Consider the following 57,466-nt stretch of genomic DNA (forward strand, 5'->3'; position numbering starts at 1 on the left):
CAAGGCCCCCGAGCGCAGCGTCCGTAGGCAGCAGCGCCCGCCAGGGCGCTGTCGCCGGAGGTCCGCAGCCCCGCACGTCGCGCCTCTCGCAGGTCCCCCTGCCTCCTCTCCCCACGGCCTCCTCGGCCCCACCCCTCCCACATCTCCACGGCGCGCGACGACTGCGGGGCGGTGCGCGAGGGGGCGCTTGCCCGACGCGCCGCCCCCTCCATACCCCCATCTCCGAGAACTCGACCGCCCGAGGTGGCGAACGCGGCCGCCACGGCCTGTCCGCTCGCCGAATTTGATAGACGCCCGGGGCCCCCGCCGCGTCGACGAGACACGTGATCTTGCGGCCTTCTCGGCGCCCTGGACCACCGGACCCCACGGCATGTCGCGTGCACAAAGGGCGGGCACAACCAACTCGGTTCCCTGAACGAAAGGAGTCGCTCCATGCGTCCCCGACTGCTTCCAGCTCTTACCGCCGTCGCCCTGGCCACCAGCTTCAGTCTCGCGACCCCGAACGCCTCGGCTGAGACCTTCGTCGCCAAGGTGAAGGCCATCGGGAGCGAGTGGGCCACGCGACGGGCCTTCAACAAGGAGTTCGGGCGCTGGGTGAAGGACAGCCGCAGGGCCGGGCGCACCATCCCCTGGGGCGGTGCGGGCGGCATGGGAGACCTGGCCGACAAGATGAGCACGCTCCACAACCGCGTCGTCACCGGCGCCGCGGTGGTCTTCGCCGCCATCGGCACCTACGGCCTCATGGCCGGCCCGGCCAAGGAATCGCCGCTCCTGTCGGCCCTTTTTCTGGGGCCAGCGACCTGGATGATGGCGCGCGCCGCCGCCAAGGGGGACCAGGAGCGGGCCAAGGCACGCCTCGGGGTGGTCGGCATGGCCGGGATGCAGAATCCCGCCAACGTGCCCTCCAAACTGCGGGATCTCGCCACGCAGCTAGCCCTCCATAACATCGCCCGCGCGAAGAAGTAGCCCCCCTTTCCCACGGCTCACCGGAAATCGCGCGAGCGAAAGCCGCAGGCGTACTCGATCGGCTGAAGCTCCTCGGCCAGGATGCTCCGCGCGTCCCCGTCGGCCTGGAGGCGCCCCCGCACGAAGAGCAGCTCGGCCAGGCAGATCAGCGTGCGATGCCGCTCGAAGATCTTCGGCCGCAAGACGATGTCCATCAGCCCCGTCTCGTCCTCGAGCGCCATGAAGACCGCCCCATCCGGCCCCGTCGGGCGCTGGCGCACGATCACGAGCCCCGCTACGCGCACCGGCGCCCCGGGACGCAAGCTGTCGAGATCCGCCTGGCGCGTCACCCCGCTCTTCGCGAGCGCGCTCCGATAGAGCTCGAGCGGGTGCCGCTCGAGGAAGCTGTCGGCGTGGAGGTAATCGAGCCGCAGCACGGCGCCCGCGGAGAGCGGCCCGAAGGCGACCCGCGCCTCCTCGGGGGGCAGGTTCGCCACGAGGTCGCTCCCGCCGAGGGCCAGCGCCTGCCAGAGCGCCTGCCGCCGGTCGCCGCCCAGGCTCCCGAGCGCTCCCGCGAGCGCCAGGCTCACGAGCTGTCGACGATTCAGCTCCACGCGCCTCGCGAGCTCCGCCACCGAGGCGAAGCTCCCCGCCCGCCCCCGCTCGGCGACGATGCGGCGGGCCACCTCGTCCCCGAGCCCCCGCACCGAGGCGAGGCCGAGGCGCAGCGCCCGCTCCTCGAGCGTGGCCTCGAGCGCGCTCCTCTGCACGTCCACGCCGCGAATCGCCACCCCGTGGCGGTGCGCGTCGCTCACGATCGTCGAGACGTGATAGAAGCCCATCGGCTGGGCGTTGATCAGCGCCACCGCGAACTCCGCCGGGTAGTGGCGCTTGAGGTAGGACGAGACGTAGACCAGGTGCGCGAAGGCCGCGGCGTGCGATTCGGGGAAGCCGTAGGAGGCGAAGCCCTCGAGCTGCTGCAGGATGCGGCGAATATAGTCCTCGTCGATCCCGCGCTCCCGCATCGCCGCGCGCAGCCGCTCCTGATGCCGCTCCATGCGCCCGTGCTTGCGCCAGGCGGCCATGTCCCGCCGGAGCTGGTCCGCCTCCCCCGGGCTGTAGCCTCCCACCGCCACCGCCATGCGCATCACCTGCTCCTGGAAGATGGGGATTCCGAGCGTCTTTTCTAGAATGGGACGCAGGCTCGGGTGCGGGTACTCCACCCGCTCCTCGCCGCGCCGCCGCCGGAGGTAGGGGTGCACCATCCCCCCCTGGATCGGCCCCGGCCGCACCAGCGCCACCTCGATCACCAGGTCGTAGAAGCAGCGCGGCTTGAGCCGCGGGAGCATCCCCATCTGGGCCCGCGACTCGATCTGGAACACCCCCACCGTATCGGCGCGCTGGATCATCTCGTAGGTCGCGGCGTCGTCCGGAGGGATCGTGCCGAGCTCGAAGCGCCTGCCGTGCTCGGCCTCGATCAGCGCGAAGGCCCGCGCGATCACGTTCAGCATGCCGAGCCCGAGCAGGTCCACCTTGAAGATGCGGAGCTCGTCGAGGTCGTCCTTGTCCCAGGCGATCACCGTGCGGTTCGGCATGCGCGCGTTCTCGAGGGGCACGATACGGCAGAGCGGCTCGCTCGAGAGCACGAAGCCCCCCACGTGGATCGAGAGGTGTCGCGGAAAATCGAGGAGCTGCTCGGAGAGGGCGAGGAGCTGACGCACGGTACGCCCCGCCGCGTCGAGTCCCGCCGCGCGGGCCGCGTCGCCGCCGGCCTGGCCGAAGCCGTGGCTCACGAAGCGGCTGAAGCGCAGGAGCGTCTGCTCGGGGAGCCCGAGCGCCTTGCCCACGTCCCGCACGGCAGAGCGATGCCGGTAGCGAATCACCTCGGCCACCATCGCCGCCCGCTCACGGCCGTACTTGCCGTAGACGTGCTGGAGCACCTGCTCGCGCCGGTCGTGCTCGATGTCCAGGTCGATGTCCGGGGGTTCGTGCCGCTCGAGCGAGAGGAAGCGCTCGAAGAGCATGTCGATCTGATCCGGCGAGACCGAGGTGATGCGGAGCGCGAAGCAGACCAGCGAGTTGGCCGCCGAGCCTCGGCCCTGGCAGAGGATCCCCTCCCGCGCGCAGTAGGTCACGACCTCCCACATGGTGAGGAAGTAGCCGGCGTAGTCGAGCTGGGCGATGATAGAGAGCTCCCGTTCTAATTGCGGGGCGAGCTCCCGCGCACGCCCCACGCCGAGCCGGTCGATCAGGCCCTCCCGCGCGAGCTGCCCGAGGTAGCCCTCCGCGCTCTGCCCCTCGGGGACCCACTCGCGCGGGTAGTCGTAGCCCATCTCGTCCAGGCGAAAGCGGCAGGCGTGTGCGAGCTCGACGCTCCGCTCCACCACGCCCGGCAGGTCGACGAAGAGCGTCGCCAGCTCCGCGGGGGATTTCAGACAGCGCTCCGCGTTGGGCAGCAGCCGCCGCCCGGCCGCGGCGAGCGCGCACCCCAGCCGGATGCAGCTCAGCACGTCGTGCACCGGCTTGCGGCGCCGGTCGTGAAAGTGCACGTCGTTGGTGGCCACGCTCGGCACGCCGAGGCTCTGGCCGAGCGCCTGCAAAGCGACCGATCGTTCTATATCCCCCGGGCGCAGGTGGCGGGTCAGCTCGAGCACCAGCGCGTCGCCGAAGGCCTCCCGGAGCTCCCCGAGGAGCCGCGCGGCGCCGGCCCGGGCCCCCTTCTTGAAGAGCCGCAAGAGCTGGCTGCGCGGACCTCCCGCGAGCACGAAGAGCTCCTTGCCCCCCGTGGCCAGCACCTCGTCCCGCGTCAGGTGGAAGGCCCCCTTCTCGGCGCGCAGCCTTCCCCGGCTGACGAGCTCGGAGAGCGTCGCGTAGCCCTCGCGACTCCGCGCGAGCAAAAGGAGCGCGTCCGTCTCCTCCCCCACCGAGAGCGCGAGCTCGCTGCCGTAGAGGAGCCGCACGGCCCCCTCGCCGAGCTCCCTCTGCGCGGCGTGGGCCCGCACCACCCCGTAGAGCCCGGAGAGGTCGGTGATCGCCAGGGCCGAAAGCCCGAGCTCGGTGGCCCGCGCGACCAGCTCCTCGGGATGCGAGGCCCCCTCGAGAAAGCTGAAGTTCGACCGACAGTGCAGCTCGGCGTAGGCCATGGGCGTCAATCCACGTAGGCCTGCACGTGCCACTCGCCCTGGCTCCGGAAGAGCCAGAGCACGGCTCCCTCCGCGGTTCGCACGAGCCAGTACTCCCGCTCGAAGCCCGTGGCCCACCACTCGCCCTGCAGCCGATACGGGCCCTCGCGCGCCACCACGCGCTGCAAATGGCGACCGCGAGCCGCTCGCGCCGGCCCCTCCTCCGCGACGGACGAAAGGTCGATGCGCGCCCCCTCGAAGGTCACGGGGCGGGGCGGTTCGATCAGGCAAAGCACCGGAAACGCCGCCGGAGCCGCGGCAGGGCGCTCTTCCTGCCACGCACGACGCGGCGACGCGAGAGAGGCCAGCTCCGTCCCCTCGAGCGGCATCCAGGAAAGTCGCGCCTCCGGCAGATGGCGCTCGACGAGGCGCGGGCGCACCACCGCCTCCCGGCCGAACGTGGCGACGAGACGGCTGCAGATCGTGGCCAGGGCCTCGCGGTCGTGCTCCTGCTGCCGCGCGAAAAGATCGAGCTGCCGGGCGCTCGCGCAGCCCACCTCCACCGCCCGCAAGCCGAACGCTGCCACCGGCGCCGGAAGCTCCTGCGACGAGAGCCAGAGCCGCAGGAGCTCGAGGAGCGTGCGGCTGTTCAGCGTCGGACGCGCGGGGCGAAGGCGGTGCGTGAGCTCGGGCAGGCCCGCACCGGCATGCCCCTCGTGCGGCTCGTGCGCCTCGTGCGACCGCCGCGAATAGATCGCCAGCCGAAGCGTGAGCTCGAGCGTCACCACCACGCGACGGCTGCGCGCCACCTGGGTCAAAAGTCGATCGAGCACGCTCTTGCCGACGAAGAGCAGCGCCTCTAGCTCCTCGAGCGGCTCGTCCAGCTCCTGGAGCACCTCCTCGACCTGGACCGGCTCTTCCACGCGAAAGCGCGAGGTCGTGCTTCCGCGCGCCTGCTCCTCCAGCTCGAGCCCGGCCTTGCCGAAGCGCAGGGCCAAAGCCCCCGGCGGAAGGCGCTCGAGCCCGCCCACCGCCTCGATCCCGAGGAGGCCCAGCAGCCGCGCCATCCCCTCGGGCATGGGCAAGGCCTCGAGCGGGAGCGCGGCCAGGCTCGCGCGATCCTCGCCCGGAGGAATGACCGTCGCCGGTGCCCCCTCCGCCCCCGCGCGCGCCACCGACCAGGCGGCCAGCGCGCTGCCGGCGATGGCCACGCGCCCCTCGTAGCCCAGAGCCCGCACCGTTCGCGCGAGCTTCTCGCCGAGCACCTTCTCGTCGGGGTGCAGCCGCTCGCACCCCGCGAGCGAGAGGAAGAAGGCCCCCTGCTCGTCCCGCCCCACCCCCTCGGCGAAGGCGTAGAGCGCCGCGAGCACCTCCTTGCGCGCGGCGCGCAGAAAGGCCGCATCCGGTGGCACGATCACCGCCTCGGGGCACAGGGCCCGGGCCGTGACCATGGAGAGCCCCGGCTGCAAACCCGCGGCCTCTGCCTCGGGCGTGGCCTCGAGCACCCGCGCGCGCGTCGCCGCCGCGTCGGCCAGGATCACCGGTTGCCCACGCAGCTCCGGCGACTCCCGCAGCCGGGCCGCGAGCTCAAAGCGTGGGATCCAGATGCAGGCCGTGCGGATCATGGAGCTCCACCCGCGCCGTCCGTTCCGTGGGCCCGAGCTTGCTCTTGCAGAGCGCGACCTGGAGCCGCCAGCCCTCCCGTCGCTCCACCGCGAGGTGCAGGCTCACCTGCGTGCCGAGCGACGCCGCGCCCGCGGCCTTCTCGGTGACGAAGAGCACCGCGGCCCCGCTCCGCTCGGCGCCGTGCTGCAAACGCGAAAGCTGTCGCGGCTGCACGCCGCGGCTCACCGGCACATCGAGCACGAGCAGCGCGATGGAACACCCTCCCCCGAGGAGCAGATCCGCGGCGCGAAGGCCGGGCAGCTCGCGCTGGCGCGTCACCCGCGGCGGGCGCACCACCACCAGCGCCTCGAAGGGCGCGCCACCCTCGAGCGCCGGCAAGGGATAAAATCCCCCGAGCGCATCGACCCAGATCGCGAGCTCCCCCCGCCCGAGCGCGGCCCCGCACCAGGCCGCCGCCAGGCTCCGCTTTCCGCTCGACCAGGGGCCAGAGAGCTCGCTCAGCCGTCCGCGCGGGAGCCCCTGCCCGGGGAGCAAGCGGTCGAGCGCCTCGAGCTCGCTCTTCAGCCCACTTGGCGACTCTTCCTGCGAGGCCCGTCGAACCCGGGCGTGACTGAACATATGTTCAGCTATCCCCGATCTCCCTCCCCCTGTCAAGGACGCCCGGGCAAGCGCCTACAGCGCCGATGGAAATCGCGCGTCGGCGATGGACGATCCGCCTCCGTTATGGAATGAGTAGGCCATGCCGCGCTGGATGGCCTGGAGCCTGCTCGTCCTCTTCCTCGTGCACCTCGTCCCCTTCACCTGGCTCACGGTGAAGCGGCGCCAGGCCCGCTATGGCCTGGTGGCGCTGGTCTTTCTCCTGCTCTCCATCTCGTTCGGGCTCGTGCTCTTCGCGCCGGGCTTCACGGTGGGGCACGTGCCGGCCTACTGGTACACGCGCGTCGCGGCCTGGGCCTGCGCCCTGCTGAGCCTGATCCTGGCGGTCCGCAGGCGGCTGCTCGCGAAGCGCGCGGCGATGCGCGACGAAGCGGCCCGCCGCGTGCTGTCGGCGTAATCGAGCAAGGCGCCGGCTGCGTGCACCACGCAGAAGCCTCACCGCAGCTCACTCGACGCGCGGAAGTTGCCCGGAGCGCGGCCGACGCGGCCGGCCCCGAACAGGCCCTCATCGGGAAGATCACGCCTTGAATCTAACCATCCGAGTGCTACAGTAGCGACAAAGATCGTCAGTCGTCGTTCGTATCCCTGGCGCCGACGATCGCGGGGGACCATGTGGCCAGCTCTTCGGTATCTGCTGATGGCCTGTGTGGACCCGAGCGAGGCGTCCTCCAACGCGCAGGCGCTCTTCGTCAACGGACAGCTCGTAGGGCCGGCCACCCCGACCAGCCAGTCGATCGCCAACAGCGCTCAGTTCCACGTGGGTCTCAAGGTGGGGGGTAGCGGCGTTGGACCCTACAACGGACACGTCTCGCACGTCATCGGTTGGGCAGCGTCCGGACTCTGGCCGGGAGGTGCGGACAACCTGATCCTCTGGCGCGAACTCGCACGAGAGCTCTTCGACCGCTGGGTGAACGGCGTCCCCGCGTAGCGGGCCGGAGCTGGACCACCCGTGGCGGCCTGCGCCTCGTGCGTGGACTTCGATCGAGCGTCGATGCGTACGCTCGTGACCATAGGCGAGAAATCAACATGGCACGCAACTTCGCCCCGAACCTGCGTCGCCACGGAGCGCCGGCAGGCGTGTTCGCGGTGCTCGGCCTCGCGCTCCTTGGCGGCGGTTGCGATTCGAGAGACGGGTCGCCGGGTCGCGACGCCGTCGCGGCCGCGGACCTCACGCCGGGCGATGGGCCGCGCGCCGACGGAAACCCCGGAGACGGGCAGCGGCCCGATGGGCACCTGGGCGACGGCGCCCCTGCCGACCGGTCAGTTCAAGATGCGCCCATCCACGACGGCGCGCTCCCCGACGTGCGCGCCTCGGACGGCGGTCCGCGGGATGCACTCGGGCGCGACGCCGTGCCTACCGACGCCCCGCCTCGCGATCTCGCGAGCCCTGACGCTTCGCTGCCACTCGACGCTGCTTCGCCCCTCGACGCCAGTGCGCACGACGCCGCACCACGCGAGGCCGGCGTCTCCCCTGACGGCTCGCCGCCACCAACGCAGCCGGAGCTCTGCACGAGCAACGGATGGTGCTGGATGCATCCGACGCCACCTGTTGCCAGCGAGGAGATCATTGCGGGTCTCTCCGCCTCGGATGTGTACGTCGGTACTCGTGCGCAGGGCGGCCCCACAGAAAACACATGGCTCCTCAAGTACGATGGAGTCTGGAAGCTGCTGCAGCGAGCAGCAACGTACGAGCTCACGGACGTCTGGGCCGGGTCCGGCAAGCTCTTCTTTACCGACCGTCAGGGTCGAGTCCTCACCTACGATGGATCGTCCCTATCCACGAGCAGTGTCGGCAGCGGCCTCGTCCAGATCTTTGGGTTCTCGAACAACGACGTCTTCGTGCGCGGCGACAGCCGGCGATGCGACTACCCCACGAACCCGTCGCAGTGCTGGGAAGCCATCCCCGCCTTGCACCGCTACGACGGCACGACGTGGGCCGGAGTTCCTGGGAACCTCGGGAAGACTCTCAAAGAGGTGTGGGGCTCGTCGGGTACGGATCTCTGGGCGGGAGGTCTCTCGAACGGCGAGCTCGAACGATTCGACGGAACGGCCTGGTCCACCGTGAAGGTGTCAACCTCCGACGGCTTCGGTTCTCTCTGGGGCAAGAGCGCCAACGACATCTATGCCGTCGGACACCGTGGACCCCCGACACCAACGCGCCTGTGGCACTACAACGGCGTGACCTGGATGCCGACGACGGTCGAGGGCGTGACCCGGTTTCTGGGGAGTCTGACGGCAACCGAGGCCCTAGTCCTCGGCGGCGGCATCTTCAATGGCAGCTCCGTGAAATGGCTCCCCTCGCCCACGGCCGAGACCTACTTCGTACACGCGTGGGGGACGGGCCCTCAGAATCTCTACGCCCTCTCGACGTCTGGCGGCTTCTACAGCGGCGTCTACCGCTACGACGGGTCGAAGTGGACGCACCTCCGCCGGGGCATCACGGCGCAGGATCTGCAGGTCATCCGAGCCTCCAGCCGTAGCAGCATCTTCGCCGTGAGCGCGCAGGGCACGGTAGTCCGCTACGACGGCACCCGGTGGACGGCCATGTCGAGCGGGTACGTCGCCCCAGTCGGGCAGACCGTGGACCTCCGTATGAATGATGCCGGAGCGGGTGCCACCGTGTTCTGGCCATACCACGAGTACCGGAGCACCGATGACATCTACATCGCCGATAGCAGTTCGGTCCGACGGCTCCCCCTGGTGAACAAGACGGTTCTTGCCGTCTGGGGCAGCAGTCCGACCGATATCTACGCTGCCGGGAGCGGCGGTTTGATCACGCACTACGATGGAAAGGCCTGGACCCAGCTCGCGCCCAACTACAACGACACCTTCGTCGGCATCACGGGCTTCGGGCCGAAGGAGGTCTACTTCCTCTCCTACAATCGCATCGTGCGCTTCGACGGGCAGGCCTGGTCCACGCTGCAGCCGCCACGCGGCCAGTCGAACCTCACGGCGATCTGCAACAGCGGCACGAACAACCTCGTCGTGGTGGGAGACAACGGCACCATGCTGGTCTTCGACGGCACGAACTGGAGCTCGCGCACCTTCGCCAGCCCTCCCTCGGGCACTGGGCCGAGCTTCTGCATCACCCAGGGACCGAACGACATCTGGTGGGGCGGGCGGCACTATCCGAACGACATCCCGACCTGGCCCAGCTGGCGCCCGGAGACGGCGTTTTACCCCGTGGGCAACGAGATCTTCGCCGTCGGCGCCTACGGCACCATCGTGCATCGGAAGCTGCCCTGATGCGCCGGCGGCCGTCGGCCTCGTACGTGGGCTGACGTCCGCCCAGCGTGTCAGCGCGCGCGACGCAGCCGTCGCAGCGCGAGCAGCGCCAGACCGAGGAAGAGCAGCGCGCCAGTAGATCCGGCGGAGGGCGAGGCCGTCCCGGAGACGGGCGCCGCGCTGCAACCGGCCACGACCCCGGGCGCGGGCTCGGGCTCCTCTTGCACCGGCGGCTGCGCCTTCGGCGGCTGCGTCTTCGGCGGCTCCGGCTTCGTGGGCGCAGGCTGCGTCGGCTGCGGCGTGGCGGGCCCGAGCCCCTCCACCCGGAAGGTCACGTACTCGGTCTTGGACAGGTTTCCCGCCTCGTCCACGGCCACGAGCGTCACGCGGTAGTCGCCGTCCCCGGGGAGGTCGAGCTTCACCTCGGTGAGCCCCTTTACCGCCGCACCCTCGTTCAGCGTGCGGATGGTCGTCTCACCGGCCGGCGTGAACTCCACCTTCGCCTGCAGCCCGATCTTGTCGGCGGGCGACCGGTCGTCCTCGGCCTTCACCGTGACGATCGTCTGGGTCGCCTTCAGCGTCGAAGGCGGCTGCTGCGTCACAGCGAGCGTCGGCGGCTTGCCGTCCACCTCGAAGTCGTAGGTCGTGGGCGTCTTGTCCTCGTTGCCGTTCAGGTCCACCGCCTTGACCTGCACCGTGTACTTGCCGTCCTTGAAGTCCCAGGAGTGGCTGCGGTCGTACTCGGCCTTGCTCCAGGATTTTCCGTCGGTGCTCCAGCTATAGCGGAGCAAGGGTCCCGGCGTCTTGTCGTCGGTTCCGAGGGCCTCGAACCGGATCGTCCCCTCGGTGGTGAGCTTCGGCGGCTGCTTGCTGAGCGTCGTGGTCGGCGCCAGCGTGTCGCTCACGGGCTTCTTGAAGAAGCGGCCGTAGAGGAGCGCGTAGTCGCCGGCCGAGCCCGTCCGCGCGATGTACAGGTAGTAGGGATCGAGAAAGCCGCCCTCCTGCCGAACCACCTGGGGGAGCACCACGCGGCGGTCCAGCGCCGGCTCCACGACCATCGGCGCCACGGACTCGGAGAACCGGAGCACCTTCTCGGCGTCCATCACGAGCCCGGTGGGATCGGTGGCCGTGAGTCGCAGGTTGCTCATCTTGATCTCGTTCAGCCGCTGGATGAGCGCTCCGGTCACCGGATCCAGCTCGAGCCGCAGGCTCACCATCACGTCCACCTTCCCCGTCAGCGTGGTCGCGCCGTTCGGGCCCTCGCCCTCGATGGTGATCGTGTAGTCGGTCAGCTTGACCTCCACCCGCGTCGTGGTGCCGGCGTAGAGCTTCACCGTGGGCGGCTTGTGGGCGTGCACCTCCATCTGCGGAACCGTGGTGATGCGAAAGCCGAGGAGCGCCCCGATCGACCGGTTCTGGTCGTCGGTCATGCCGTTGGCCTTCTGCTGGTCCTTGCGCATGCAGAAGTCCCCCGCCCTCCACATGGCGAGGATCGCGTCCGCGATGGTCTTCTCGGAGAGGGCCACCCCGAGTTCCTCGCCTTGCCAGGCGAAGGCCGGGGTCCCGCTCGGTGCGGGCAAGGTCGGCATCACCGCCGTGAAGCACTTGGCCGTGCGCAGCCCGTCCAGAGCCAGGTCCACGCCCACCGAAAGCCCGGTCTGCATGGCCGCCACGTCGGAGAGCGTGGCGTTCACCGAGTACATGTCGTCCTTGCCGGAGTAGCTCGTCACGTTGCCAAGCGCCTTCTCCACCTCGGCCGGCACGCTCTGCAGCGCCATCCCCTTGAGGAGGTTTCCGACGCCGTCGATGATCTGCTGCTTGGCCTTCGGGATGACGAAGTCGGCGATGCTGCTCACCACGCCGCAGTCGGGCACGGTGATCTGGGTGTTGTCGGGTCGGATGTCGAAGGCCACCTGGGTGTCCTTCATCCGGATCTTCCCCCCCTCGAGCGCGGGCACGAAGGTCCCGGTCACGCCGGCCTTCACGACGTTGAAGACCACCTTGCAGCTGATCGTAGGCCCGATGCAGGGCTTGGCCGTGATCTGCAGGCTCCCCTTCACGTCGGCGTTCAGCGTGGCGGAGAGCTTGCCCGGGACGCTCGAGAGCGTCACGCCGTGGGTCTGGGTCACCTCGCCTTGAATCTTCGCGAAGGTCACGTCCAGACAGGTCGCCTGGAGGTTCGAATCCGGAAAAGTGACGTTCTTCGGGACGAGGTTCTTCAGCTCCTGGCCGATGAAGCGCAGCCCGTCGCTCGAGACCTGGGCCACCACGTCGAGGGACTTGTTGGCGAAGGGGGCCCGTTCGGCTCCCGCGAGCTCGTCCTCCGCTGCCTCGTCCACCATCCCGCACGCCGACCAGCACCCCAGGACTCCGAGGAAGAGGGTTGGCCATCGCGGGAGGAACTTCTTCATGGGGCCTCCGGGCACTGCTGGGTCCATAGTTATGAGATCAAGTTTCGTGCCGCGAATCGCCCCGCCCCTCTCGCCACAAATAGCTGAAATCACGTAGACGTTTACGCGCCGCGGCGGCAGCTGGAGTCGTCTGGTGTCTCGCGGCCCGGCCACTGCTCCGGCCACTGCAGCGGAATCGGTGCGGCGGCTCCGACCGGGGCCGACGCGACGGCCCACGCCGCCGGGGCCCGGTCGCGCCTGGACCCGTCGCGGCTTGGGACTACACTTCCCGCATGCGAGACGCGCCATATGTGGGTCGGTGGTGGGAGCGCCTGGACGAGGAGCGGATCGTCTGCAACCTCTGCCCGCGCCACTGCAAGGTGAAGGACGGGCAGCGAGCCTTCTGCTTCGTGCGCCAGAACGTGGGGGGGCAGATGATCCTCACCACCTACGGGCGCTCGACCGGGTTCTGCATCGACCCGATCGAGAAGAAGCCGCTCAATCACTTCTACCCGGGGAGCGCGGTGCTCTCCTTCGGCACCGCCGGCTGCAACCTGGGCTGCCGCTTCTGCCAGAACTGGGACATCTCCAAGGCGCGCGAGGTGGAGATCCTGAGCCAGTACGCCTCGCCCGAGCTCATCGCCGCCGCCGCCGTCGAGCAGGGGTGCCGCAGCGTGGCCTTCACCTACAACGATCCGGTGATCTTCGCCGAGTACGCCATCGACACGGCCAAGGCCTGCCACGAGCGGGGCATCAAGACCGTCGCCGTCACGTCGGGGTACATCACGCCCGAGGCGCGCGGCGAGTTCTACGCGCACATGGACGCGGCGAACGTGGACCTGAAGGCCTTCACCGAGACCTTCTACGAGAAGCTCTGCTTCGCCGAGCTCGCCCCGATCCTGGACACGCTCAGCTACCTGCGCCGCGAGACGCAGGTCTGGTTCGAGGTCACGACCCTGCTCATCCCGGGGCAGAACGACTCCGAGGAGGAAGTGGCCAAGCTCTGCGACTGGTTCGTGCGCGAGCTCGGCGACGAGGTGCCGCTGCACTTCACCGCGTTTCATCCCGACTTCAAGATGCTCGACCTGCCGCCCACGCCCCCCTCGACCCTCTTCCGCGCGCGACGGCAGGCGCTCTCGGCCGGGCTGAAGCACGTCTACACGGGGAACGTCCTCGACCGCGAGGGCCAGAGCACCTATTGCGCCGGCTGCGGCGCGCTACTGATCGAGCGCAGCGGCTACACCCTCGGCACCTGGGCTCTCACCGACGAGGGGCGGTGCCAGAAATGCTCCCGCGCGCTGCCGGGTCGCTTCGCGGCGCGACCCGGAGCCTGGGGGGCGCGCCGCCAGCCGGTCCGCTTCCACAGCGACGCCTAGGCCTGCGGCCGGAAATCCCGCGGCCGGAGATCGCACGGCCCCGCCGCCCCGGGCATGTATCGTGCAAAACCTTCTTGCATGCGCGTGCGCTCCGTCGCCGCGCTGGCGGTGCTCCTCGTGTTTACGGGAGCGGTCAGCGCGGCACCCGATCGGGACAAGACCACAGGAAGTAACCCGTTCGGAGTCCGCCGCGCCGCGCCCCCGTGGCAGGCGAGCCCGCGTGACCGAGCTGGCGTACCCGGTAGCCAGCCTGACCAGAGCCGCCCGCCCCAGCGCCGCCTCCCGTCCGCAGCCCGGCGACTCCTCGAGGCCCTCCGCGCGCGCCTGCCCGAGCGCACCGCCACCTGGCTCGCGACCCCGGCCGCCGACGAGCTCGTCGAGCACGCCCGCGAGCTGCACCTGCTCTCGAGGAACCAGGTGCCGACGAGCCGCCGCGAGGTGGCCGCCCTGCGGCGCGCGATCGTCGCCGAGGAGCTGCGGCTGGCTCAGCAGGCCGACCCGCGCAACACGACGGCGCTCGTACACCACGTGATGCGTCGCTTCGCCCGCGCCCAAGGGATGCAGGCCGAGCCCCTCCGCGTGCTCTTCGGCTTCTCGCGGATGATCGACGTGAAGACAGCCGTCTCGGCGGGCTTCATGCGCAAGATGGAAGAGGCGCTCCTCGCGCAGGGAGTGAACAAGGCCGAGCTCCTCGCGCGCATCAACCGCGGAAGGCCGGCGGGCAAGGGCCCGGTCGACCGCCTGGACGACCTGATGGTCGAGCTCGTCCGCGAGCAGGTCGCGGGGGAAGGGGAACCGAAGCCGATCCTCGTCACGACCCGCCTCGCCCGGGAAGTGCAGCAGACCCTCTCCACCGGGCAAAACGCGGTCTCGGTGCGGGAAGCCACCGGCGGCGCCCCGGCCTTCGGCTCGAACCTCGCACAGCTCTTCCACCAGGTGGTGGCGAGCTTTCACAGCTCGGGGCGGCTGTCGCGGCGCCAGAACGACGCCTTCGAGCCGGGCGTGCGAATCGTGACGCGGGAGAGCGGCCCCGAGGGAGCGGCCCCGCTGGCCGTGGATCCGGCCTCGGGCAAGCCGCTGAGCTACGGGCCGCGGGCCAAGACCAAGGTGAACGTGATCATCCAGTCGCCCGCCGGGCTCGACTTCGGCAGCTTCATGGGCGAGCGGCAGCTCACCATCGACGGCAAGGTCTACCCCTGCCGCACCTCGGCGAAGGTCGGCCGCGTGGTCCTCAGCACCGAGGCCTCCTTCGCGCCCACCTTCGATCCGCGGCTGACCAAGGCCGAGCTCGGCGCCCTCGGCAAGGCGAACGACCTCTTCGTGCTGGCGGGGATGCACTACCTGACGAGCTACGCCCCCGAGAGGCTCGCTCGCGCCGGACAGCGCCTGCGCTGGCAGCTCGGGGTGATGCGCGCGGCGAACCCCGACCTCTACGTGCACTACCAGTACGTGAAGGCCAAGGACCCGGCCAAGGAGGCGCAGGTCTTCCGGGCGCTGCAGGGCCGCGTGGACAGCATCTCGCTCAACGCCACCGAGCTCTGGGAGCTCGCCCGGAACCTGGATCGCCAGCCTCTCGTGCCGGGACGCGCGCCGCTCGCCATGCCGGCCCAGGAAGAGCCGGCGGAGCGCAAGGTGGCCGAACGACCGGAGCGCATTTACGAGCTCGCGCGCTTCCTGCTCGAGGCGATGGCGCTCGAGCGCGTGCACATTCACGGCTACGAGGTGGACCTCATCGTGACGCGCCGGGGGAGTTCCGAGCGCATGAGCCGCGAAGGCCTCGCGGCCCTCGGTGGACGGCAGCTCGGCCTGAACAAGGTCGTGAACCCGAGCGGCGAGCTCCGCACACGCAAGGACGTCTGGGCGGTGCTCCCGACGCTGCAAGCGAGCTCGTTCGGCGCGATCCAGCGCTTCGCCGACGGGCTCGTGGCGGAGGGACGCCTGAGCCGGTCAGCCCGCGACGCGGCGGTGAGGAACGGCGTCTTTCAGGACGCGAAGGACGGCACCTGGGTCTCCGTCACGCCCACGCGGCAGTTCCACGGCAGCCTGCCGGGAGGCCTCATCAGCCTCGGAGACACGATTGACATCTCCACCCTGCTCCGCTCCTTCCGACGCGGAGAGGGCCGGCACGCGGCTCCCTGAGGGACGGTCTACTTGTCGATCGAGGACTGCTTCACCCAGCGGCGATAGGACGCGACGATCTGGCTCCCCTTGGGCACGCTCACCCCGACGAAGACCAGGCTGTTCGAGGCCCCCACGTAGTCGAAGCCCTGCACGCGGCTGCGCGGGATCGTGTTCAGGTCCAGCGCCACCGCGATCGACGCGCTGATCGGCTTGTACTGCAGGATGGCCGGGCTCGCGGCTCCCGTCACCGAGTCGATGATCGCCTGGAGCGTCGCGCCCAGGTTCTTCTGGCAGATGTCGGCGGTGGTTCCGCCCGTGGCCTTCACGAGGTCCAGATAGCCGTGGGCCATCTCGGGCTTCTCCTTGTCGCAGCCCGTCGAATTGCAGAGGCCGCCGATGAGATGCACCATGGCCTTCGCCTCGGCCCCGAACTGGGCGTCCTTGCCCGTGAAGAGGTTCACCCAGGCCTGGACGTAGTCGGCTGCCTTCTGCTGCTTGGCGGCCGTCAGCGTGCACTGGCTGTAGTCCGAGTACTCGAGAAAGCCCGAGCGGCTCTTGTAGGAGGTGCCGCTCTTGAACTCCTGCGGGACCTCGTCGGTGGCTACGATGATCACGACCGTCGCCTCGGGCCGGATCTTCGAGGGGTCTCCCGCCTTGCGTGGCAGGTGCCGCGCCACCGCCTCGTAGGTGTGAGCCAGCCCGTATTCCGAGCCGCCCTCTTCGTACGGCGGGTTCTCGACGCAGGACTTGAAGATCGCCTCTTCGTTCGGCTGCAGAAACCGGTCGGGACCGCCATCGTCCTCGGTGGTCGCGTACTGGCTCTTGGCCGGCATCTGCTTGCCGCAGAACTTGCCCACCTCCACCTTGGGCCCGCCGCCCCACAGCCCGCCCGCCGGCGACTTCATCCCCGCCACGGCCATGCGGAAGTCGAGGCCCGACTTCACGGCGCGCGCGAAGAAGTCGGCCGCGTTGGCCACGATGTCCTTGCGGTTGTCATCCATCGAGCCCGACTCGTCCACGATCCAGATGATGTCGGCGATCGGCGTGCCCGTGAGAATGAAGGGATCGCACTCCACGGTGTCGGAGTCGGCGAGCGTCGCGAGACCCGTCCCGTTCGACAGGTCGTCCAGGTGAAACCCGGTCGAGTTCTTCGACTCCTGCGCCATCGGCGTGGCCGCCACGGCCCCCATCACCAGGTAGCGCCCGTCCTTGCGGAGCAGGGTCTGCATGCGGAGCACGAGCTCGGTTCCGCTCGGGCCGAAGGTGGCCGGCGGGAGCTTGCTCAGGGTCTTGCCGACGAGCGCGCCCAGGACCAGGTCGCGCACCGCCGGCGGGTTCATGGCCGACGACGGCTGCACGGCGAGCTGCGTGGAGACCACGGTGGCGTACCCGTCGTGGCTCGTCACCGTCGAGCCCGAGGAGACCTGGCTCACGCTGGCCTTCCCCTGGAGCCTGCTCGTGAGGTCCGTGATCATCTTGCTGGAGATAGCGCCGACGTCGTTCGAGCTCGTGGGGAGCGAGACGATGAAGCCCGCCACGGCCTGCGTCGCCCCGGGCAGGTCGAAGGTCGCACCGGCTTCGTTCGCTCCGGCGCCGGCGATCGTGACCTCGCCGTAGCTCGAGTCCTTCTCGAGGGCCAGCTTCCAGGTCCCCGTCGTCGACTTGTGGAAGTTGATCGGCTTGAGCCCCTGGTAGCTGGTCTCGGCGCGCTTGCGGCAGATGAAGGTGGGGAGGTCCTTGTCGGCCTTGCCGCCCGTGAAGGTGGTGGCCTTCTTCGCGTCGGTCTCGCCGTTCGCGCAGAGGAACTCCGCCGCCGGCTTGCACGCGCCGCCTTCGCAGGTCTGACCCGGGCCGCACTCGCCCGACTTCACCGTCGGACAGCCGGGGCGACTCTCCCCGCACTTGGAGAGGCAGCAGCCGAGCAACCCGTCTCCGTTGAGGTCCTCGTCTCCGTCCTTGACGCCGTCCCCGTCCGAGTCCTCGTCGCGGTAGTCGGGGATCTTGTCCCCGTCGGTGTCTCTCTTCCCTTCGACCTTATCCAGCACCGCGTCGTTGTCCGAATCGGTATCCGCGTAATCTGGAATACCGTCCTTGTCGGTGTCTCGGGCCGGCGAGCCGCAGCCTTCCACGTCGTCGGGGATGCCGTCCTTGTCGGCATCGGCCCCCTTGGCGCAGGTGCCGAAGCCGGCCTCGGGCCAGGCCTGACCCGCCTCGGTCAGCGGGCCTCCACCTCCGTCGGGTTCTCCCTCGGTGATGAAGTTCGTGCCGCCACACGCGGCGAGAAGGGTCGGGATCGTGAGCAGCGCGGCGAGAAGGAACGGACGTACCACGTGGTGCAGCGTCATCACCCATCCTTTCGTCAACAGCCTCAGGGTGCGCGCACTATAACGAAGGGCCCCGGCGGCGTACACAGCCGCGTGCACGCCAAGCGGAACAAAATCGCGGCGGTAGGGAAGTTGGCGAGGCTAGCCTACATCGACGCACCCTCGCTCCGGGGGTGGCGTCGCCTCAGAAATACGTTTCTTTGTGCACGTGATAGCCGAGCTGGACCAGCTGGCCGGCCGGATGCGAGGCCCCCACCCGCTGGGCCTCGGCGCGAGCGGAGCCGAAGGTGAGGTCGTTGACCATCCCGCCGTGCCCGCAGACGTAGACGCAGGTCGCGTCGTCCGGGCGGATCCCGTACTGGCCGAAGTACCAGAGGAGGTTGCGGTTCACGCGCAGGATGTCGTGCCGCCTCTCGTCGGCCACCCAGCCCCGATTTCTGCCGGGTTCCCGCTCGAGACCTGGAATCTGGCTCACAGTGTTTCGGTAGAGGATCGTGAAATCCGCCTCGGCGAGGGCCGAGAGCTCCTCCGCGTAGCCGAACTCGTCCTGATAGCTGGCTCCCTGAAAGACGTAGACGCGTTTGAAGCGCCGGCCGTAGTAGCCGTCGGGATGCTCCGCGGTCCGATGCGCGTAGGCCCGCAGCATGGAGACGTAGGGCGCGACGCCGGTCACCGTGGAGACGAGGACCTGGACGTCGTAGTGCGGGTCCAGCAGGAAGCCTCCCTTGGCCTTGGGACGCAGAGTCACCTCGTGCCCGGGCTGGAGCTGGAAGAGGCGCACCGTGAGCGTGTCCGGCGTCTGCAGGTCCGTCGGCGCCAGCTCGAGGAAGAGCTCGATCAGCCGCTCGTGGGGCGCCGACGCAATCGAGTACGGGCGCTCGATGCCGTCGATCCCCAGGGTCACGTACTGGCCGGGCTTGAAGGGGATCGGGCTCTGCGGCTCGATCCAGAGGATCATCAGGCTGGGGTTGAGGTCCCTTCGGCGAACCACACGGCCGGTCACGAACTCCTGGTGCAGCGTCATGTGGTGCTCCGGCGGCTCGCAAAGAGCTCTGCTTCGTGGAGGTCGAGCCCGAAGAGCCGGTCCGCGTTGCGGCTCGTCTGCTCGGCGAGGTGCCCGGGCTCCACGCCCCGCAGCTCTGCGAGGCACCTCAGCGTGTACGCCACCAAGGCCGGCTCGTTACGTCGCCCACGCCGCGGCACGGGGGCGAGGTACGGCGCGTCCGTCTCGACGAGCAGGCGCCCCTCGGGGACCCACGTCGCGGCCTCGCGGAGCGCCGTGGCCTTGGGGAAGGTGATCACTCCGGCCAGCGAGATGTGAAGGCCCAGGCCGAGGGCCCGCTCCGCCTCCGGACGCCCCCCGCTGAAGCAGTGCAGCACGCCTCCGCCGGGAACGCCGACCTCGTCGAGGAGCGCGAAGGCGTCCTCGAAGGCCTCGCGCACGTGGATCACCACGGGCCGACGGAGCTCTCCGGCCAGCTCCAGGTGCCGTCGAAAGAGCGCGCGCTGCACCTCGGGGGGCGAGAAGTCGTAGTGATAGTCGAGCCCGGTCTCCCCCACGGCCACGACCTTGGGCTCGCCGTGCAGGGCGCGGATCGCCGGCCAGTCGCCGCCCGAGAACTTGCCCGCCTCGTGCGGGTGGACCCCGACCGCGGCGTAGAGCTCGCGGTGGGCCTGCGCGAGGGCCAGCGCGGCGCGCGAGGTGCCGAGCTCGGTGCCGACGGTCAGGATCCGGAGGACTCCCGCGGCGCGCGCTCGCTCGAGCACCTCAGGGAAGTCCTCGGCGAAGTCCGGGCCGTCCAGGTGCGCGTGGCTGTCGACGAGAGGCAGGGGGTTGTCGGCGGCGATCATGGGGCGCACATTGTAGCGGGCGTGTGGGGCGGTGCCTAGCATGCCCTGCCCCGGCCCCTCGGGTTGCGGCCCGGTGACACCGACGGTAGGATGCCCGCTTCCGCGGGAACGGGAACATGTCCGATCAACTCTCGTCCGATCTTGCATCGCTCCGCATCAACCGGGAGGAAGCGCCCGGCCGAGGCCGCGGACTGCGGCTTATCCTCGCGCTCGCGGCGGTGGCCGGCCTCGTCGCGGTGGGCTACTTCGTCGGCCTGCCGCTCGTGGAATCCAAGGTCTTCAAGGCCGAGGTCTCGCTGACCGAGGTGAGCCTGATCTCGCCGGCGCAGGCCCAGGTGCAGCTCACGGCCACCGGGTACGTCGTCCCGCAGACGCTCTCCAAGGTCTCGGCCAAGGTGCAGGGGCGCGTGGCGCGGGTCCTGGTCAGGGAAGGGGACCTCGTGCGGGCGGGGCAGAAGCTCCTCGAGCTCGAGACCTCGGACCAGCGGGCAGCAATCGCGGCCGCCGCGTCGCGCGTCCTCGCCGCCCGGGCCACCGCCGCCACCGCGCGCGCGCGTCTGGCGGAAGCGCAGCAGCAGCTGGCCCGCGAACGACTCCTTGCAGCTCGGGGAGCCTCGGCCAAGGCCGTGGCGCAGGACCTCGCGGCGCGGGTCACGTCGCTCGACGGCGAGGTGAAGGCCGCCGACGCGCAGGCCAAGGTGGCGCAGGCCGAGGTGACGTCCCTCCAGGTGAACCTGGGCCACGCGATCGTGCTCGCGCCCATCGGCGGGACCGTGATCACCAAGCCTCCGGCCGTCGGGGAGCTCGTCGGGCCGGCGAGCCCACCGCTCCTCGAGGTGGCGGACTTCGCCACGCTGATGCTGGAGGCCGACGTCCCCGAGGGGCGCCTGCACCTCGTGCGCAAGGAGGCCCCCTGCGAGATCGTGCTCGACGCGTTTCCGTCGCGGCGCTATCGAGGGGCCGTGCACGAGCTCAGCCAGCGGGTGAACCGGGCCAAGGCCACGGTGATCGTGAAGGTGAAGTTCGTGGACGCGGCCGAGGGCGTCCTCCCCGACATGGCGGGGCGGATCAACGTGCTCGAGAGGGCGCTCGACGCCGCGACCATGAAGGAGCCCCCGAAGCTCGTCGTGCCCGGCGGCGCGGTGGCCGACCGGCAAGGGGCCAAGGTGGTCTTCGTGCTCGAGAACGGCGCCCTGCGAATGGTGCCCGTGACCCTCGGCCCCCCTCTCGGCGGCGGCTTCGTGCTCGAGCGCGGGCCCGGGGCCGGAACGAAGGTCGTGAAGAACCCGCTCCCCAGCTTCACCGACGGGCAGCGGGTCAAGGAAAGGAGCGAGTGATGGCGGAGACGGCGAGCGAGGAGAAGGCCATCGCGCGGCTGAGACGCGTCGAGAAGACCTACTGGCGCGGCAAGGAGCCCGTGAAGGTGCTGGACGGCCTGGACCTCGAGATCCCGAGCGGCTCCTTCGAGGCCCTCATGGGACCGTCGGGCTCGGGGAAGACCACGCTGCTGAACCTCATCGCCGGGCTCGACCGCCCGAGCGCCGGGAGCGTGGAGGTGGCTGGGCAGGACCTCACGAACCTCGGCGAGGCGGCCCTCGGGACCTGGCGCTCGCGCACCATCGGCTTCATCTTCCAGGCGTACAACCTCGTGCCGGTGCTGACGGCGCTGCAGAACGTGGAGCTGCCGCTGCTCCTCACCAAGCTCTCGGGCAAGGAGCGCAAGCAGCGCGCGCAGACGGCCCTGCGCGTGGTGGGCCTCGAGGAGCGGATGCAGCACTTTCCCCGCCAGCTCTCCGGCGGGCAGGAGCAGCGCGTGGCGATCGCCCGCGCCATCGTGAACGACCCGAAGATCATCGTGGCCGACGAGCCGACGGGGGACCTCGACCGCAAGAGCGCCGACGAGATCCTGACCCTGCTCGAGAAGCTGAACCGCGAGTTCAAGAAGACGATCGTGATGGTGACGCACGACCCGGCGGCGGCCGAGCGCGCGTCGATCACGCGGCGCCTCGACAAGGGGACGCTCGTCTCATGAAGCTCGGACGCCTGGCCGCGAAGAGCCTGCTTCGTAACAAGGTCCGCACCAGCCTCACCGTCCTCGGGGTGGCCATCGCGGTGCTGACCTTCGTGCTCCTCCGCACCATCATCTCCGCCTGGACCGTGGCCGCCGACCACGCCGCGAAGGACCGCGTGGTGACGCGCCACAAGGTCACCTTCATCATGCCCCTGCCGAAGCGCTACATCGACGAGGTGCGCCAGCTCAAGGGGGTCAAGGAGGCGACCTTCGCCAACTGGTTCGGCGCCAAGGACCCGAAGCACGAGCGCGAGTTCTTCGGCACCCTGGCCGTGGATACGAACACGTTCCTTTCGGTCTACGACGAGATGCTGGTTCCCCCCGACCAGATCGCAGGCTGGAAGAAGGAACGGCAGGGGGCGATCGTGGGGGACGTGCTGGCCAAGAAGCTCGGCTGGAAGGTGGGGGATCGCGTGACCCTTCAGGGCAGCATCTTCCCCGGCGACTGGCCCTTCACCATCTCCGGCATCTACACCGCCACGCGCAAGTCGGTCGACCGCTCCACCTTCTTCTTCCACTGGGACTACATGAACCAGTCCATCCCCGAGGCGCGGCGGGACCAGATCGGCTGGGTGGTCTTCCGCGTGGACGACCCCACGCGCTCCGCCGACCTGGCCCAGGTGGTGGACCGGCACTTCGACACGCGGGACGTCCAGACCCTGAGCCAGAGCGAGCGGGCCTTCAACCTCTCCTTCCTGGGGATGATCTCGACGGTGCTGAAGGCCATCGACATCATCTCCATCGTGATCCTGGCCATCATGATGCTCGTGCTCGGCAACACCATCGCGATGGGGGTCCGGGAGCGCATCAACGAGCACGGCGTCCTCCGGGCCATCGGCTTCTCCCCGATGCAGATCGCGAGCGCGGTGGTGATGGAGTCGGTCGTGCTTGGCCTGCTCGGCGGCGGAGTCGGCTTGCTCATCGCCTACCCCTTCCTCGAGAAGGGGCTCGGCCGCTGGCTCGAGGAGAACCTGGGCGCGCTCTTCCCCTTCGTGCGGGTGGGGACCTCCACGGCCATCCTGGCCCTCGGGCTAGCGGTCCTCCTCAGCCTCGTGGCGTCGTTGCCCCCCGCGTATCGAGCCTTCCGGCTGCGGGTGGTCGACGCCCTCCGGCGGATCGGTTAGGAGCCAGGACGATGATTCCACTCTCCTACAACGTGCGAAGCCTGGCGGTGCGACGCACCACGACCATCGCGGCGGCGCTCGGTATCGCGCTCGTGGTCTTCGTGCTGGCCTCGGCGCTCATGCTCTCGGCGGGGATCAAGCACACCCTCGGCAGCGCCGGGCGGGCCGACGTGGCGGTCGTCCTGCGCAAGGGGAGCGACACCGAGATGATGAGCTCGATCGAGGACCCCACGGTGGGGCTGATCCTGGCCGGCCCCGGGGTGAAGAAGGGCGAAGGGGGATTGCCCCTCGGCGTGGGCGAGCTCGTGGTGGTGCTGGCGATGGACAAGGTCGGCGGCGAGGGGGTCTCGAACGTGCAGGCCCGCGGAGTCCCCGACCAGGTGATGAAGTTCCGGCCCGAGGTGCGCATCGTCGCCGGGCGTCCCGCACGCCCCGGCACGAGCGAGGTGATCATCGGCACGCGCATCCGGGGGCGCTTCAAGGGGATCGACCTCGGCCAGTCGTTCGAGCTGCGCAAGAACAAGCCGGCCACAGTGGTGGGGGTCTTCGAGGACGGCGGCTCCTCGCACGAGTCCGAGGTCTGGGCCGACCTGAACACGCTCCGCCAGTCCTTCGGGCGGGACGGGCTGGTCTCGGCCGTGCACGTGCGCCTCGAGTCGGCGGCCGCCTTCGAGGGGTTCGAGGCCTACGCGGAGCAGGACAAGCGGCTCGGGCTGATCGCGATGCGGCAGTCCGCCTACTACGAGAAGCAGTCCGAGGGGACCTCGCTCTTCATCACGGTGATGGGCGCGGTGATCGCGGTCTTCTTCTCCATCGGAGCCATGATCGGGGCCATGATCACCATGTACGCCTCGGTGGCCGACCGGCAGCGCGAGATCGGCACGCTGCGGGCGCTCGGCTTCTCGCGGCTCTCGGTCCTCTCCTCCTTCCTCGTCGAGGGGCTGCTCCTGTCGCTCGTGGGGGGCGCGCTCGGCACGCTCGCGGCCATGACGCTCCGCTTCGTGCGCTTCTCCATGATGAACTTCGCGAGCTGGTCCGAGATCGTCTTCTCGCTCACGCCCACGCCGCAGATCCTCGTCACGGCCGGACTCGCCGCGGCGGGGATGGGCCTCCTCGGCGGCTTTCTGCCCGCGCTGCGTGCCGCGCGCATCTCGCCGATCCAGGCCATGCGGGGGTAGCGGTCCGGCACGACGAGCGCGCCCAGGACTCGCGGGGCGGCGGCTACATCACGTAGCCCGACTCCCCGTGCTGGGTCACGTCGAGCCCTTCGCGCTCCTCGTCGGGGGTCACACGGAGGCCGATCACCTTGTCGGTGAGCTTGAGCAAGACGAAGGTCAGCGCCGCGCTGTAGAGGCCCGCCGCGCCCACGCCGAGGGCCTGCAGCCCGAGCTGCCGCGGATTGCCGTGGAGGAGCCCGTTCTGGCCGGCCGGGTTGAGCTGCTTCTGCGCGAAGACCCCCGTGAGGAGCGCGCCCAGGATCCCGCCCACGCCGTGGACGCCGAACGCGTCGAGCGAGTCGTCGTAGTGCAGTCGCTCCTTGAGCACCACGGCTCCGTAGCAGGCGAGGCCGGCGAGCAGCCCGAAGATCGTCGAGGAGGCGACGCTCACGAAGCCCGCGGCGGGGGTGATCGCCACCAGCCCGGCCACGAGCCCCGAGACGAAGCCGAGCATGGTCGGCCGCTTGCGGTGCAGCCACTCGGCCGAGACCCAGGCCAGCGCCGCGGTGCCGGCCGAGACGTGGGTGGTGCAGAAGGCGAGCGCGGCGATGCCGTTGGCGGCGAGGGCCGAGCCGGCGTTGAAGCCGAACCAGCCGAACCAGAGAAGCCCGCCCCCGGTGACGGTCATGGTCAGGTTGTGGGGCGGCGCCTTCTGCCGCGGATAGCCTCGGCGCCGTCCCACGACGATGGCGCAGACGAGCGCCGCGATGCCGGCCGTGAGGTGCACCACGGTGCCCCCGGCGAAGTCGAGCACCCCGAGCTTGAAGAGCCAGCCCCCCTCGGCCCAGGTCCAGTGCGCGACCGGGTCGTAGACTAGCGTGGTCCAGAGGAGCGTGAAGAGCACGTAGGCCGAGAACTTCATCCGCTCCACGAAGGCCCCGGCGATGAGGGCCGGCGTGATGATGGCGAACTTCATCTGGAAGGCCATGAAGGCCAGGTGCGGCACGGAGCCCTTCGGATCTCCCGTCACGCCGCGGAGGAGCAGAAAGTCACCCCCTCCGATGAAGCCGCCGTGGCTCGTGCCGAAGGCCAGCGAGTAGCCGCAGAGCACCCACTGCAAGGTGATCAGCGCGAGCGCGAAGTGCACGAACATGAAGGTGGAGAGGACGTTCCGCTTGTGCACCATCCCCCCGTAGAAGAGCGCGAGCCCGGGGGTCATGAAGAGCACGAAGGCCGAGGAGACCAGCATCCAGGCCGTGTCACCGCTGTCGTTTTTCGGCGCCGCGTCGGCGAAGGCGAGCACCGGTGCGAAGAGCACGAGGAGCCCGAGGACCCCGCCGAGCCACCTCGGCCCGTCGGAAAAGCGTGGGAGTCGGTCGTTCATGCCGCGCAGTACAGCAGAAGTTACGCGGGGTGTCACGAGGCGGCGCGGAAAGGGTCCACGAGGGCCCAAGGCGAGCAGACCGAGAGCTCTCGGCCCTCGATGGAAGGACCTAGGTCGTCCAGTAGATGCCGAAGCAGCTCCAGCTCTCGGAGTGCCCCGTGTCCCCCGGGACGCCCCAAGTGCTCCACATCCGTGTCAGGTATTGCCACCTGACGTCACCCGACGGTGGCAGATACTCGCTCGCCCCAGCGTGACTGATCTCCATGAACTGCGTCGCTAGGTACTGATCGGCGGGACCATTCGGGAACTCACAGGTGTATCGCACCAGCTCCACGGGCGTACCGTCTAGGTCGTAGTTGGATTGGAACACTGGACAGGTCGATCCCTCTGCGAAGATCGGTCCAGCATTGTACAGGTGATAGCGTGAGAACACGACATGGAGCGTGCCGCATGGAGCGTGCCGCACTTCGTGGTGCTCCGGTCACGAATGTAGAAGCTCGCGCGTGACACGGCGTTGGCCTGCCCAGCACGCGTCTGTATGCCAATGGTCGCCCAGGCCTTGTCGGGGCCGTTGTACTCCCCATACGTGCCACCGGTATTGCTCCCCTCCTTGATGTCGGCGAATATCGTTCCCACGAAGTACTTGTCAGCCCAGCCCATGAAGTAGTAGGCAGCCCCTGCCGCCGCGGACCAGCACGTCAGTCCCGCGATCACGAGGTACACGATCATCCGAGGCCTGCCGGTGAGCCGGCGACCCAACGCGCGAATCTTGTGCATGGCGTAGCCCCCCTAGTTCTCGACCGCGTTGTCGTACACGGCGCCGAATTCCGTTCTTGCGTTGGTCTTCGGCACGAGCTTCCCGCCCAGAGTGACGGGGCCCGTGTAGGTCGCGTTGAAGGCGAAGGACCAGGCGCCCGGCTTGCCCATGGGGTCACCGGCCGCCGCTGGACCTCTGATGATGAGGTCACCCGTGGTCAGTCCAGGTCTTGGCGCCAAGGTCAGCGTCTTGTACTCAACGCCGCTGCTCATGAGCAGGGCCCAGGGTCGCCGCATGACGAGCACGACCTTCTGATCGGTGGCCAGGTCGACGGTGAGCCGAGCACCAGCGGGGGGCAGGAGCTCCGTGGGCACCTCCGCGCGCACCCACAGCTCATCCCGCTCCACGCCAGCCAGTGTTTCTTGCAGGTGCTTCGAGAGATCTGCGGCCTCGCTGAAGAAGAGGATCGTGCGGCCATCATCGGCGCGCGACGCGAGGCCTCTCACCCGTTTCCCTGTCGTCCCTGGATCGATCGTCGTCCCCGCCCCGGGGCCTCCCCCGGGGCTGGACGGGTCCGCGCAGGCCTGCGCGACCGCGCCCAAGAGCGCGCACCACATCCCCACAACCAGATACCGTCGCATATCCTCCTCCTCTCTGAGCTCCTGAGGACAACGCCGTCGCCCCCAGGGTTGGTCCCTAGACGCGCCGTGCCGCTGCCGAGCGAGTGCGACTAGGGAAGACCGAAAACGCAGGGGGGGGGGGGCAAGGGGCCCGCAAGACGGGCACTGAGAACAGCAATTGCGGCGAGCGAGAAATGACAGCCCAACGGATTTCCCCCAAGAAAGGAATCTGCGATGCCCCCAAACATCGCAGAACGAGTAGACGGCGTTAAGTCTGACCAGCTATCCGCCACCTGTCAACGGCGAATCGCCGTCCTCGCTCCCTCCTGCGCGCGGCTCTTGCCCGACCACCGTCTACGGCGCGACCAGCCGTTGCGCGTCGGCCACGAGGGCCGGGGCCAGAAGGTGCATCCCCGCCAGATACACCGCCCCCGCCAGGAAGAAGGCCACGAACCAGGCCCACTCGTAGATAGTCGCGAAGAGGGGCGCGACCTCGAGCACGCCGAGCGCGCCGAGGAAGCCGGGCACATTGGGCGCGATCCCCGCGGCCAGGGCGACCAGCGCCACCGTGTTGAAGCCCCGGCGGTACTCGTAGACGCCCCCGCGGCGGTAGAGGTCGTCCAGCTTGAGCTGCTTCCGGCGGATGAAGAAGTAGTCGGCGATCATCACGCCACCGACGGAGCCCAGCATCGCGCCGTAGCCGAGGAGCCAGGTGAAGAGGTACTGCCCGGCGTCGTTGTAGAGCTTCCAGGGAAGCATGAGGATGCCGATCACGGCGGTGATGAGGGCGCCGCGGCGGAAGGAGATGCGCCGTGGGCTCAGGTTGGCCAGGTCGTTTGCCGGCGAGACCACGTTGGCGGCCAGGTTCGTGGTGAGCGTGGCCACGAGCAGGGCCACCATGGAGATCACGCGGGTGAGCGGGCCGCCGATGCGCGCGAGGAGCTGCACCGGGTCGGAGATGCGCTTGCCGAAAACGATGGCGGTGGCGTTCGTCACCGCGGCGCCGATGAAGGCGAACATGGTCATGGTGGGCGGAAGGCCGATGGCCTGCCCGATGAGCTGGTCGCGCTGGCTGCGCGCGTAGCGCGAGAAGTCGGGGATGTTGAGTGCGAGCGTCCCCCAGAAGGCCACGGCGCTGGTGAGGCCCGCGCCGAGGATGGCGCCGAAGCCGGTCCGCGACGCGTCGGGCTTCGTGGCCAGGATCGGGCCGAGGTCTCCCACGGCGTGCCAGGCCCAGGCGAAGAGCGCCACCCCCACGGCCAGGAGAAAGGGCGCCGACCAGTTCTCGAACACGCGGATGGACTCCATGCCGCGCACGATGATCGCGACGTTCATGGCCCAGAAGATGAGGAAGCAGAGGAAGGGGCCGGTCCCGACCCCCAGCCAGGCGGGGAGCACCTGCGGGAGCCCGACGGGGCTCGGGTGCAGGGCGCGGGCGATCTCGTAGATCGCCGAGCCGCCGATCCAGGTCTGGATGCCGAACCAGCCGCAGGCCACGACGGCGCGCATCAGCGCGGGGACGTTCGAGCCGAGCACGCCGAAGGAGGCCCGCACGAGCACGGGGAAGGGGATGCCGTAGCGCGTGCCAGCGTGCCCGTTCAGCACCATCGGCACGAGCACGACGAGGTTCCCGAGCGCGACCGACAGCACGGCCGCGGTCCAGGACCACCCTTTGTCGACCAGGCTCGAAGCGAGGGTGTAGGTCGGAATGCAGATCGCCATCCCGACCCAGAGCGCGGCGATGCTCCAGAGCGACCAGGTCCGCTTGTGCGCGGGGACGGGCGCCAGATCTTCGTTGCTGAGCGAGCTCTCCATCGGGGCTCCTCCTCGGCCTCACCTCGCGGTGGAGCGCGAAGCTACTCCGCGAGCTTCTCCGCTGTAAACCCACGCCGGCCGCACGCGCGCGCCGGGGATGGTCCTTGACATGCCCCCCCGCATGACCCAGAGTGCAGGAGCTCAACGCTCGAGTCATCAGTGCCCCCAGCGACAACCAAGACCCCCAAGCCCAAGACCAAGCCGTCTTTCACCACGCTCTGCCCCGCCTGCCAGGCCTCGGTGTCTCACGAGCTCGTGCACCGGGGCCGCTTCGGACACCTGAAGTGCGGCGCGTGCGGCAGCATCGGGGTCTACGAGCTGCAGTGCGACAAGAGCGAGGCCATCCTCGCCGCCACCGCCGTGGACCTCGGCCGCGTTCTCGCCGAGCGGGGAGAGGCCGCCGTGCGGACCTACCGCGCGACCGAGAGCTTCGCCGCCGGCGACTACGTCGGGCATCCCACCTTTGCCGAGGGCTACGTGCTCGGCCTGCTCTACCCGCCCACGAAGATGGAGGTGCTCTTCGCCGAACGCCGGCGCGTGCTGGCGTGCGTGCCGCCGCCCGTCATCGAGGCGCCGCCCCCTCCCCCGCGCGCGCCGCGCGAGGAGGTGCGCCCCGCCCCGCGCACCGTCCGGAGCGACGATGCCCGCGACGACGAACGTCCGCGCTCGGCGAGCAGCTCGTCTCGCCCGGCGACCGAGAAGCCCGTGACCTGTCCGCGGTGCGGCAAGACCGTGCACCCCTTCAACCTGGCCCGCACGGTGGACGACCGGATCCTCGGCTGCATGTACTGCCGCTGACCCGCGGCCGCTGATCCAGCGCCACCGCCCCTCGGATACCGGGTTTCCTTCCCGCTACCCGCTCCTTGGCTTCTTTGCTAGCCTGCGCTCCCGGACGTGCCTACCGTCCGGCTCGTAGCGAGGGTGTTTCATGAAGGCCGGGAATCTCGCGCGCGCCTACTTCAAGAACATCGCCCAGGCGGCGCTCGGCTCGAAGCACACCCTCGACACGATGGTGGCGACCTACTACGTCACCTCGATGTGCAACTTCCGCTGCAGCTACTGCGAGCACTTCTCGGCGGACCTGAACCACCTGGTGAAGGACAAGCAGGCCAGCACCGACCAGGCCGAGCGGATCATGGAGGTCATCCGCAAGGACTGCGACGTGCTCTACCTGACCGGCGGCGAGCCCCTCCTGCGGAACGACATCGAGGAGCTCTGCCTGCACGCCCGGAGCCTGGACTTCGCGTACCTGAGCCTGAACACGAACGGCCTGCTGCTCCCGCGGCGCGAGCGCGTGCTGGATGCCGTGGACAACGTGGTGATAAGCCTCGACTCGCTCGACACGGCGAAGCTAGACCGCCTCTACGGGGTGGGCCAGGGGACGGCCCAGAAGGTCCTCGACATCATCGCGCACTACGCCCGGCACCGCGCGGGTCGGAAGTACCTGCTCACCGTGAACTGCGTCGTGACGCCCGAGACTGTGGACGAGGCCGAGGCGGTGATGGAGTTCTGCTTCGCCCACGGAGCCGAGTTCTCGGTCTCGCCGCAGAACCAGGGGGTGCGCCCCCATCCGGGGCTCGTGGGCAACCCGCGCTACCGCCGCTTCATGGAGCGCCTGATCGCCGCCAAGCGCGCCGGCAAGCCCGTCTCCGGCGCGCGCATCTACTACGAGCACATGCGCGAGTTCACCCCCTTCCAGTGCTTTCCCACCCTCACGGCCCGCGTCGATCCCGAGGGAAACGTGAGCTTCCCCTGCCGTCCGCTCGACGAGGCGGGGCAGATCGGCGGCAAAGCGGGGAACCTCCTCGAGGTCGGCTCGCTGCGCGCGGTGCAGGCGCTCGGCAAGGCGCGCTTCGGCGAGCGCATCCCCTGCCACGACCAGTGCTACATGCGCTGCCACGCGGAGCTCTCGCTCCTCGTCCGTAACCCGAGCAAGCTCTTCTACGAGACCACGAGCTACCTGGCGCGCACGATCGGCAGGGGCGGGAGAGCTCCCGACGACGGCACCGCGCCTCGAGCCCCCTCGACGACCGCGGCGAAGGTCTGAGGACGCGAGGCCTCTACCTGGCCGCGCGGATCTCCGCCCTCCACCGGCGCGCCTCGTCCCAGAACGCCGCGCGCTCCGAGCGCTCCATCTCGAGCCACGACGCCGAGGAGTAGGCCACCATCCAGACGAGGGTCAGGTCGAAGACGTAACGCGGCCGCAGGACCAGCGTGATGCAGGTGGTCACGAAGTAGGCCGCGATGAAGGGCTTGACCCAGGTCTTCAGCTTGCGCCCGCGGTGGGTCCGAAAGGGGATGGGCAAGAGGTTCGCCACGGCCAGGAAGACGAGCAGCACGGCTCCGACCCAGCGCCACCCGGGCAGGTGCGCGGGGATGTACGCCGAGTTGACGAACGCGATCACCAGAAACGAGGACACCGTGCGCGGCATGCCGAAGTACGCCATCGGGTAGCGGTTCGGCACGACGGCGAAGAGCGCGTGGCGGATCGTCCCCGCGAGGACCAGCACCGACGCCAGCGCTACGGCCGCGTAGAAGGACGCGTCCCGGTAGGCCAGGTAAACGATCCCCGCCGGAGCGATGCACTGGGCCAGGTAGTCGCTCGCCGCGTCGAACTGCGCCCCGAACTGGTTGCCGGTGTTGGTCAGGCGCGCCACGAAGCCGTCGAGCGAGTCTCCGAGCACGTAGCCCACGAGCAGGGCGTAGCCGGCGTAGAGCGCCTTCCCTTCGATGCAGAAGGCGATCGCCACCACCCCGCCGAGCGCGTTGATGCTGGTGAAGATGTCTTTGAGCCCGAAGATTCGGGCGGGCTTGGAGGGAGAGGAGGTCATGCCGGCGGCGCTCGCTTCACGGATTGGAGGGCGCAGATTCGCACGGGGCCTCCTGGCGGAGCAACCCCCGCGTCGGTGGCGCCTTGCGGAGCAGGGGCCCATTCAATAGTATCCGCCCACGTCCGCTCCCCGACGGAGCGGAGGAGGTCCTGTCGCCGTGAACGCCGCCATCGAGGTCGAGACGCCCCCCCGGACCCGCGTCCCCGAACAGCCGACGCGCCTCTCGCCCGAGCTCTTCGCACTGCTCCGCTGCCCGGCCTGCAGCGCGGCGCTCGCCGGCGCGGGGAAGGCGGTCGTCTGTCAGGGACGCTCGTGCGGCCGGATCTTCCCCGTCGTGGAGGGCATCCCGATCCTCGTCGCCGACGAGAAGAGCGTCTTCACGGTAGAGGAACTCGCGCGACAGCCCACGGGGGGGCGGCAGCGCCTGGTGGAGCTGGCGCGTCAGCTCGACCTGCGTCTCCCCCAGCTCGGCCAGAACCTCACCGCGGGCCGAAACTACGGCCGCCTTGCCGAGCTGCTCGCGCAGGGCGATCCCGCCGCACCTCGACGCGTGCTCGTGGTCGCGGGGCGCATCCCGGGCGAGGGGATGCAGCCCTTCCTCGACAACCCGCGTCTCGAGCTCGTGGAGACCGACCTGGCGATCGGCCCGCGCACGCGGGTCGTCTGCGACGCTCACGACCTCCCCTTCCCCGACCAGAGCTTCGACGCGGTGACGCTGCAGGCCTTCCTCTGCGAGGTGCTCGACCCCTTTCGCTGCGTGGCCGAGGCGCACCGCGTCCTCAAGCCGGGCGGGCTGGTCTACGCGGAGACACCGTTCATGCAGCAGGTCCACAGCCGGAGCTGCTCGCTGCGCTTCACCCCCGTCGGCCACCGGCGACTCTTTCGCTCCTTCGACGAGCTGGACAGCGGCGCGGTCTGCGGCCCGGGGATGGCCCTGGCCTGGACCTATCAGTACTTCCTGCTCAGCTTCTTCCGCAACAAGGCGGCCCGGGCGCTGGTGCGTGCGCACAGCCGCGCCGCCACCTTCTGGCTGAAGTACTTCGACCGGCTGCTCATCGACCGACCAACGGCGCTCGACGCCGCGTCGGGGGTCTACTTCCTCGGCCGGCGACGGGAGTCCCCCATCTCGGATGAGGAAGTGCTCGCGAGCTATCGCGGCGGGCTGACGTAGCGCCACCGTGGAGCTCGAGGACACGCACCGCGAGGACGCCGAGGAAGCCGTCCGGGGCAGCGGCACGAACCTCCTCGCCGTCGTCGCCGGGCTGAGCGTGATGGCCTACCACGCGCTCGCGGCGCGGCTCTACGGCGCCGGCCCCTACGGCACCTACGCCACCGGCCTCGGCGTCACGGACGTGGCCGCACGGCTCTCCGTCTTCGGCACCGACGTGGGGCTCATGCGGCAGATCCCCGTGCACCGCGCGGCCGGGGAGCGCGCGCGCGAGCTCCAGGCGCTCGGGACGGGGCTCTGGCTCACCCTCCTCGGAGGTGGCCTGCTCGCCGCACTGCTCGCCCTCTTCTCCGGGCCGCTTGCACGTCTGCAAGGCACCGCCGACACCCACGCCGCGCTGCGCCTCCTCGCCCCCGTCACCCCCTTCACGGGACTCGTGGCGGTCGCGATCTGGGCCACCATGGCCGCCCGGGTACAGCGCTACAACCTCCTCATCGCGGGGCTCGCCCAGCCGCTCCTCCTCATGGCCTGCACTATCCCGCTCTCCTTTCTCTTGCCGGGGGTGCGCGGCCTCTGTCTCGCGCACCTCCTCGCGCTCGCCGCCACGGCCACGCTGGCGCTCCTCGCGGTGCGGCAGGTCTTTGGCCGGGAAGGGTTCCGCACAGCCCTCGCGACCCGCCGCCCCCACGGCCCCCTGCTCCGCTTCTCCTTCCCCATGGCGCTCTCGGACTTCCTGAACACGCTGCTGCACCGCGTGGACCTCATCCTCCTCGGCTTCTACGTCAGCCACGAGGTCGTCGGGACCTACGCCGGCGCCGAGCTCCTGGCACGCGCGGTGACGCACGCGCGCTCGGCGCTCGACCCGGTGGCCGCCCCCGTTTTCGCCGAGGCGCTCGAGCGCGGAGACCGCGCCCGGCTGCGCTACAACGTTCACCTGATGGCCCGCTGGGTCGCCCTGCTGACCATGCCCCTCGTGGGCTTCCTCGTGGCCTTTCGCGCCGACCTCCTCGCCCTCTTCGGCCCCACCTTCGCCGGCGCCGCCGGACCGCTCGTCCTGCTCGTCCTCGGGCATTCGGCCAACAGCCTCCTCGGCATGAGCGGAAACGTGGTGCTGATGGCCGGGCGCTCCGACCTCGGCCTCCTGAACAACGTGCTCGCCGCCGGGACGAACATCGGCCTCTGCCTGCTCTTCATCCCCCGCTACGGCGCACTCGGGGCCGCGGCCTCCGCCGCGTGCGCCATCACGCTGGTGCAGACGCTCTACGCCATCGAGCTCGGCCTGCTCCAGCGCACGAGTCTCTTCTCGTGGGCGCTCGGGAGAGTGCTCCTCGCCGGCAGCGCGGCGATCCTCGCCGTCACCTGGCTGGCGCCGCATCTCGGCCCTTCGCCCCTGCTTCGCCTGGTCCTCGGGACCGCCACCCTGCTCGTCGCCTACGGTCTGCTGCTCTGGCTCCTCGGGCTCGGCCCCGAGGAGCAGCGGATCGTGCGCAGGTTCCTCGGACGCGACGAACCACCGCCTCCAACCCGACACCCGTAGAACCCCATGGCCCCCGCACGCATCTTCTATCTCATCTCCTCGCTGACCCAGGGCGGCGCCGAACGGCACCTCCTCGAGCTCATCCGCCTCCTCCCGCCGGAGCGCTTCGAGCCGACGATCTGCGTCCTGCGCCCCGTCGTGCATTACCGGGCCGAGACGCCGCCGGGGCAGCCCGCCTACTCCCTCGGGCGCTTCTGGTTCTTGCCGACCAGCTTCGCCCGCCTCGTCACGGCGCTGCGCGACTGCCGCCCCGACCTCATCCACTGCTACCTGAACGACGGGAACCTCTGGGGGCGACTCGCGAGCCAGCTCGCCCCGTCGGCACGGCTCATCACCTCGGTGCACCTCGACGACATGTCCGGCTTCTACCGCAGGGCCGAGCGTCTGCTCTGGCCGCTCAGCGACCAGGTCGTGGCGCACTCGGAGAGCATCCGGCGCCTGCTCGTCGGGGAGCTCGGCCTGCCGGGCGAGCGCGTGCGGGTGATCGCGAACGGGGTCGACACGGCGCGCTTTCGCCCCCCCAGCCCCGCCGAACGCGCCGAGGCCCGCCGCACCTACGACCTCGGCGAAGACGACTTCATGGCCCTGATGCCCGCCCGCATCTGCGACCAGAAGAACCAGCTCGGCGTGATCGAGGCCCTCGCGGCGCTGCGCGCGCAGAGGCGACTGCCGCCGAGTTTCCGCCTGTTCCTCGCCGGCCGCGTCTCCTCCCGCCGCGTGCTCGAGACGCTGCGCTACAAGCTCTGGCGCCACGACCTCGGCGGCCAGGTGCAGTGGCTCGGCCCCGTCGCGGAGATGCAGCGCCTGCTCTGGGCGACCGACCTCGGGCTCCTCCCCTCGCGAACCGAGGCCTCCCCGATCGCAGCGCTGGAGGCGATGGCCTCGGGCCTCCCCATGCTGATCACCGAGCCTTCGAACACCGACGGCGTGGTCATCCCCGGCGCCCACGGCTGGGAGCTTCCGTCGGAGAACACCGCCGCCCTGGCGGAGGCGCTCGCGGAGGCCATCCGGGCGCCGCGCGAGCTACGACACGCCATGGGGGAGCGCGGCCGGGCCCACGTGACGCAGGCCTTCTCCGCCGAACGGGTGGCCGGCGACTTCGTGCGGCTCTACGACGAGCTGCTGGGAGGCCCGACCTAGCGCGCCTCGTCGGGAGACGCCGAGCAGGCCCGGAGCGCCGGCCGCACGCAGCTGCCCCGCCTCAGTGCGTGAGCTTCTTGTATCGGACGCGATGCGGCTGGTCCGCCGCCGCGCCGAGCCGCTTCTTGCGGTCCGCCTCGTAGTCCCGGTAGTTCCCCTCGAACCACTCCACGTGGCTCTCTCCCTCGAAGGCCAGGATGTGCGTGGCCACGCGGTCCAGAAACCACCGGTCGTGGGTGATGATCACCGCGCAGCCCGGGAACTGCAGGATCGCGTCCTCGAGGGCCCGCAAGGTCTCCACGTCCAGGTCGTTCGTCGGCTCGTCGAGGAGCAGCAAGTTTCCGCCGCGCTTGATCATCTTGGCCAGGTGCACGCGGTTGCGCTCGCCCCCCGATAGGTCCTTGACCCGCTTCTGCTGGTCGCCCCCCTTGAAGTTGAAGCTCGAGACGTAGGCCCGCGAGGGGACGCTGCGCTTGCCGAGCTCCAGCGCCTCCTGCCCCTCGGAGATCTCCTCCCAGACCGACTTGTCTCCGTCGAGCGCGTCCCGCGACTGGTCCACGTAGGCGAGCTGCACCGTCTCCCCGAGGACGAGCTTCCCGCCGTCGGGCTTCTCCTGGCCGGTGATCATGCGGAAGAGCGTGGTCTTGCCGGCGCCGTTCGGCCCGATCACCCCGACGATGCCGCCTCGCGGCAGACGGAAGCTCAGGTCGTCGATGAGCAGGCGGTCGCCGTAGCCCTTGCACAGCCCCTCGGCGATCACCACGTTGTCGCCGAGTCGCGGCCCGGGTGGGACCGTGATCTCCACCGCGGGGTCGCGCCCTTCGCTCCCCTGCGCCAGCAGCTCCTCGTACCGGGCGAGGCGCGCCTTGCTCTTGGCGTGCCGCGCGGACGGCGAGGTGCGCACCCACTCGAGCTCGCGGGCGAGGATCTTCTGCCGCGCCGACTCCTGCTTCTCCTCGTCGGCGAGCCGCTTGCGCTTCTGCTCGAGCCACGAGGTGTAGTTCCCCTTCCACGGGATCCCCGAGCCGCGGTCGAGCTCTAGGATCCACTCGGCCACGTTGTCGAGAAAGTACCGGTCGTGGGTGATGGAGACCACGGTCCCCGGATACTCGGCCAGGTGTTGCTCCAACCAGGCCACCGACTCGGCGTCCAGATGGTTCGTCGGCTCGTCGAGCAGGAGCAGGTCCGGTCGCTCGAGCAAGACCCGACAGAGGGCCACGCGCCTCCGCTCTCCACCGGAGAGGGTCGCCACCTCGGCCTCGGGGGGCGGACAGCGCAGCGCGTCCATCGCGATCTCGAGCGTCCGGTCCAGGTCCCAGCCGTTCGCGGCCGCGATCTGATCCTGGAGCTCCCCTTGCTCCTCGAGGAGCTTCTCCATCTCGTCGGGATCCGCCTCGCCAAAGCGCGCGTTGACCTCGTCGAAGCGGCGGAGGAGCGCCCGCACCCCGGCCACCGCCTCCTCGACGTTGCCGAGCACGGTCTTGGTGGGGTCGAGCTGCGGCTCCTGCGACAGATAGCCCACGCGCACGCCCTTGGCCGGCCAGGCCTCCCCCTGAAACTCCTTCTCCACGCCGGCCATGATGCGCAAAAGCGTGCTCTTGCCCGCGCCGTTGTTGCCGATGACGCCGATCTTCGCTCCCGGCAGGAACGAGAGCCAGATGCCCTTCAGGATCTCGCGCGAGGGGGGAACCACCTTGCGCAGATCCTTCATCACGTAGATGTATTGAGGTGCCATGGCGGCGGAGTGTACCCGCAGAGCGCGCGGGAGTCGATCACGGCCCTGCCGACTCCTTCAGGAAGCGGGCCCGCGCCGCCCGCGCCTCCTCGAGGGTCGGAAAGACGCCCAGATAGACCGTCTTGCCCCGCACGCCGCCGCCGCGAAACTCGTACGACGCGCTCCCGTCGCTGTAGACGATGCGCGTGATGCCGTCCCCGAGAGAGACGCGCTCGTAGCCCACCTTGCCCTGCGGCGCGGCGGCGCTGCGGCGCGCGACGTAGTAGGCCACCTCCTCGGTCCGCCGGCGCCCCGACGGGTCCTCGGTCACGACCTGCACGCGATTGACTCCGGGCCGAAGCGCCACCCGCTGCTCGAAGCTCCCGTCGGGACGAACGGTGGTCCACTGACCGCCCACCTCCACGCGGCTGCCGGGAGCCGCGTGCCCGCGCACCGTGGCGGAGAGCTGCTTCATGGGGAGCGGCACGCCCGAGGCCCCGGCCACCTTGAGCAGCACCTCTTTGGGGATGGGGAGCGGCTCGCTCGGCGCCTGCTCTCCCTGCACCACGGATTGCTGGCCCGCCGGGACGCGTACCGAGCGCCCGGCTGACTTCAGGTCCACGACGCCGGTTTCGGTCGCCACCGCCACCGTCTCGTCGGTGACGAGGACCGAGAAGCGCGCCTCCCGGCTCTGCGCCACGACCTTGCGCTTGCCGCTCTCCACGCGCAGCACGCGCCAGCCTTCCTTGGCGTAGTCCACCTTCAGGTGTCCGCGGTCCAGGGTGAAGTGGTGCAAGACCTCGCTCAGCTCCTGCACCGAGAGCTCGGAGGAGGGCCCGATGACGAGCCTCCCCTTTTCGCCGACGCGGAGCACCGCGCCCCCCTTCGGGCCCGTGCGCAAGCTCCCCTGCCGGTCGAGCACGCTCCCGCTCCGGACGGCGTGCCACTCCTCGGCCCCGAGGCGGACCTCCACGCTCCCGGTGATCCCCTCGAGGCGCACGCGAGGTGGCGCGGCAGCCGGGCCGTCGCTCGCGCGCAGGTCACCGCGCGGAGGCGCACCGAGGTCGCGCGGCGGCAACGACGGCGTCTCCCGCGCGGGGTCTCCCACGTAACGGATGAGCACGAGCCCCACGGTCAGAAGGACCGCCGCCGCACCCACGAAGACCAGGATCCGCCGCCGCATGTTCTCTTCAATAGTACCGCGTCACGAGAGGTGGGTTTGCCCGCGGAGCCCCGGAAGGAAGACGGTGAACTCCGTCCCCTGCCCCACCGTCGAGCGCACCACGATCCGCCCCTGGTGCTCGTCCACGATCCGCTTGGCCACCGACAGTCCGAGACCGGGCCGCCCGGTGCGCGTCTTCTCCGGCGCGTAGAAGGGCTCGAAGATCCGTCCCAGGTCCGTCGGGCTGATCCCGCGGCCGGTGTCCAGGACCTTGATCGCCACGGCCTCCTCCACCGCGTGCACCCCCACCGCGAGCTGTCCCCCCTTCGGCATGGCTCGCACCGCGTTCTGCACCAGGTGGAGCAGGACCTGCGAGAGCTCGGCGGCGTTGCCCCGCACCTCGGGCAAGGCGGGGCCGACCTCCAGCCTGAGCTCCACCTTGGCCTCCGCGAGCCGCGCGGCTGTGAGGGCCAGGGTCTCGCGCACGAGCCGCGCCACGTCGAGCCGCTGGAGCTCGAGCCCCATCGGTGTCTCGCTGAAGCGCTGCAGGTTGCGGACGATCTCGGCCGTCCGGTCGGCGGCCTGGATCATTCCCTCGTACGCCTCGCGGTTCGGATCGGTGGGGGTCGCTGACGCGAGAAGCATCTGGCTCAGCCCTGAGATGATGGTCATCGGGTTGTTCAGCTCGTGGGCCAGGCCCGCGCCGAGCTCGCCCACCGCGCCGAGCTTCTGCGACTGGATGACCTGGTCGATCGCCTCGCGCACCTCGCGGGTCCGCTCCTCGACGCGCGTCTTCAGCTCGGCGTTCCAGGCCGCCAGCTCGTCCTTCTGGGCCGTGATGGTTCCCATCGACTCGCGGATGGCCTGCGCCATCTGGTTGAACGCCGACGCGAGCTGGCCCACCTCGTCCCGGCTCGAGACCGGAACCCGCGCCTCGTAGTCGCCGCTCTCCACGCGACGCGCGGCTCGCGCCAGCTCTCCGACGGGGCGGGCCACTCCGCGCCCCAGGTACAGCCCGCCGGCGAGGGCGAAGAGCAGACAGACCCCGGTCCAGATCCAGGTCGCGCCGAGGAGCGCACGGCGATTGGCCGCCAGCGATTGGAGCGGTAGCTCGAGCGCCAGTCGATACCCCACCGTCCCCACGGGTGCATGGCTCGCGAGCACCTCGCGCCCGTCGCTGCGACGCACGTGGCCGCTGCGGCTCGCCCCGCGCGGCGCGTCGCCCGGAAGTGCGGCGGCCCCAGCATTCGAGGCGCTACGCGGGGCCGCGAGGACCACGCGGCCCGTCGGGTCGAGAAGGTAGGCCGTGCGCCCGCCGGCCGTCGCTCGGGCGAGAACCTGCTCCACCTCGTCGAGAGAGAGCTCCGCAGCGAGCACCCAGCTCTCCCCGCGACGCGGCAGGCTCACGCGCACGGCGCACACGACGCGCCCGTCCCCTCCGCTCCCTCGATACGCCGGCCCGAAGGCCACACCGGCGCCGAGGGCGAGCTCGACAGGAACGTGCGCCGCGAGACGGGCCAGGTCGGCCTCTCGCATGCGCCTGCGCCCCTTCAGGTCCGGCGCGTCGATCGGAACTCCCTCGGGCAGGTACGCGGGGGGCACGAGCGCGCGCCCTCGTCGGTCGAGGAGCGCCACCGCGTTCACGTAGGCGAGCTGGCGCAAGGGGAGCCGCAGGGCCGTGGCGAGCTCCGCCCCCTGGAGCTGCTCGAAAGGGAGGTACGAGGCCACGCGACGAAGGTCGTCCGCGGCGGTGCGAAACCAGCCTCCCGCGGCAGCCGCCGTCTGCACGGCGAGAGCCGTCTGCAGGCGATCCATCTCCGCGTCCAGGGCACGTCCGCTGAGGCCGGCCGTCACGAGGCCGGAGGCCGCGACCGGGAGTGCGGAGGCCAGGACGAGCACGAGGGCGACTTTGGTCGGGTATCTCACGTCCACCTGGAGCGAGGCCCCGGCGAGGGGCTGGGCCCCCATTGTCGCAAAGCCGTTGGGAAACGCGACTTTTTGTGCCGGCGCCGGGGGCCGGTCCGGGCGTCCTCGGGGGCCCGAGGGGGCACGACAGGATCCCGAGCCGGATCATTTCTTCTGTTGCATTTTTGCGTAAGCCAAGTCACTATGTTTTTGTACGACGTAAGCGCCCGTGGCAGGCCGTGCGCCCTGCGAAGCGAACGGACCGGCGCCCGAGGCGGAAACCAGAGGAGGACGACCATGGCCGGGCTATTTCAGACCTACGTGGTGGACGACGAGGCGTCGATCCGTCACCTGATCTGTCATCTGCTCAGCCGCAACGGCTTCGCGGTGCAGGCCTTCTCCACCGCGGAGGCCTTCCGGCAGGCGGTGGATCCGAGCCAGCCCTACCTCCTCGTCACCGACAAGAACCTGCCGGGAGATTCGGGGATCCGCCTCATCGAACAGCTCCGGCAGGAGGGGCACCCCTTCGAGGCCATCCTGATCACCGCCTACGCCGACATGGGCTCCGCGGTGGACGCCGTCCGTCTGGGGCTCTACAGCTACCTGCCCAAGCCGTTCAACCTGCAGACCCTCGTAACGGACCTCACCGGCGCCGCGAAGCGGCTCGCGGCCCGGGCGCAGGCGGCCACTCCTCCCGCACTGAAGGCCGAACGCGACGCGCTCCCCGAGGCGCGTCCGCTCCCCGTCGAGAGCCTGATCGCGACCGTCTCGAGCCGCGTGGCGGGGGCCTTCCGCGAGCAGTGCACGCCCTTCTGGACCGGCGACGCGCCGGCGGCCTCCGTGGTCGTGGCCCCCGAGGTGGCGCAGGAGCTGATGCAGACGCTGCTCATGTGCGCGCAGCGCAATGCCGCCCCCAAGACGGCCGTGATGCTACACACCGAGCTCGTGGGGGACAGCGTCGAGGTGCACGTGCAGTTCCGCGCGCAGCGTTCGTTCGCCGAGCGCACGGAGGAGAGCGAACTCGAGCAGGTCTTCGCCTACTGCCGACGGGCCGCCCGGGCCCTCGGCGGCTGCCTGCACCTCACCTGGCCGGGCATGAACGAAGTGGACATCACTCTCTGCCTCCCCACCCAGGCAGCGCTCGAGGAGCCCGGGGCCCCGCCCCACTGCTGCAACTGAGAGCGCGTCTGACGTACCGCATCGCAAGAGGGCCGGGTCGGCTACCGGCCCTCTTCTCTTTGGGCGGCGCGCCAGCGGCTCTCCAGGTCGGTGAGGCCGCCCAGCCCGTAGTGGTAACGTAGGCCGTAGTCCACGCCGTACCGCCCGGCCGTCCGGAGGAAGGCGAGCAGCGTAGGACGCCCGCCGAGGCGCACGAGGTAGCGCACCACCGACACGCTCTGCGCGTAGAAGAGGGACATGTATTCCTCGTCGGGGTAACCCATGCGCACGAGGTCCCGTAGCCGGAAGGGAGCGGCTCGGCGGAGGCGCGCGCGTAGCGTCTCTTCGCGGCGGCGCTGGTCCCGCTCGGACTCGGCGAGCATGGCCATCCCCTCGTCGGCCCAGCGAGGGAGCGGCTGCCCTGCCAGCAGCTCGGCCGAGAGCACGTGCGTCACCTCGTGCGGGATCGTGGTCTCGAAGAGGCCATCGTCATCCGCGGCGACGTTGATGCGGCGCTCGAGCATCTGTCCCGGCGAGAGGCGCGCGGGCCGGGCTTGCGCCGAGCCAGCCTTCGGATCGCCGCCCGTCATCTGCACCAGCTCTTCCGTCGAGCGATAGAGGTAGAGGTCGCAACGGGGCGACCAGGCCAGCGCGGGGGCCCGGCCAGTCCAGTCCCGATAGAGACGCACGCGCGCCGCCTCGGCCGCCGCCGCCAGACGCGGGGCGAGCTCCCCGTCGAGGTAGAGGACGCGGAAGCTCCGGCTCTCGTGAACCCGCCACCGCAGAGGGCCCGCGCGGGGCGCCGCGGGGCGGGCCAGCCGCGGTCGGTCGTCGAAGCGGCGCGGCCCGGGCGGATCTCCCCCGGGCCGCGCGGTAGCGCCACCCATGCCGAGCAGCGCCGCCAGCAGGCCAGCGCACAGGGTGCACAGTCGAAGCGTCATCGTGGAGCCTCGTCGCGAGGCCAACGGATACAAGAGTGCAAGAGCCAGGCCGCGGCGACACGCCGACCCGTGCCAGGAGAAGCGGGGCGTTAGGCCGAAGGCCGCGGCACCGGAAGGCCCCCTGGCCGGCCAGTCGCGCCACTCTCCGGGGAGGACGCGGTCAGGGAAAGCTCTTCGAAGGGGTGAACGAGCCGTTGCCGTCGGCGTCCACGTAGATCGGGTTCGTCAGGCCGAAGGGCTCCCCGCCGCGCACCACCGGGTCGAGGGTCCCCGTGCCCGTGGCCACGACGACCACCCAGGTGTCGCGCGTCACCTCGAGTTCGACCGTGCCCTGATAGCGCACGACCGGGTTCGACGGATCTTGGGTGGCCGCGCCCAGCTCGATGCGCTTCGCGGTGACCCCACCCACGATGACCTCCAGAGCCTCCGCCGGGACCCAGCGCGGCGCCTGCACCTTGATCGCGAGCTTCACCTTGCCCCCCTCGGCGCGCACGAGCTCTCCGAGGCCCTTCCCTTCGGCTTCGGCGGTGACGAAGATCCCCCCGCTCACCGCCACGCGCTGCGCCTTGACCGACCGCGCCAGCTCCTCGAGGCTCACGGCCGCCGGCTCGTCGGTGGAGAGCTTGACGTAGTTCCGCGGGTAGCCCACCTCGGCCGAGAACGCGTTGTGCGAGTCCGAGTTCCCGGTTGCCGTGACGCGCAGGCCGCGCTCGAGCAGAGAAAACCAGTCCGCCACGGTTCGCTCCCGGTTCGCGCGCCACCCCGAGCCGTTGAAGACCTCCACCGCGTCGAACGCCGTGCTCCACTCGGCCTGCAGCCTGGTCTGCCCCGTGAGCGGGTCGTAGCCCACGTAGGTGAAGTAGGCCATCGCCGGGGCGCGCGGGTGGTTCACCTGCAACACCGCCTGCGGCCACCTCCGACGGACCTCGGCGAAGACGGCCGGAGGGGTCAGCTCGTACCAGACGAGAGCCCCTCGGTTGGGCAAACTCGGGTCGGCCTCGATCGGAAACGGATTGAAGTGCCCGTAGACGAAGCTCGTGATCTCCTCGCCGACCACGCCGCGCACGAACCTCTGCAGTCCGAGCTTCGCGATGGTGGGCCCGTAGTCGCCCACGTACTCGTGTTCGGTGCAGACCGGAAGCTCGACCCCCTCCGCGGCGAGGGCCGAGACCTTGAGCTCGTAGAGATCGCTCGAATCGGGAGACCACATGGCGTGCACGTGGAAGTCGCCCGACATGTACCCTCGCGTGTCCACGGAGCGCGTGAGCCGAAAGGCCACGGCCTGCGGCGCACCGCTGGCCGCGGTCACCTCCCGCTCGTCGAGCTCGTACTCGAAGCCACGGCTAGCGGTCAGCCGGTACTCCCCGGGAGGCAGGGCCAGCTCACCCGTGCCTCCGAGGTAGAAGGCCACCTGCGCCGCCCCGGCCGGAAACGCGCGCTCGCCGAAGCTCGCCGGAAACGCGCGCGGCTTGGTGTTGGGCATGGCGATCACCTTCGCCGGCAGGTCGGCTCCCGCCACGTCGCTGACGGTGAAGGTCACCCGGGAGCTCTCGCCCACCGACAGGTCCGCCGACCCGCCGGAGGTCTCCACGCGCACCTCGCGGTCCACCGACGGCGCCCGGCCGTCCGCCACCGCCGTCACGCGATACGTGCCGGGCCCCACGGCCACGCGATAGTCGCCCTTCGCGTCTGTGCGTCCGCCGGTCACGTACTTCGGCGGCGACTCCACGGTGGTCAGGTGCACCCGCGCCTCCGCCACGGGGGTCGTTCCGCTCAGCACTCTCCCCGAGAGCTCCGCCAGCGGGGGCTGGCCGAGCACGCTGCGCACTCCCCGCAGCACGGCGTCCGGCGTCCCGTCGGACACGACCAGCCGGTAGCGCCGAACCGATTCCCCCGCCGCGGGGATGCTCCACTCCCCGTTCGACATGAGCCAGGTGCCGCTCACGACCACGAGCGGCGTGACCTGCCCCTCGGAGGGCACGAGCGCGTAGCCGACGCTGCGCGCGATCATGCCCACGTACCTTCCCGGGAAGGTGCTCGAGGTGTCGAAGCCCACCCCCTCCATGAAGAAGTCCGCTCCGTCCCCGGCGAGAACCCCCAGGATGGCGGTGGTTGTGATGTTCGTCGTCCGGTGGCGGTTGATCACCCTCCAGCGGATCTCGAGGGCGTCGCTCTCGGGCTCGAGGACGTAGTCCATCACGATCGCGCAGGGCGGGAGCTTGCCGAGCGCGAAGCTCGCGAAGACCGGCACGGCGACCGGCTCGCCGATCACGCGCACCACGGCGGCCTTCCCGTCGCTGCCGTCGGCGATCACCCCGACGCTCGTCGGCCGGACCGTCTGCGTCCCCACCCCGAAGATCATCTCTCCGAGGAGACTTCGCGCCTGCTCCCCCGCCTGTCCGAGGCGCACGGCGTCCACGACCTGGCCCCCGTAGGTCCCGATGCCGTCCGACCGACGACCATCCTGGACGATGAACGCCACGCGCGCGTTGTAGAGACGATAGTCTCCGACGCGTCCGCGCACCTTCACTCCGGAGAGGAGCTGCGCCGCGTCCGTCACGCGACCGGCGCGAACCTGCCCGGCTCCCAGCGTCTCGTCGACGCGCGCGTGCCCTGCCCCCCCGGAGGGTAGGTCCAGCGGCAGCGGACCCAGGTCCCCTCGAGCGGCATCCGAGGCTCTCCCGTCGCCCGCCGGAGGCGTTCCCCCCGCGTCCGCCACGGGCCGCCAATCGTCGTCGCAGGCGGCGAAGAGAGCCAGAGAGAGCAAGAATCCACGAACGAGCGCTACCGGCTTCATGCCGCGCAGCCTACCACAGCACCGCTCCGGGGCCCCCCCGGCGACCACGACGCACCTCGCGGCCCCGCCCGCGGAGGTCCCACGCACCGCGCGTCTTCGACTGCGCTCGTCCTAGGGTCGGCTGAGCTTGAGCGTGACTGCCAGGTTCGAGCCCGGAGCCGCGGCCACGTTCTCCACGATCGCATGGTAGGTCCCCGCGAACGGGAGGTTGCCCGTGAGCAGCGAATCGCTCTGGCTCCCCGAGAGGTCCTCGTTCGTCCCGAGCCAGGCCGCCTGACCGGGGTGAAACAAGCTCAGGCGCGTATCCGCGTCCGAGGGCGGAACGAGCCGCTTCGCCAGGACCGTCACGTCCACTTTCTCGTCCTTCTGGGCCGTGAAGGCGAAGACGAGCACCGTACCGTAGGGGGAGATGGTGGCCTTGGTCTCGCTCCCCACCGTCGCCGAGATGGGCGGCCGGGAGAGCCCCAGCACCGTGAGCGCGTAGGTGAGCGCGGGGCCCCCCACGTGCTGCGACGAGCCGCCCACGTTGCGCAGGTCCCGTACCGCCACGAAGTAGGCTCCGCTCTTGAGGACGTAGTACTCGGCGAAGGTCTCCCCGCTGGCCGAGCTCGTAACCGAGGCGGGGACGCCGAGGCCCTTCTCCCCGAAGACAGCCAGGTGCGGCCGCAGTCCGCCCTGTCCTTGCACCCGCGCGACGAGGCGGTCACCCGCCTGCGCCTGAAAGGTGAAGACGTCGGCGTCGTCCGCCACGCCGATGCTCCCGCGCACGAGCACCGGCACCTTGATCGCGTTCACCTCGGTCGTCGTCTTGCCGTCGTTCGGTTCGCTCTCGCTCACCGAGGCCGCCGCGTCGCCGGGCCGCTGGTCGGCGCTCTTCGCGTCCGCGCGAGCGCCATCCGTCACCCGGGCGTCGGCACGCGCCGCATCGCCACCTGCGCCGTCCACGCGCGGCGCCGCGCTGTCTCCCTGGCCCCCGGCATCCCCGCCGCCCGGCGTCGTCGTCGCGCTGCAGGCGCCGCAGAGCAGCGCCCCAGAGACCAGCAACCAGCCCTTCATGTGCATGGCTCCCTCACGGTCTGAACCGGGCCCTCGTCGCACGATCCACGCGCCTCTCGCAATTAGAGAATGCATTCTAGAGTCATGCGGGGGATTGGGAAGGACGCCCCCTCCCCTCCCTGGAAATGGCGCACGCGGAGGCGTAGAGTCCCCTCGACGCGCCAGCCGAAGGAGAAGACACGATGCGTCGCCACGCGTGGTTGGGAGCGCTCGTCGCACTGGCGAGCTGCTCGAAGGTGACCTCCAGGGAGGGAGGCGTCCCGCCGTCACCCCCGGAGGCTGGGAAGAAGAAGGAGGGAACCATGTCGTTCACCATGACGTCCACAGCCGTCACCCCCGAGGCCGCGATCCCGAAGGCGCACACCGGAGAGGGGATCGACCGCTCGCCGCCGCTCGCCTGGAGCGGAGCGCCGGCGGGCACCAAGTACTTCGCCCTGGTCTGCGAAGATCCCGACGCTCCCGTCGGCAACTGGGTCCACTGGACCCTCTACGACCTGCCGGCCCAGGTCACGAGCCTGGCCGAGGGGGTCGGCAAGAACCCGTCGCTACCGAGCGGCGCCCGGCAGGGAAAGAACTCGTGGGGGGAGCTCGGCTACCGCGGCCCGATGCCGCCCAAGGGGCACGGGCGGCACCGCTACTACTTCCGCCTCTACGCCCTCTCCGCGCCCACCGGCCTGCCATCGGGGGCGAGCCGTGAAGAGCTCGCTCGCGCCCTCGAGGGGAAGGTCCTCGGCAGGGCCGAGCTCATGGGGACCTATCAGCGGTAGTGGCGCGCAGGAGGTAAGCCGCGAGCTGGCCGGCCCACGCCCACGCTCGCTAGGCGCGTCGGCCCACGCGCCTAGATTCCGTCGCCGGATTCGAAGCTCGAGTCCCGAGGAGCCTGCATCGCCACCCGGCTCCCCGGCGGCACGCTCCGCGTGAGCCAGACGTTCCCGCCCACGACCGTGCCTCGGCCCACCGTGATGCGGCCGAGCACCGTGGCACCCGCGTAAATGATCACGTCGTCCTCGATGATCGGATGCCGCGGGATCCCCTTCACCAGGTGCCCCTTCTCGTCGGCGGGAAAGCTCTTCGCGCCCAGCGTCACGCCCTGGTAGAGCCGGACGCGCTCGCCGATCACGGCCGTCTCTCCGATCACCACGCCCGTACCGTGATCGATGAAGAAGCGCTCGCCGATCGTCGCCCCCGGATGAATGTCGATCCCGGTGATGCTGTGGGCGTGCTCGGCGATCATGCGCGGCAGGAGCGGCACGCCCAGACGCTGTAGCTCGTGGGCGATGCGGTAGTTCGTGATGGCGAGCAGCCCCGGGTAGCAGAAGATGATCTCTGCCGGCGAGGGAGCTGCCGGGTCCCCCTGGAAGGCCGCCTCTACGTCCAGGCCGAGCAGGCGCTGTACCTCGGGGAGTCGCGCGAGAAAGGTGTGCGTGACCTCCTGCGCCCGTTCGTCGCAGCGCTTGGGGTCGTACGGCTCCTGGCACGAGAAGGCGAGCCCTCGCCGCACCTGAAGCCGCAGGTTCCGCTGCACCCGGTCCAGCGTGTAGCCCAGGTGGTAGCGCAGCGTGGCGGGCCGCGCCTCCGCCGTACCGAAGTATCCGGGGAAGAGCACCGCCCGCAGCGCCTCGACGAGGTGCACGACCCCGTCCCGCGACGGAACGGGCTCGTGCGTCTCCTCGGCCGAGCGCATGAGGCCCGGGGGAGTGTGCGAGAGGGACTCCACGATCGACGCCAGCTCGGCCCCTTTCCCGACCGGTCCCTCCTCGGCCGGGAAACCCGATCCCGCCCCCTCGTGCATCAGGCGTCCTCGAAGAGCCAGGTGCTGAGGTAGCGCTCACCCGTGGACGGCAGCACGGTGACGATCAGCTTGCCCTTGTTCTCCGGTCGCCGCGCCACCTGCACCGCCGCCCACACGGCGGCCCCCGAGGAGATGCCCGCGAGAATGCCCTCCTCCTTGGCCAGGCGCCGCGCGAACTGGCCCGCGTCCTCGTGGCCGACCTGAATCACCTCGTCCACGAGGTCCATGCGCAGGATCTCTGGCACGAAGCCGGCCCCGATCCCCTGGATCTTGTGCGGCCCGGGCGCCCCGCCCGACAGGACCGGCGAGCCCGTCGGCTCGACGGCGATGGCCTTGAAGGACGGGCGCCGCGGCTTGATCACCTCGGCCACCCCCGTGATGGTTCCACCCGTCCCCACCCCCGAGATGAGGAAGTCCACCTTGCCGTCGGTGTCCTTCCAGATCTCCTCGGCCGTCGTCTTGCGATGCACGTCGGGGTTCGCCGGGTTCTTGAACTGCTGGGGCATGAAGTAGGTGCGGTCGGCGTCCGCCATCTCCTGGGCCTTCCGGATCGCCCCGGGCATCCCCTCGGCACCCGGCGTCAGGACCAGCTCGGCGCCGAAGATCTTGAGCAGCTTGCGCCGCTCCAGGCTCATGGTCTCGGGCATCACCAGCGTGCAGCGGTAGCCCTTCGCCGCCGCCACGAACGCCAGCGCGATGCCGGTATTGCCGCTCGTCGGTTCGAGGATGCGCATGTCGCGGGACAGCCGCCCATCCCGCTCCGCCGCCTCGATCATCGCGAGTCCGATCCGGTCCTTGACGCTCGAACACGGGTTGAAGGACTCGAGCTTCGCCACCACCTCCGCATGACATCCTTCGGTGAGCCGATTGAGGCGCACGAGAGGAGTCCGCCCGATCAGGTCCGCGATGCTGCTCGCCACGTTCATCCTGCTCTCCTTTGCTAGTCCTGTGCCCTGAGGGAGCCCCGGGGAGCCAAAGCCCCGGGAGCGCCATTGTAGAGCCATTGGCGGGCGAACGCCGCAAGGAAAAGGCCCGGATGAGCAGCGGGCGAGAGGGGCGAGAGGGCGAGACGACGCGAACCGGGCTACTGGGCTACGCAGAGCCCGTTACGGCAGACCGGGTCGGGCACCAAGCGACATGGATAGGCGGGGCACATCAGCCGCACCGCCGCGCACTGCGCATCCCACGAGGCCTGGTTGGCGGTCGCCGTGGTCACGTTCAGCACGGCCGTCGGGCAGACCGTGCAGTAGCACTCGCCCGGGCTCGTCACGGGGCGATCGAAGGCGGTCCAGGTGCAGTCGGTATCCTTGGCGCACGAGAGCGGCGCCGGGGCGCTCTTCTTCACGCGCAGATAGAACTGGCTGCCAACCATCGTGCGTCCGCCGTCTCGCGTGGTTCGGGCCAGGCCGGCCACGATGACGCCGTCCCGCGTGAGCAGCGCCTCGTTCGCCTTCTGGAGCTGCTCCGGCGTGGCTCCCGCCGCGCGAAGATCGAGAGCGCTGAAGTCCATGGTGAGCGTCGAGTTGAGGCGCGGCCCATGGAGGTTGAAGCACGGGGCCTTGATGCAGCGGATCCCGTTGTCGGTCATGCGCCGAAAGATCCCCGTCGGCGCGTTGGCGCTGGCCGCTCGCCACCCCTCGGAGGCCTTGAACTGGCCGAGCACCCAGGACCCGCCCCCGGAGCCGTAGGTGTGCGCCACCACGCGTCCGCGCAAAAGGCCGCGCCCCGAGGCCACTTCCGCCTCGAAGCTCGCCGCGTCGCTCGCCGAGAGGCCCAGCGCCGAGAGCTCCAGCTCCGCCGCGTAGCACTCGGCGGCGTAGACTCCGTCGTGACAGCGCGTGGTGGTGCGGTTCAGGCGCTTCACGAAGTAGCCCCCGCAGAGCGGCGACATGCACTTGCGGAAGTCCCGCCGCACCGAGAAGTAGGTCGACGTGGAGTAGAGACTGTCGTCCTTGCCGTCGGCGCCCGTGAGCGCATCCGCCTCGAGCTGATCCTGGTCCGCGGGCTCCGATTCCGTCGCCCCGCAGCCCGCCATCGCCAGCCCGCCCACCAGGCAGGCCGCCCACCCGATCATTCGCCATGCACGCATGAAACCCTCCGGTTGGTCGCCGCCGGGGCTTCTCCCACGAACAACGACCGATGTCAACGCGCAGCGTCAACGTGACTCGGCCCCGGGGATCCCTCAGCGCGCCGGTCGCACCGCGTCCTCGAGGCCGCCGGCCGGAGGCGCACCGAGGAGCTGCTGCTCCCCCATGGCATTGAAGGCCTCCAGGCTCTGGCAGGCCACGCCGATCGTCCCCACCGCCTCGGTGCCGGCCCAGACCAGCTTCGGGAAGAGGTTGGCCGGCGAGCGCGAGCGCGTAACCCCGAAGGCGTGCGCGAACGGGACGTCGTCGGCTACCCGCGCGTGCAGCAGCCACCACATGCACCCGCCGTTCAACGGCTCCTGCGGGTGGCGCGTGCGGAAGTTCGGCTCGTCGGAACCCTCGGTGGCCCACCAGTTGAGCAGGTAGTTCACCCGCGCGGGCTGGAGCGCCAGCGCCGCGTAGTACCCGCCGTGCTGGGGCGAGTTGGAGGGATTCGGCTGGTTCACCCGTTCGGCGAAGCGGGACTGGCGCGCGGCCACGTAGCCGAACTTCAGGTACGCGTCGCCACCCAGGCTGATCGTCGCGTGGATCGGATCGCCGGTGGTGCTGCGCCAGACCAGCGCCCCGTTCGCCACGCTGAAGAGCTCGGCGAAGCGCTGATACGTGTTCGGCAGGACCGGCACCACCTGGCGCTGGACCCGCCGCTCGGCCGTACCCGCGTTCACGGTGCGAATCGGCAGCCCGAACTCGCGCGCGTACTGCTGCGTGAGCTCGGCGAGGCGACCGCGGCCCTGACCGCGGGCCTCGCCCCAGCCGCTGAACGTGACAGCGCACGCGGCGCCTCCCAGGAGAAGCAGGCGTCTGGCGGTCTGCAAGGCGGGTCGGGACATGGGACCTCCGCCCTCGGCCTTCGCAACTCGCGTGCCGGACCTTCGGACGGCTCCACCTCGCCTTGACGCGCACTTGACGGCCCGACGACCCGGTCGGGTCACCGATTTCTCGTCGGGGTCTTTGGGATTCGGAGCCGCGAGGAAGGGTCGGCCGAGGAGACGAGCTACTGCCCGCCGGCTACTGCCTACCGCGCGAGCCGCACGGGGTTCCTCGCGAAGCGGTCTCGGAGCGCGTCGAGCGCCTCGACGACGAGGCCCGAGGCCCGCGCCCTGGCCTGAGCGATCAGCCCGGGGGTCGCGGGAGCATCCACCACCAGCAGCCCATTCGAGGCCGCCTGGCGGACGTCGCCGCCGTGCTTCACGAAGGCCGCGACCAGCGCGCGGGCCGACGTCTCACGCACGGCCTGCTCCTCGCCCTTCGCCCACGCCCCCGAGGTTCGCCACGCGCCGGAGTTGCCGGCCTCCGCCAGGGCCTTGACCAGGACCTTCGCCCGCTCGGGATCCTCTTCCGCAGCGAGAACCTTCGCGAGCGCCTGCGTCGAGCGCAGACGCCGACAGCTCCCCATTCCCGAGTAGACCGCCATCCGTCGGGCCCCCTGCTCGCGCCCAGCCCGATCGAGCAACAGCGCCACGGAGGCATCGTCCCCGAGGCGTCCAAGGGCCTCCGCCACCGCGCGCACGAGCAGCGTCTCCGGCGCGAGCCAGAGCGCGGCGAGCACGGGCCGCGCACGCGCGTCCCGGATCGTGCCCACGGCCTCGACGAGCCCGAGTCGCAGCGCGAGCCACGCCGAGGCGTTCAGCTCCCCGCGGGGAGCCGCCTGGACCGCGAGCATCTCCAGCATCGGCCAGAGCGCCGTCGGGCCGATGGCCTTGAGCAGAGGAGAGATGGGAGCCACCGCGCCCCGCTTCCGCTGGTCGAGGCGGGCCACGTTCTTCCGCACGGCAGCCACCTGGGCGAACGCCTCCGGCTGCGTCCGCCGTGCCCGGGCGATCTCCGCGCGGAGCGCCGCCCAGTCGCGCGGCCCGAGGTCCTCCGGGCCAATCATCAGTCCCCGCGCCTGTGCCGAAGCCGCCACGCACGGGAGCAGTACCAAGGTCGCCATTCGAAGTGCACGCGTCATCGGCCGCTCTCCCACCACTTGGCGCTCGGAATGGCCCGCGCCGTGTTCGTCGCGCAGTGAACCTCGCCCATGTTCCGGTGGTAGAGGTCCCAATTCTCGAGCCACTTGACCGCGACGCCGTGGGCCGCGAGAGCCTTCTCCATCTGGTCCTTGAAAACGTCGGTGCCGTCCACGACCGGACCGTGCGTCTCCGGAGCGATCACCGTGCCGTCCTTCACGTAGAAGAGGTTCACGGTGCCCGGCTGGTAGGCGACCGACAGGGCCGCCACGGGGTAGTGCAAGAACGGCAGCCGCACGATCTCGTCCTCGGTGAGTCCGGTCTCCTTCTTGAGGATCGCCAGCTGCGCATCTACCTCGGCGATGGCCTTCGTGGTCTCGGACATCACCTCGGTGTCGTTCAGGACCTGGTCCACCGACACCTCGGCCGGGACCTGCTGGTAGGTCCGCTCGTCGATCCAGTAGCGCCCCGTGAAGAGCTTCGCCCCGCCCTGCCCTTTCGTTTTGAGATCCTGCAGCATCTTCACCGCCATCGCTGGGTCGTTCACGATCAGCACCCACCCGCGAGGCGAGCCCGCCTTCTTCACGTAGGACAGCGTCTCGTCCACGTGCCCGACGAGCAGCCACGACGTGTCGAGATAGATCGCCGGCTGCACCTTCTGCGAGGTCAGCATCGTGTCGAACGACCGATCGATGTGGAAGGTCGGGATGCTCCCCTGGATGCGGCGTCCCATCGGGTACGACGCGCCGTCCATCGCGTACGGGGGCACCACCTCCAGATTGCCTGTGGAGTTGAGCGACTGCATGTCCTCCGGGGTGCTCTCGTCCACCTGCTGGATCGCCGCCACGTCCTTGGTGCGCATCTCAAAGACCACCCGCCCCGCCGAGCGTAGGTAGCGCTTGCCCGTCATGGTCATCTCGACATTGGCCGACCGGAGCGCCACGCGCACCACGTGCTGTTCCCCGCCCGCCTTGGGCATCGACATGTAGCCGGTCTCGAAGAAGTCCTGCGTCCAGAGGTCGCTGACTCTGATCTCGACGTGCGCAGGCCCGAGGCCCACGCCCGCGAGGAGGCCGGCCAGATCCTTGGTGAAGGCGGCCGACTCCGGGTCCCCCGGAACAGAGGTGACGTAGGTCGTCACCGGCTCAGTGAGGTGATGGAAGGTGATCACCGGCGCGACGCGGAGGCGCACGGTGTCAGAGCCCTTCAGCGGCGCCTTCCCGGCGCCCGCGGCGGGCGACTCCACTTCCAGCGTGACGTCCACAAACCCGTCCCAGACGCTCGCGTCGCGCACGATGTCCTTGGCCTCGATCCGGAGCTCCAGGCCCTGCCGCAGGTCGGCCTGCGACAGCTTCTCCTGCGCGGGGTTGAACAGCGCGTAGCTCCCTCCGCCCGTGGCGCGAAAGAGCCGCACCCTCGAGGAGGCGGCATCGGAGATCACGAGCTTGCCCGTCGCCTGCGCGGGGGCCTTCGGCCAGGGGGCGACCTTGATCGTGGCCAGGTCCGCCAGGTCGTCCGGCCCGTTCACCTCCTCGTCGGCGGCGTCGTGGCACGCCGCCAGCTCGTCGTCGGGGGTCGACCTCGAGTAGGTGCAGCGCGACGTGTCGTCGTCGAGGTTCGCCAGGAAGATGGCGCCGTGCTTGCCGTCCCACGTCTCCTCGTCCTTGTCGTCGGCGGGATCGTCGAGCTTCACCACCCCGTCGCGGTTCACGTCGGCGCGGATGTCGACCACCGGCTGGTTCGGGTCGGGGGGAATCTTGGCGTCGGGGCGAACCGGCGCCGCGTCGTGGACCACCTGACCCGCGTCCGCCCCCGGTTGATTCGTACTCTGTGGGTTCCCGCACCCCCCGAAGACCAGCGCCGTGGCGAGGGGAAGCCACCAGGCACCGACTGCTCTTCTCGACATCGCATCTCCTTCATGAGGACCAACTCGAAGCTGCTGCCTTCGGCCTGCGAGACTATGCATCGACTCACGGGCCTTGCAAGCACTGGGCGTGTTCGGCAGGATGGCGCCGCCAAACGACGGACCACGAGGCGGACCATGTGCGGTGTCATCGGACTCATCTACAGCGAAGAGCGGTCGGACCTCGGACGCGTGGCGGCCGAGCTCCTCAAGACGCTCGAGTACCGCGGGTACGACTCCACGGGAGCGGCGATCCAGGGTTCGGGGCCCGTGCACCTGGCCAAGGGGGTCGGCGCACCGTCGGTGATGGTGCACCAGCTCGGCATCGCGAAGCTCGGCGGCCAGATCCTGTGCGGACAGGTGCGCTGGGCCACCTTCGGCGCGGTGGACGAGCTCAACGCGCAGCCTCACCTCGTGCGCTGCAAGACGGAGATCTACGGCGCGCACAACGGCAACGTCACGAACTGCGACGACCTCAAGACCTGGCTCACCTCGGAAGGTCACCGCGTGGCGTCGGACAACGACGGCGAGATGGTCGTGCATACCGTCGAGCACTACTTCGCGCAGGCGCTCGCCACCTTGCCCGCCGACCGACTCCTCGACCCGGCGACCCGCCGCGAGCAGATGCGGACCGCCATCCTCGCGGCCGCGCCGCGCCTGCGCGGGTCCTACGCCGCGGTGGTCGTGGACCCCGTCTCCCGCTGCCTCTGGTCGATCAAACAGGGCTCCAGCCTCTACTTCGGGCACGGCACGGACGAGAGCGGCGCGCGTTTCACGATCTCGTCCTCCGACCTCTCGGCCGTGCTGAAGCTGACGCGCGTGCTCGTCCCGCTCGCCGAGGGCGAGTTCGTGGAGCACGACGCCGTCGGCTACCAGGTCTATCGCGCGACCGACCTGCGCGGTGGGGGCGAGATTCGAGCCGGTCAACCGCTCGAGCGCAAGGCGGTGCGCAGCCGGCTGCGCGTGAAGGACACGGTGCTGGTCCCTCCCTTCTCGACCTTCATGGAGCAGGAGATTGCGGCGCAGGAGCGCACCTGCGCCGACGTCGTGACCACCTTCCGCGGCGGAACGGAGGCGGTGCGCGTGCTCTCGCCCTACCTCCGCGCGACGCCGGAAGCGGACCTCGCCGCGCTGGCCGAGGGCCTCGAGTCGCTCCGTTCGGCCCACGACGACGCCGCCCTCCGCCGGGGCTTTCGCGCGCTCGTGGACTCCCCCCCCTTGTCCGCGCTGCTCGGTCGCGTCCCCGTCGAGGTGAAGGCGCAAGGGAGCGACGCGCCGCCGGAGCAGCTCGCCTCGCGCCTCGTGTCGTCCGAGGCCGGTTTGCTCGCGGACCTGCTCGTCGGTGCGCGCGGAACGGACGACCTCATCGCGGTGCGACTGCTGGACGTGATCGTCGAGCTCCGCGATGTGGAGTCCTTTGCCGAGGCGGTCGACCGCTTCGTCGCCACCTGCGGAACTGCGCTGGCGGGTCGCGGGCGCCTGCTCGCCGTCTGCTGCGGCAGCTCGTATCACGCCGCGAAGGCCGGCGCGCTCTTCTTCAACGAGGTGGCGCGCTGCGAGGTCGTCCCCGTCCTGCCGGGCGAGTTCCGAGGAGGGCACCTCCGCTCGCTCGCCGACGGCGACGTGGTGATGGCCATCAGCCAGAGCGGCGAGACCAAGGACCTCATCGACATCATGAACGACGTGGCGGCCTCTGGGCGCGTGGTGACGCGCATCGCGCTGGTCAACAACGTCAACTCCACGCTCGCGCAGGAAAAGAGCGACGTGATCATACCGCTGCGCTGCGGACCCGAGATCGCCGTGCCGGCCACCAAGAGCTTCATGAACCAGCTCACGGTCCTCTACGCGCTGGCGCTCAGGCTCGGCCAAAGGCGGGCAGCCGACCTCCCTGAGGGGCCGGAGCGCGCCGCCTTCCAGCAGGAGCTCGCCGCGCGCTGGGAGAAGCTGCCGCGCTTGCCCGAGCTGATCCGCGAGACCCTCCACGCCACGGAAGCGGAGGTGGACGTCGCCGCGCGGTTGCTCTACCTCCGCCCGAGCATCCAGATCCTCGCCACGCGCATCACCGCCGTGGCCAAGGAGGGGGCGCTGAAGGTGCGCGAGGTGGTGCTGAACCACACCGAGGGCTTCGAGGGGTCGGAGTTCAAGCACGGGCCGAACACGATCTTAGGATTCAACACGATCTTCGGTCCGGCGCAGCTCGAGTCCCTCCTGAAGAAGCTCGGGGCGACGCAGGAGCGACTGCTCCTCGAGGGAGGCGCTCGCGGCCTCCCCCCCGCGGCTCTCGGACGCCTCGTTCGCGCGGCAGCCGAACAGCTCTTCTCCGGCGCGTCGGCCGAGCTCACCCTCGAGGACGCCGAACGGCGCCTGCTGCACGCGGAGCTGGAGGAGGCGGCGCTGACCAAGGAACTCTACGCCGACTACCCCCTGATCTACGTCACGGGCCCCGACCCCCGCGACGTGGCGCTCACGGTCTCGCAGCTCAACACGCACAAGATCCGTGGTTCGACGACGGTGGTGATCGCCGAGGACCACCCGGAGCTGCGGCAGGCGGCCGGCAAGGCCCCCACCAACAACCCCGCCTATCGGTCGGTCTACGTGGCGCTCCCCCGCACCGAGGACCCGCTCCTGACCGTCTTCTCCGCCACCGTCGTGCTGCAGCGCCTGGCGCTCAAGATGAGCCTCCTCAAGGCCGAGCACCTCGATCGCCTCGGCATCGCGGAACACGGAGTGCATCCCGACGTCCCGAAGAACGTGAGCAAGTCGATCACGGTGGATTGACGCGCGGCGCGAGGCGCGGCCCTACGCCCCCGGGCGCTGTTCGAGCTTGGCCCACGAGTCCTTGAGCCCGATGGTGCGGTTGAAGACCATCCGCTCGCCGTCGGTGTCGGGGTCCACGCAGAAGTACCCCAGGCGCTCGAACTGATAGCGGCTCCCCGGCGCCGCCCCGCGCAGGCTGGGTTCCACGCGACACCCCTCGAGCACCTCGAGCGACCCGGGGTTGAGCTGGGCCAGGAAATCCCCGCTCTCGTCGTCGAGCGGGTTCTCCTTCTGGAAGAGCCGGTCGTAGAGGCGCACCTCGGCCTGCACGGAATGCTCCGCCGAGACCCAGTGCGAGGTCCCCTTCACCTTGCGTCCGTCCGGGGCGTTGCCCCCGCGAGACTCCGGATCCCAGGTGCAGCGCAGCTCGACCACGTTCCCCTCGGCGTCCTTCACCACCTCGGTGCAGCGGATGAGGCACGCGTAACGGAGCCGGATCTCCTTGCCCGGCGCGAGACGGTGCCACTTCGGCGGCGCTACCTCGCGGAAGTCGTCGCGCTCGATGTAGACCACGCGCGAGAAGGGGACCTTCCGCGAACCGCGCTCGGGCTCCTCGGGGAAGTAGGGCGCGTCGAACTCCTCCGTCTGGCCCTCGGGGAAGTTCTCGATCACCACGCGCAGGGGGCGCAGAACGCCCATCACCCGCGGGGCGACCCGATTCAGATCCTCGCGCAGCGCGTGCTCGAGGAGCGCCACGTCCACGATGCCGTCACGCCGCGCCACCCCGATGCGCTCGCAGAAGGCGCGAATCGCCTCGGGGGTGCACCCGCGGCGGCGGAAGCCGCTGATCGTGGGCATGCGCGGGTCGTCCCAGCCTCGCACGAGCCCCTCCTTCACCAGCTGGAGCAGCCTGCGCTTGCTCAGTACGGTGTAGGTCAGGTTCA

General features: G+C 70.1%; 43 protein-coding genes (1 of these 43 cut by a window edge). 18 read left to right on the forward strand and 25 right to left on the reverse strand.

What is annotated here, in order from left to right; all coding sequences use genetic code 11:
* The first annotated feature begins 432 nt into the window (after positions 1–432).
* Complete coding sequence (locus IT371_16355; GenBank protein MCC6749236.1) at positions 433–966, forward strand: hypothetical protein; 534 nt, start codon at positions 433–435, stop codon at positions 964–966.
* Between the two features lie 17 nt (positions 967–983).
* Here IT371_16355 and IT371_16360 read toward each other — a convergent pair whose 3' ends face one another.
* The 3 genes from IT371_16360 to IT371_16370 are packed head-to-tail and all read right to left on the reverse strand — an operon-like array spanning position 984 to position 6,311.
* Positions 984–4,088, reverse strand: coding sequence for an error-prone DNA polymerase (locus IT371_16360; GenBank protein ID MCC6749237.1), 3,105 nt, complete (start codon positions 4,086–4,088; stop codon positions 984–986).
* Positions 4,089–4,093: 5 nt separating this feature from the next.
* Positions 4,094–5,692 (reverse strand): DNA polymerase Y family protein, encoded by a 1,599-nt coding sequence (locus IT371_16365; protein MCC6749238.1) that lies wholly within the window; start codon positions 5,690–5,692, stop codon positions 4,094–4,096.
* Entirely contained in the window at positions 5,655–6,311 is a 657-nt protein-coding gene (locus IT371_16370) for a hypothetical protein (GenBank protein MCC6749239.1), read from the reverse strand. The genes IT371_16365 and IT371_16370 overlap by 38 nt, the downstream gene beginning before the upstream one ends.
* Positions 6,312–6,432: 121 nt before the next feature.
* Here IT371_16370 and IT371_16375 point away from each other — a divergent pair, with 121 nt between their 5' ends.
* The 3 genes from IT371_16375 to IT371_16385 all read left to right on the forward strand — a co-directional run bounded on the left by IT371_16375 (position 6,433) and on the right by IT371_16385 (position 9,596).
* Complete coding sequence (locus tag IT371_16375) at positions 6,433–6,747, forward strand: hypothetical protein (GenBank protein ID MCC6749240.1); 315 nt, start codon at positions 6,433–6,435, stop codon at positions 6,745–6,747.
* Positions 6,748–6,960: 213 nt separating this feature from the next.
* A complete protein-coding gene (locus tag IT371_16380) occupies positions 6,961–7,278 on the forward strand; it encodes a hypothetical protein (GenBank protein ID MCC6749241.1) in 318 nt (105 codons plus the stop codon).
* 98 nt (positions 7,279–7,376) lie between these two features.
* Complete coding sequence (locus IT371_16385) at positions 7,377–9,596, forward strand: hypothetical protein (GenBank protein MCC6749242.1); 2,220 nt, start codon at positions 7,377–7,379, stop codon at positions 9,594–9,596.
* Positions 9,597–9,646: 50 nt separating this feature from the next.
* Here the strand turns inward: IT371_16385 and IT371_16390 are convergent, their stop codons facing one another.
* Complete coding sequence (locus IT371_16390) at positions 9,647–11,986, reverse strand: hypothetical protein (protein MCC6749243.1); 2,340 nt, start codon at positions 11,984–11,986, stop codon at positions 9,647–9,649.
* A 272-nt stretch (positions 11,987–12,258) separates the two neighbouring features.
* On the opposite strand from IT371_16390, the gene amrS reads away from it, so the two are divergent.
* Both amrS and IT371_16400 read left to right on the forward strand, forming a co-directional pair.
* Entirely contained in the window at positions 12,259–13,341 is a 1,083-nt protein-coding gene (gene amrS / locus IT371_16395; protein MCC6749244.1) for an AmmeMemoRadiSam system radical SAM enzyme, read from the forward strand.
* A gap of 78 nt (positions 13,342–13,419) precedes the next feature.
* Positions 13,420–15,480, forward strand: a complete 2,061-nt coding sequence (locus IT371_16400) for a hypothetical protein (protein MCC6749245.1) — start codon at positions 13,420–13,422, stop codon at positions 15,478–15,480.
* 8 nt (positions 15,481–15,488) lie between these two features.
* On the opposite strand, the gene IT371_16405 is transcribed toward IT371_16400, so the two are convergent.
* The 3 genes from IT371_16405 to IT371_16415 all read right to left on the reverse strand — a co-directional run bounded on the left by IT371_16405 (position 15,489) and on the right by IT371_16415 (position 19,637).
* Complete coding sequence (locus IT371_16405; protein ID MCC6749246.1) at positions 15,489–17,807, reverse strand: hypothetical protein; 2,319 nt, start codon at positions 17,805–17,807, stop codon at positions 15,489–15,491.
* Between the two features lie 163 nt (positions 17,808–17,970).
* Positions 17,971–18,810: a hypothetical protein gene (locus IT371_16410; protein ID MCC6749247.1), complete on the reverse strand. Its 840-nt coding sequence runs from the start codon at positions 18,808–18,810 to the stop codon at positions 17,971–17,973.
* Entirely contained in the window at positions 18,807–19,637 is an 831-nt protein-coding gene (locus IT371_16415; protein MCC6749248.1) for a TatD family hydrolase, read from the reverse strand. The genes IT371_16410 and IT371_16415 overlap by 4 nt, the downstream gene beginning before the upstream one ends.
* A 116-nt stretch (positions 19,638–19,753) precedes the next feature.
* On the opposite strand from IT371_16415, the gene IT371_16420 reads away from it, so the two are divergent.
* From IT371_16420 to IT371_16435, 4 genes are read left to right on the forward strand one after another with little or no spacing between them, the layout of a single operon-like run.
* Complete coding sequence (locus IT371_16420; GenBank protein ID MCC6749249.1) at positions 19,754–20,974, forward strand: efflux RND transporter periplasmic adaptor subunit; 1,221 nt, start codon at positions 19,754–19,756, stop codon at positions 20,972–20,974.
* Positions 20,974–21,669, forward strand: coding sequence for an ABC transporter ATP-binding protein (locus IT371_16425; GenBank protein MCC6749250.1), 696 nt, complete (start codon positions 20,974–20,976; stop codon positions 21,667–21,669). Before IT371_16420 ends, IT371_16425 begins: the two co-directional genes overlap by 1 nt.
* Positions 21,666–22,832 (forward strand): ABC transporter permease, encoded by a 1,167-nt coding sequence (locus IT371_16430; protein ID MCC6749251.1) that lies wholly within the window; start codon positions 21,666–21,668, stop codon positions 22,830–22,832. Before IT371_16425 ends, IT371_16430 begins: the two co-directional genes overlap by 4 nt.
* Before the next feature lie 11 nt (positions 22,833–22,843).
* Entirely contained in the window at positions 22,844–24,010 is a 1,167-nt protein-coding gene (locus IT371_16435) for an ABC transporter permease (protein ID MCC6749252.1), read from the forward strand.
* 43 nt (positions 24,011–24,053) lie between these two features.
* Here the strand turns inward: IT371_16435 and IT371_16440 are convergent, their stop codons facing one another.
* From IT371_16440 to IT371_16455, 4 genes are all read right to left on the reverse strand, one after another.
* The gene (locus tag IT371_16440; GenBank protein ID MCC6749253.1) at positions 24,054–25,373 is read right to left on the reverse strand and encodes an ammonium transporter; all 1,320 of its coding nucleotides are present in this window, start codon (positions 25,371–25,373) and stop codon (positions 24,054–24,056) included.
* A 109-nt stretch (positions 25,374–25,482) separates the two neighbouring features.
* The gene (locus tag IT371_16445; GenBank protein ID MCC6749254.1) at positions 25,483–25,743 is read right to left on the reverse strand and encodes a hypothetical protein; all 261 of its coding nucleotides are present in this window, start codon (positions 25,741–25,743) and stop codon (positions 25,483–25,485) included.
* 419 nt (positions 25,744–26,162) lie between these two features.
* Complete coding sequence (locus tag IT371_16450) at positions 26,163–26,771, reverse strand: hypothetical protein (GenBank protein MCC6749255.1); 609 nt, start codon at positions 26,769–26,771, stop codon at positions 26,163–26,165.
* Between the two features lie 333 nt (positions 26,772–27,104).
* Complete coding sequence (locus IT371_16455; GenBank protein ID MCC6749256.1) at positions 27,105–28,565, reverse strand: NCS1 family nucleobase:cation symporter-1; 1,461 nt, start codon at positions 28,563–28,565, stop codon at positions 27,105–27,107.
* A 159-nt stretch (positions 28,566–28,724) separates the two neighbouring features.
* Between IT371_16455 and IT371_16460 the strand changes: the two genes are divergently transcribed.
* Both IT371_16460 and IT371_16465 read left to right on the forward strand, forming a co-directional pair.
* Complete coding sequence (locus IT371_16460; protein ID MCC6749257.1) at positions 28,725–29,363, forward strand: hypothetical protein; 639 nt, start codon at positions 28,725–28,727, stop codon at positions 29,361–29,363.
* 130 nt (positions 29,364–29,493) lie between these two features.
* A complete protein-coding gene (locus IT371_16465) occupies positions 29,494–30,612 on the forward strand; it encodes a radical SAM protein (GenBank protein ID MCC6749258.1) in 1,119 nt (372 codons plus the stop codon).
* Between the two features lie 13 nt (positions 30,613–30,625).
* Here the strand turns inward: IT371_16465 and IT371_16470 are convergent, their stop codons facing one another.
* Positions 30,626–31,396: a CDP-alcohol phosphatidyltransferase family protein gene (locus tag IT371_16470; protein ID MCC6749259.1), complete on the reverse strand. Its 771-nt coding sequence runs from the start codon at positions 31,394–31,396 to the stop codon at positions 30,626–30,628.
* 169 nt (positions 31,397–31,565) lie between these two features.
* Between IT371_16470 and IT371_16475 the strand changes: the two genes are divergently transcribed.
* Genes IT371_16475 through IT371_16485 form a run of 3 tightly spaced genes read left to right on the forward strand, consistent with a single transcriptional unit; the run spans position 31,566 to position 35,241 of the window.
* A complete protein-coding gene (locus tag IT371_16475; protein ID MCC6749260.1) occupies positions 31,566–32,567 on the forward strand; it encodes a methyltransferase domain-containing protein in 1,002 nt (333 codons plus the stop codon).
* Between the two features lie 7 nt (positions 32,568–32,574).
* Entirely contained in the window at positions 32,575–34,101 is a 1,527-nt protein-coding gene (locus tag IT371_16480; GenBank protein MCC6749261.1) for an oligosaccharide flippase family protein, read from the forward strand.
* Between the two features lie 6 nt (positions 34,102–34,107).
* The gene (locus IT371_16485) at positions 34,108–35,241 is read left to right on the forward strand and encodes a glycosyltransferase (GenBank protein ID MCC6749262.1); all 1,134 of its coding nucleotides are present in this window, start codon (positions 34,108–34,110) and stop codon (positions 35,239–35,241) included.
* Between the two features lie 61 nt (positions 35,242–35,302).
* On the opposite strand, the gene ettA is transcribed toward IT371_16485, so the two are convergent.
* From ettA to IT371_16500, 3 genes are read right to left on the reverse strand one after another with little or no spacing between them, the layout of a single operon-like run.
* Positions 35,303–36,976 (reverse strand): energy-dependent translational throttle protein EttA, encoded by a 1,674-nt coding sequence (gene ettA / locus IT371_16490; GenBank protein ID MCC6749263.1) that lies wholly within the window; start codon positions 36,974–36,976, stop codon positions 35,303–35,305.
* A gap of 37 nt (positions 36,977–37,013) precedes the next feature.
* A complete protein-coding gene (locus IT371_16495; protein ID MCC6749264.1) occupies positions 37,014–38,138 on the reverse strand; it encodes a FecR domain-containing protein in 1,125 nt (374 codons plus the stop codon).
* A gap of 21 nt (positions 38,139–38,159) precedes the next feature.
* Positions 38,160–40,085, reverse strand: a complete 1,926-nt coding sequence (locus tag IT371_16500; protein MCC6749265.1) for a HAMP domain-containing histidine kinase — start codon at positions 40,083–40,085, stop codon at positions 38,160–38,162.
* A gap of 234 nt (positions 40,086–40,319) precedes the next feature.
* Between IT371_16500 and IT371_16505 the strand changes: the two genes are divergently transcribed.
* The gene (locus tag IT371_16505; protein MCC6749266.1) at positions 40,320–41,201 is read left to right on the forward strand and encodes a response regulator; all 882 of its coding nucleotides are present in this window, start codon (positions 40,320–40,322) and stop codon (positions 41,199–41,201) included.
* Positions 41,202–41,242: 41 nt separating this feature from the next.
* Here the strand turns inward: IT371_16505 and IT371_16510 are convergent, their stop codons facing one another.
* The 3 genes from IT371_16510 to IT371_16520 all read right to left on the reverse strand — a co-directional run bounded on the left by IT371_16510 (position 41,243) and on the right by IT371_16520 (position 45,974).
* Complete coding sequence (locus IT371_16510) at positions 41,243–42,121, reverse strand: hypothetical protein (protein MCC6749267.1); 879 nt, start codon at positions 42,119–42,121, stop codon at positions 41,243–41,245.
* Positions 42,122–42,281: 160 nt separating this feature from the next.
* A complete protein-coding gene (locus IT371_16515) occupies positions 42,282–44,918 on the reverse strand; it encodes a carboxypeptidase regulatory-like domain-containing protein (protein ID MCC6749268.1) in 2,637 nt (878 codons plus the stop codon).
* Positions 44,919–45,029: 111 nt separating this feature from the next.
* On the reverse strand, positions 45,030–45,974 hold the full coding sequence (locus IT371_16520; GenBank protein ID MCC6749269.1) for a hypothetical protein: 945 nt from the start codon (positions 45,972–45,974) through the stop codon (positions 45,030–45,032).
* Positions 45,975–46,276: 302 nt separating this feature from the next.
* On the opposite strand from IT371_16520, the gene IT371_16525 reads away from it, so the two are divergent.
* Entirely contained in the window at positions 46,277–46,741 is a 465-nt protein-coding gene (locus IT371_16525) for a YbhB/YbcL family Raf kinase inhibitor-like protein (protein ID MCC6749270.1), read from the forward strand.
* Between the two features lie 71 nt (positions 46,742–46,812).
* On the opposite strand, the gene IT371_16530 is transcribed toward IT371_16525, so the two are convergent.
* The 6 genes from IT371_16530 to IT371_16555 all read right to left on the reverse strand — a co-directional run bounded on the left by IT371_16530 (position 46,813) and on the right by IT371_16555 (position 53,768).
* Positions 46,813–47,658: a serine acetyltransferase gene (locus tag IT371_16530; GenBank protein ID MCC6749271.1), complete on the reverse strand. Its 846-nt coding sequence runs from the start codon at positions 47,656–47,658 to the stop codon at positions 46,813–46,815.
* A 107-nt stretch (positions 47,659–47,765) separates the two neighbouring features.
* Positions 47,766–48,692, reverse strand: coding sequence for a cysteine synthase A (gene cysK / locus IT371_16535; GenBank protein MCC6749272.1), 927 nt, complete (start codon positions 48,690–48,692; stop codon positions 47,766–47,768).
* A gap of 158 nt (positions 48,693–48,850) precedes the next feature.
* The gene (locus tag IT371_16540) at positions 48,851–49,855 is read right to left on the reverse strand and encodes a hypothetical protein (protein ID MCC6749273.1); all 1,005 of its coding nucleotides are present in this window, start codon (positions 49,853–49,855) and stop codon (positions 48,851–48,853) included.
* Positions 49,856–49,948: 93 nt separating this feature from the next.
* Complete coding sequence (locus tag IT371_16545) at positions 49,949–50,743, reverse strand: hypothetical protein (protein MCC6749274.1); 795 nt, start codon at positions 50,741–50,743, stop codon at positions 49,949–49,951.
* Positions 50,744–50,928: 185 nt separating this feature from the next.
* A complete protein-coding gene (locus IT371_16550) occupies positions 50,929–51,789 on the reverse strand; it encodes a HEAT repeat domain-containing protein (GenBank protein ID MCC6749275.1) in 861 nt (286 codons plus the stop codon).
* A 71-nt stretch (positions 51,790–51,860) separates the two neighbouring features.
* Positions 51,861–53,768: a protein-arginine deiminase gene (locus tag IT371_16555; GenBank protein MCC6749276.1), complete on the reverse strand. Its 1,908-nt coding sequence runs from the start codon at positions 53,766–53,768 to the stop codon at positions 51,861–51,863.
* Between the two features lie 135 nt (positions 53,769–53,903).
* Here IT371_16555 and IT371_16560 point away from each other — a divergent pair, with 135 nt between their 5' ends.
* Positions 53,904–56,543 (forward strand): SIS domain-containing protein, encoded by a 2,640-nt coding sequence (locus IT371_16560; GenBank protein MCC6749277.1) that lies wholly within the window; start codon positions 53,904–53,906, stop codon positions 56,541–56,543.
* Between the two features lie 21 nt (positions 56,544–56,564).
* On the opposite strand, the gene IT371_16565 is transcribed toward IT371_16560, so the two are convergent.
* Positions 56,565–57,466, reverse strand: the 3' portion of a protein-coding gene (locus IT371_16565) for a glutamine--tRNA ligase/YqeY domain fusion protein (GenBank protein MCC6749278.1). Its footprint extends 868 nt past the window's final position; the window shows 902 of its 1,770 coding nt (coding positions 869–1,770); the start codon falls outside the window, past its right edge; it ends in the stop codon at positions 56,565–56,567.

This window comes from Deltaproteobacteria bacterium (genome assembly GCA_020848905.1).
Lineage (GTDB): Bacteria > Myxococcota_A > Polyangia.

What these genes read in the sequence shown, in the direction of transcription:
- IT371_16355 (MCC6749236.1), top strand. Translation starts at nt 433, where the DNA reads ATGCGTCCCCGACTGCTTCCAGCTCTTACCGCCGTCGCCCTGGCCACC.
- IT371_16360 (MCC6749237.1), bottom strand. Translation starts at nt 4,088, where the DNA reads ATGGCCTACGCCGAGCTGCACTGTCGGTCGAACTTCAGCTTTCTCGAG.
- IT371_16365 (MCC6749238.1), bottom strand. Translation starts at nt 5,692, where the DNA reads ATGATCCGCACGGCCTGCATCTGGATCCCACGCTTTGAGCTCGCGGCC.
- IT371_16370 (MCC6749239.1), bottom strand. Translation starts at nt 6,311, where the DNA reads ATGTTCAGTCACGCCCGGGTTCGACGGGCCTCGCAGGAAGAGTCGCCA.
- IT371_16375 (MCC6749240.1), top strand. Translation starts at nt 6,433, where the DNA reads ATGCCGCGCTGGATGGCCTGGAGCCTGCTCGTCCTCTTCCTCGTGCAC.
- IT371_16380 (MCC6749241.1), top strand. Translation starts at nt 6,961, where the DNA reads ATGTGGCCAGCTCTTCGGTATCTGCTGATGGCCTGTGTGGACCCGAGC.
- IT371_16385 (MCC6749242.1), top strand. Translation starts at nt 7,377, where the DNA reads ATGGCACGCAACTTCGCCCCGAACCTGCGTCGCCACGGAGCGCCGGCA.
- IT371_16390 (MCC6749243.1), bottom strand. Translation starts at nt 11,986, where the DNA reads ATGAAGAAGTTCCTCCCGCGATGGCCAACCCTCTTCCTCGGAGTCCTG.
- amrS (MCC6749244.1), top strand. Translation starts at nt 12,259, where the DNA reads ATGCGAGACGCGCCATATGTGGGTCGGTGGTGGGAGCGCCTGGACGAG.
- IT371_16400 (MCC6749245.1), top strand. Translation starts at nt 13,420, where the DNA reads ATGCGCGTGCGCTCCGTCGCCGCGCTGGCGGTGCTCCTCGTGTTTACG.
- IT371_16405 (MCC6749246.1), bottom strand. Translation starts at nt 17,807, where the DNA reads ATGACGCTGCACCACGTGGTACGTCCGTTCCTTCTCGCCGCGCTGCTC.
- IT371_16410 (MCC6749247.1), bottom strand. Translation starts at nt 18,810, where the DNA reads ATGACGCTGCACCAGGAGTTCGTGACCGGCCGTGTGGTTCGCCGAAGG.
- IT371_16415 (MCC6749248.1), bottom strand. Translation starts at nt 19,637, where the DNA reads ATGATCGCCGCCGACAACCCCCTGCCTCTCGTCGACAGCCACGCGCAC.
- IT371_16420 (MCC6749249.1), top strand. Translation starts at nt 19,754, where the DNA reads ATGTCCGATCAACTCTCGTCCGATCTTGCATCGCTCCGCATCAACCGG.
- IT371_16425 (MCC6749250.1), top strand. Translation starts at nt 20,974, where the DNA reads ATGGCGGAGACGGCGAGCGAGGAGAAGGCCATCGCGCGGCTGAGACGC.
- IT371_16430 (MCC6749251.1), top strand. Translation starts at nt 21,666, where the DNA reads ATGAAGCTCGGACGCCTGGCCGCGAAGAGCCTGCTTCGTAACAAGGTC.
- IT371_16435 (MCC6749252.1), top strand. Translation starts at nt 22,844, where the DNA reads ATGATTCCACTCTCCTACAACGTGCGAAGCCTGGCGGTGCGACGCACC.
- IT371_16440 (MCC6749253.1), bottom strand. Translation starts at nt 25,373, where the DNA reads ATGAACGACCGACTCCCACGCTTTTCCGACGGGCCGAGGTGGCTCGGC.
- IT371_16450 (MCC6749255.1), bottom strand. Translation starts at nt 26,771, where the DNA reads ATGCGACGGTATCTGGTTGTGGGGATGTGGTGCGCGCTCTTGGGCGCG.
- IT371_16455 (MCC6749256.1), bottom strand. Translation starts at nt 28,565, where the DNA reads ATGGAGAGCTCGCTCAGCAACGAAGATCTGGCGCCCGTCCCCGCGCAC.
- IT371_16465 (MCC6749258.1), top strand. Translation starts at nt 29,494, where the DNA reads ATGAAGGCCGGGAATCTCGCGCGCGCCTACTTCAAGAACATCGCCCAG.
- IT371_16470 (MCC6749259.1), bottom strand. Translation starts at nt 31,396, where the DNA reads ATGACCTCCTCTCCCTCCAAGCCCGCCCGAATCTTCGGGCTCAAAGAC.
- IT371_16485 (MCC6749262.1), top strand. Translation starts at nt 34,108, where the DNA reads ATGGCCCCCGCACGCATCTTCTATCTCATCTCCTCGCTGACCCAGGGC.
- ettA (MCC6749263.1), bottom strand. Translation starts at nt 36,976, where the DNA reads ATGGCACCTCAATACATCTACGTGATGAAGGATCTGCGCAAGGTGGTT.
- IT371_16495 (MCC6749264.1), bottom strand. Translation starts at nt 38,138, where the DNA reads ATGCGGCGGCGGATCCTGGTCTTCGTGGGTGCGGCGGCGGTCCTTCTG.
- IT371_16500 (MCC6749265.1), bottom strand. Translation starts at nt 40,085, where the DNA reads ATGGGGGCCCAGCCCCTCGCCGGGGCCTCGCTCCAGGTGGACGTGAGA.
- IT371_16505 (MCC6749266.1), top strand. Translation starts at nt 40,320, where the DNA reads ATGGCCGGGCTATTTCAGACCTACGTGGTGGACGACGAGGCGTCGATC.
- IT371_16510 (MCC6749267.1), bottom strand. Translation starts at nt 42,121, where the DNA reads ATGACGCTTCGACTGTGCACCCTGTGCGCTGGCCTGCTGGCGGCGCTG.
- IT371_16515 (MCC6749268.1), bottom strand. Translation starts at nt 44,918, where the DNA reads ATGAAGCCGGTAGCGCTCGTTCGTGGATTCTTGCTCTCTCTGGCTCTC.
- IT371_16520 (MCC6749269.1), bottom strand. Translation starts at nt 45,974, where the DNA reads ATGAAGGGCTGGTTGCTGGTCTCTGGGGCGCTGCTCTGCGGCGCCTGC.
- IT371_16525 (MCC6749270.1), top strand. Translation starts at nt 46,277, where the DNA reads ATGTCGTTCACCATGACGTCCACAGCCGTCACCCCCGAGGCCGCGATC.
- IT371_16530 (MCC6749271.1), bottom strand. Translation starts at nt 47,658, where the DNA reads ATGCGCTCGGCCGAGGAGACGCACGAGCCCGTTCCGTCGCGGGACGGG.
- cysK (MCC6749272.1), bottom strand. Translation starts at nt 48,692, where the DNA reads ATGAACGTGGCGAGCAGCATCGCGGACCTGATCGGGCGGACTCCTCTC.
- IT371_16540 (MCC6749273.1), bottom strand. Translation starts at nt 49,855, where the DNA reads ATGCGTGCATGGCGAATGATCGGGTGGGCGGCCTGCCTGGTGGGCGGG.
- IT371_16545 (MCC6749274.1), bottom strand. Translation starts at nt 50,743, where the DNA reads ATGTCCCGACCCGCCTTGCAGACCGCCAGACGCCTGCTTCTCCTGGGA.
- IT371_16550 (MCC6749275.1), bottom strand. Translation starts at nt 51,789, where the DNA reads ATGATTGGCCCGGAGGACCTCGGGCCGCGCGACTGGGCGGCGCTCCGC.
- IT371_16555 (MCC6749276.1), bottom strand. Translation starts at nt 53,768, where the DNA reads ATGTCGAGAAGAGCAGTCGGTGCCTGGTGGCTTCCCCTCGCCACGGCG.
- IT371_16560 (MCC6749277.1), top strand. Translation starts at nt 53,904, where the DNA reads ATGTGCGGTGTCATCGGACTCATCTACAGCGAAGAGCGGTCGGACCTC.